Origin of the sequence: Pseudoalteromonas sp. Z9A4 (genome assembly GCF_011378845.1) — a bacterium.
In the GTDB taxonomy this organism is placed as follows: domain Bacteria; phylum Pseudomonadota; class Gammaproteobacteria; order Enterobacterales; family Alteromonadaceae; genus Pseudoalteromonas; species Pseudoalteromonas arctica.
On the sequence record NZ_WTLA01000014.1, the window covers coordinates 57,672 to 103,930 of the forward strand.

The 46,259-nt window shown below is 38.9% G+C and carries 39 protein-coding genes (1 of these 39 only partly in view); 23 read left to right on the top strand and 16 right to left on the bottom strand.

Translation table 11 applies throughout. The features are described 5' to 3' along the window. On the top strand, window positions 1-417 hold the 3' portion of the coding sequence (locus GQR54_RS11710; RefSeq protein WP_166377786.1) for a GNAT family N-acetyltransferase. 39 nt of this gene lie to the left of the window's left edge; 417 of the gene's 456 nt are visible here — the last part of the coding sequence; its start codon lies beyond the left edge, outside the window; it ends in the stop codon at window positions 415-417. Window positions 418-483: 66 nt separating this feature from the next. After that, window positions 484-717, top strand: a complete 234-nt coding sequence (locus tag GQR54_RS11715; protein WP_231611874.1) for a hypothetical protein — start codon at window positions 484-486, stop codon at window positions 715-717. A 126-nt stretch (window positions 718-843) separates the two neighbouring features. On the opposite strand, the gene GQR54_RS11720 is transcribed toward GQR54_RS11715, so the two are convergent. Genes GQR54_RS11720 through GQR54_RS11735 form a run of 4 tightly spaced genes read right to left on the bottom strand, consistent with a single transcriptional unit; the run spans window position 844 to window position 4,641 of the window. Then, window positions 844-2,286: a hypothetical protein gene (locus GQR54_RS11720; protein WP_166377788.1), complete on the bottom strand. Its 1,443-nt coding sequence runs from the start codon at window positions 2,284-2,286 to the stop codon at window positions 844-846. Window positions 2,287-2,311: 25 nt separating this feature from the next. Continuing rightward, a complete protein-coding gene (locus GQR54_RS11725) occupies window positions 2,312-3,499 on the bottom strand; it encodes a VWA domain-containing protein (RefSeq protein ID WP_166377790.1) in 1,188 nt (395 codons plus the stop codon). A gap of 1 nt (window position 3,500) precedes the next feature. Beyond that, window positions 3,501-4,349: a MoxR family ATPase gene (locus tag GQR54_RS11730; protein WP_166377792.1), complete on the bottom strand. Its 849-nt coding sequence runs from the start codon at window positions 4,347-4,349 to the stop codon at window positions 3,501-3,503. Window positions 4,350-4,401: 52 nt separating this feature from the next. Beyond that, on the bottom strand, window positions 4,402-4,641 hold the full coding sequence (locus GQR54_RS11735) for a DUF1653 domain-containing protein (protein ID WP_165728443.1): 240 nt from the start codon (window positions 4,639-4,641) through the stop codon (window positions 4,402-4,404). A gap of 60 nt (window positions 4,642-4,701) precedes the next feature. Here GQR54_RS11735 and GQR54_RS11740 point away from each other — a divergent pair, with 60 nt between their 5' ends. From GQR54_RS11740 to rpoS, 11 genes are all read left to right on the top strand, one after another. After that, on the top strand, window positions 4,702-5,181 hold the full coding sequence (locus tag GQR54_RS11740) for a DUF2947 domain-containing protein (protein WP_165740820.1): 480 nt from the start codon (window positions 4,702-4,704) through the stop codon (window positions 5,179-5,181). Between the two features lie 74 nt (window positions 5,182-5,255). After that, the gene (locus GQR54_RS11745; protein WP_166377794.1) at window positions 5,256-5,891 is read left to right on the top strand and encodes a hypothetical protein; all 636 of its coding nucleotides are present in this window, start codon (window positions 5,256-5,258) and stop codon (window positions 5,889-5,891) included. Window positions 5,892-5,928: 37 nt separating this feature from the next. Next, window positions 5,929-6,216 (top strand): cell division protein FtsB, encoded by a 288-nt coding sequence (gene ftsB, locus GQR54_RS11750; protein ID WP_007584772.1) that lies wholly within the window; start codon window positions 5,929-5,931, stop codon window positions 6,214-6,216. Then, a complete protein-coding gene (ispD, locus tag GQR54_RS11755) occupies window positions 6,206-6,907 on the top strand; it encodes a 2-C-methyl-D-erythritol 4-phosphate cytidylyltransferase (RefSeq protein WP_165740818.1) in 702 nt (233 codons plus the stop codon). The genes ftsB and ispD overlap by 11 nt, the downstream gene beginning before the upstream one ends. Next, on the top strand, window positions 6,904-7,401 hold the full coding sequence (gene ispF / locus GQR54_RS11760; RefSeq protein WP_165740817.1) for a 2-C-methyl-D-erythritol 2,4-cyclodiphosphate synthase: 498 nt from the start codon (window positions 6,904-6,906) through the stop codon (window positions 7,399-7,401). The genes ispD and ispF overlap by 4 nt, the downstream gene beginning before the upstream one ends. Continuing rightward, on the top strand, window positions 7,398-8,450 hold the full coding sequence (locus tag GQR54_RS11765; RefSeq protein ID WP_166377796.1) for a tRNA pseudouridine(13) synthase TruD: 1,053 nt from the start codon (window positions 7,398-7,400) through the stop codon (window positions 8,448-8,450). The genes ispF and GQR54_RS11765 overlap by 4 nt, the downstream gene beginning before the upstream one ends. Then, window positions 8,431-9,195, top strand: coding sequence for a 5'/3'-nucleotidase SurE (gene surE, locus GQR54_RS11770; RefSeq protein ID WP_166377798.1), 765 nt, complete (start codon window positions 8,431-8,433; stop codon window positions 9,193-9,195). The genes GQR54_RS11765 and surE overlap by 20 nt, the downstream gene beginning before the upstream one ends. Beyond that, window positions 9,185-9,823, top strand: coding sequence for a protein-L-isoaspartate(D-aspartate) O-methyltransferase (locus GQR54_RS11775; RefSeq protein ID WP_007584780.1), 639 nt, complete (start codon window positions 9,185-9,187; stop codon window positions 9,821-9,823). Before surE ends, GQR54_RS11775 begins: the two co-directional genes overlap by 11 nt. Window positions 9,824-9,832: 9 nt before the next feature. Continuing rightward, complete coding sequence (locus tag GQR54_RS11780) at window positions 9,833-10,411, top strand: YqaA family protein (protein WP_007584782.1); 579 nt, start codon at window positions 9,833-9,835, stop codon at window positions 10,409-10,411. A gap of 41 nt (window positions 10,412-10,452) precedes the next feature. After that, on the top strand, window positions 10,453-11,277 hold the full coding sequence (locus tag GQR54_RS11785) for a peptidoglycan DD-metalloendopeptidase family protein (RefSeq protein ID WP_166377800.1): 825 nt from the start codon (window positions 10,453-10,455) through the stop codon (window positions 11,275-11,277). 35 nt (window positions 11,278-11,312) lie between these two features. Further along, window positions 11,313-12,287 (top strand): RNA polymerase sigma factor RpoS, encoded by a 975-nt coding sequence (rpoS, locus tag GQR54_RS11790; protein WP_166377802.1) that lies wholly within the window; start codon window positions 11,313-11,315, stop codon window positions 12,285-12,287. A gap of 252 nt (window positions 12,288-12,539) precedes the next feature. Here rpoS and mutS read toward each other — a convergent pair whose 3' ends face one another. After that, complete coding sequence (gene mutS, locus GQR54_RS11795; RefSeq protein ID WP_165728454.1) at window positions 12,540-15,125, bottom strand: DNA mismatch repair protein MutS; 2,586 nt, start codon at window positions 15,123-15,125, stop codon at window positions 12,540-12,542. A 21-nt stretch (window positions 15,126-15,146) separates the two neighbouring features. On the opposite strand from mutS, the gene GQR54_RS11800 reads away from it, so the two are divergent. Further along, window positions 15,147-15,635 (top strand): CinA family protein, encoded by a 489-nt coding sequence (locus tag GQR54_RS11800; protein ID WP_101217726.1) that lies wholly within the window; start codon window positions 15,147-15,149, stop codon window positions 15,633-15,635. A 68-nt stretch (window positions 15,636-15,703) separates the two neighbouring features. Next, complete coding sequence (recA, locus tag GQR54_RS11805; RefSeq protein WP_024591486.1) at window positions 15,704-16,747, top strand: recombinase RecA; 1,044 nt, start codon at window positions 15,704-15,706, stop codon at window positions 16,745-16,747. Between the two features lie 383 nt (window positions 16,748-17,130). Here the strand turns inward: recA and GQR54_RS11810 are convergent, their stop codons facing one another. Both GQR54_RS11810 and GQR54_RS11815 read right to left on the bottom strand, forming a co-directional pair. Next, complete coding sequence (locus GQR54_RS11810; protein WP_166377804.1) at window positions 17,131-19,254, bottom strand: TonB-dependent siderophore receptor; 2,124 nt, start codon at window positions 19,252-19,254, stop codon at window positions 17,131-17,133. A gap of 225 nt (window positions 19,255-19,479) precedes the next feature. Beyond that, the gene (locus tag GQR54_RS11815; protein WP_166377806.1) at window positions 19,480-20,646 is read right to left on the bottom strand and encodes a DcaP family trimeric outer membrane transporter; all 1,167 of its coding nucleotides are present in this window, start codon (window positions 20,644-20,646) and stop codon (window positions 19,480-19,482) included. 440 nt (window positions 20,647-21,086) lie between these two features. Between GQR54_RS11815 and acs the strand changes: the two genes are divergently transcribed. Both acs and GQR54_RS11825 read left to right on the top strand, forming a co-directional pair. After that, entirely contained in the window at window positions 21,087-23,027 is a 1,941-nt protein-coding gene (gene acs, locus GQR54_RS11820) for an acetate--CoA ligase (RefSeq protein ID WP_166377808.1), read from the top strand. A gap of 104 nt (window positions 23,028-23,131) precedes the next feature. Continuing rightward, window positions 23,132-23,782 carry a response regulator transcription factor gene (locus GQR54_RS11825; RefSeq protein ID WP_166377810.1) on the top strand — a complete coding sequence of 217 codons (651 nt, stop codon included), beginning with the start codon at window positions 23,132-23,134 and terminating at the stop codon, window positions 23,780-23,782. Window positions 23,783-23,867: 85 nt separating this feature from the next. Here GQR54_RS11825 and purU read toward each other — a convergent pair whose 3' ends face one another. Beyond that, window positions 23,868-24,698 (bottom strand): formyltetrahydrofolate deformylase, encoded by an 831-nt coding sequence (purU, locus tag GQR54_RS11830; RefSeq protein WP_166377812.1) that lies wholly within the window; start codon window positions 24,696-24,698, stop codon window positions 23,868-23,870. Between the two features lie 213 nt (window positions 24,699-24,911). Next, complete coding sequence (locus tag GQR54_RS11835; RefSeq protein ID WP_166377814.1) at window positions 24,912-26,798, bottom strand: hypothetical protein; 1,887 nt, start codon at window positions 26,796-26,798, stop codon at window positions 24,912-24,914. A 217-nt stretch (window positions 26,799-27,015) separates the two neighbouring features. Between GQR54_RS11835 and GQR54_RS11840 the strand changes: the two genes are divergently transcribed. After that, window positions 27,016-27,990, top strand: coding sequence for a DNA topoisomerase IB (locus GQR54_RS11840; RefSeq protein ID WP_024593963.1), 975 nt, complete (start codon window positions 27,016-27,018; stop codon window positions 27,988-27,990). Between the two features lie 48 nt (window positions 27,991-28,038). Here the strand turns inward: GQR54_RS11840 and pelG are convergent, their stop codons facing one another. Genes pelG through GQR54_RS11875 form a run of 7 tightly spaced genes read right to left on the bottom strand, consistent with a single transcriptional unit; the run spans window position 28,039 to window position 39,698 of the window. Continuing rightward, window positions 28,039-29,403 (bottom strand): exopolysaccharide Pel transporter PelG, encoded by a 1,365-nt coding sequence (gene pelG / locus GQR54_RS11845; protein WP_007584803.1) that lies wholly within the window; start codon window positions 29,401-29,403, stop codon window positions 28,039-28,041. Continuing rightward, the gene (pelF, locus tag GQR54_RS11850; protein WP_166377816.1) at window positions 29,391-30,908 is read right to left on the bottom strand and encodes a GT4 family glycosyltransferase PelF; all 1,518 of its coding nucleotides are present in this window, start codon (window positions 30,906-30,908) and stop codon (window positions 29,391-29,393) included. Before pelF ends, pelG begins: the two co-directional genes overlap by 13 nt. Continuing rightward, complete coding sequence (locus GQR54_RS11855) at window positions 30,901-31,884, bottom strand: HEAT repeat domain-containing protein (protein WP_166377818.1); 984 nt, start codon at window positions 31,882-31,884, stop codon at window positions 30,901-30,903. Before GQR54_RS11855 ends, pelF begins: the two co-directional genes overlap by 8 nt. Next, the gene (locus tag GQR54_RS19770) at window positions 31,881-33,179 is read right to left on the bottom strand and encodes a PelD GGDEF domain-containing protein (protein WP_166377820.1); all 1,299 of its coding nucleotides are present in this window, start codon (window positions 33,177-33,179) and stop codon (window positions 31,881-31,883) included. The genes GQR54_RS11855 and GQR54_RS19770 overlap by 4 nt, the downstream gene beginning before the upstream one ends. Then, the gene (locus GQR54_RS11865) at window positions 33,176-33,691 is read right to left on the bottom strand and encodes a hypothetical protein (RefSeq protein WP_007584808.1); all 516 of its coding nucleotides are present in this window, start codon (window positions 33,689-33,691) and stop codon (window positions 33,176-33,178) included. The genes GQR54_RS19770 and GQR54_RS11865 overlap by 4 nt, the downstream gene beginning before the upstream one ends. A 14-nt stretch (window positions 33,692-33,705) precedes the next feature. Continuing rightward, a complete protein-coding gene (locus GQR54_RS11870) occupies window positions 33,706-36,990 on the bottom strand; it encodes a tetratricopeptide repeat protein (protein WP_166377822.1) in 3,285 nt (1,094 codons plus the stop codon). Further along, the gene (locus tag GQR54_RS11875) at window positions 36,990-39,698 is read right to left on the bottom strand and encodes an endo alpha-1,4 polygalactosaminidase (protein WP_166377824.1); all 2,709 of its coding nucleotides are present in this window, start codon (window positions 39,696-39,698) and stop codon (window positions 36,990-36,992) included. The genes GQR54_RS11870 and GQR54_RS11875 overlap by 1 nt, the downstream gene beginning before the upstream one ends. Before the next feature lie 509 nt (window positions 39,699-40,207). Between GQR54_RS11875 and GQR54_RS11880 the strand changes: the two genes are divergently transcribed. The 5 genes from GQR54_RS11880 to GQR54_RS11900 all read left to right on the top strand — a co-directional run bounded on the left by GQR54_RS11880 (window position 40,208) and on the right by GQR54_RS11900 (window position 46,145). Then, window positions 40,208-41,875 carry a methyl-accepting chemotaxis protein gene (locus GQR54_RS11880; RefSeq protein ID WP_165728466.1) on the top strand — a complete coding sequence of 556 codons (1,668 nt, stop codon included), beginning with the start codon at window positions 40,208-40,210 and terminating at the stop codon, window positions 41,873-41,875. A gap of 120 nt (window positions 41,876-41,995) precedes the next feature. Then, entirely contained in the window at window positions 41,996-42,529 is a 534-nt protein-coding gene (locus GQR54_RS11885; protein ID WP_231611873.1) for a MarR family transcriptional regulator, read from the top strand. Window positions 42,530-42,646: 117 nt separating this feature from the next. Beyond that, window positions 42,647-43,396: an RIO1 family regulatory kinase/ATPase gene (locus GQR54_RS11890; RefSeq protein ID WP_166377827.1), complete on the top strand. Its 750-nt coding sequence runs from the start codon at window positions 42,647-42,649 to the stop codon at window positions 43,394-43,396. Between the two features lie 312 nt (window positions 43,397-43,708). After that, the gene (locus GQR54_RS11895; RefSeq protein WP_007584828.1) at window positions 43,709-45,061 is read left to right on the top strand and encodes a magnesium transporter; all 1,353 of its coding nucleotides are present in this window, start codon (window positions 43,709-43,711) and stop codon (window positions 45,059-45,061) included. Window positions 45,062-45,083: 22 nt separating this feature from the next. Continuing rightward, window positions 45,084-46,145: a CNNM domain-containing protein gene (locus GQR54_RS11900; protein ID WP_166377829.1), complete on the top strand. Its 1,062-nt coding sequence runs from the start codon at window positions 45,084-45,086 to the stop codon at window positions 46,143-46,145. Window positions 46,146-46,259: the final 114 nt, after the last annotated feature.

Consider the following 46,259-nt stretch of genomic DNA (forward strand, 5'->3'; position numbering starts at 1 on the left):
ATAAAGCTACTACAAGGGCATCATAACGATATGCTAAAACACTCACCTGCGGAGAGCGTACATGCACTGGATGTAACTAAACTTACTCAGCCCAATATAACCTTTTATAGCTTATGGATTGATAATAATTTAGCGGGTGTTGGTGCTTTAAAAGCACTAAATACAACGCATGGCGAAATTAAGTCAATGCGCACATCAAGCCGCTATTTACGCCAAGGCATAGCAGCTAAATTGCTCACCCATATAATTGAGCAATTCACACTGCGTGGTTATAAAAAGCTAAGTCTAGAAACCGGCACCGCAGAGGCATTTTTACCCGCACAAAAGCTTTATGCTCAATTTGGTTTTAAAAAATGCGAACCGTTTGGTGATTATGAGCTAGACCCGTACAGCTTGTTTATGAGTAAAGCGCTTTGAGTTGTATGCGTTCACCATTTACAGAAGAACAAAAAAGCAATATAAAGAGTTTTAGGAGATGATGTAATGAGCAAACGTGATTTATTTTCAGAATTAACTACAGCACTTGATGATGCGAAAACGCATTCACAAGGAGAGCCTACGTTACGTTCTCATACGGTAAATGATATCAACGACCTTGCTATCTCACCTAGTGAAATAGTAAATATTCGAGAAAAATCCTACATACATCAGCAAGAGCGATCGAAAATTGGGAACAATGGTGCAGTAGAATTAATTGGCAAGCCATCACGGATCTAACTTAGATGACAGAGTTAGTCGTTCGTTTATTTAATGACTTACTATGTTGGAGTGCTTATTATTTAGATCGGCCTAATAAAATGAAAAAGAAAGGCACTATTTCGTTATTTCAAAGATAAGTAATATCTATTTCCATATACATGTTAGTTTTTTCTCTGCTTCATTAAATGAATAAAACTCGGGATTTCTGATATTAATATTAACTCTAGTCAAACTTGTTAACTCTAAATCACACTTTAACAGTATGACTAGAGTTCTTTGCAGTATTTTCTCAAGGTGCTCAATGGCTAAAGTTAGTGGCTGTATAGCCTCTATTGGTAGTGACTCACCATGAGCCAATTTATTCCTAATTTTTGATAAGGGATAGTCGACTGGAGTAGTCTCATTTTGTGTAATTGGCCAAAGGTCATTTATTAAAATAGAGTTTTCTTGTATAAATTGAGTTAAAGCATCATTAAAAGATATTTTATTTAGTTCAAGTATTTTATTTTTTATGTGGATTTTTTTCTGATTATCCTGCTCTGGAAAAAACTTATCTATTTCGTTAGTAAGTATTTTCTTTAATGGGCGAAATTTACTTCTAGATAAATTCAAATTACTTTTAGTTGATGTTACAAGAGCTTCAAAGCTAGAGAAAAGATATAGGAATCGACTTTCAATAGACGGATTTTCTGTGGGTAACGTGGCATGTAATGCCGATATAATGTTCTGCTTTGAATCGGAAGTTTGGAGCTGAGTATATGCTTCCTGTACAAATCCCTCAAAGTCTTGGTTATGTATTATACCTGAATAAGCCATTAAACTATTCTCAGTATCAGGTTTGGTAATATTCCCCCGATAATACTTTAATTGAAGGTATTTAGATGTTACTTCCAAACCGTAACAAATAGTTCTTTGCCTAGAGAAGAAAGAGCTAAGTAGTAATATTTCATCGAGTGATTGTAGTAGAGTATTTTTTATTGTTTCTAAATTGCTAGCTTTCAAATCAACATCAGACAAAGCTACTAAATAACTTTTTCTAAGTAAATTACCGTTATTACAATTAATAAATTTAAACTTTGAGTCAAAAATCATTCTAAATTTGTCGGTAAGTACAAACTCTTTTAGCTTACTTTTTTTTATACTTACACTTCCATCATTATTCGTATTTGAAATTACTATAGGGGAAAGGTGGGTATTATTACTTATCATAAATATATAACTTTGGTAGTCATGTTTTATCTTTTGTTCTATTAAATTTATGATTTCTAGTTCATACAGTTCAAATGTTACTGGGTGCTTGAAGTCGCTTATTTGAGGTAATAATGAATCTGAATTTACTCTTACAATTGTTTTTGCTTTAATCTTATAAGTTTGAAATTGGTCAAAGCTATACTCGCCTTCTAAATGCTCAGCAATACTAAAACTATTTACTTCAAGAAGGTTCATTACAGCAAAAGGCCTTTCGCTATAGTCATTGGAAGCATAAATTTTACAAGGAATATTTTTAAATTCGTCATTACCAACTTTAATACTGACAAGTAACTCATAGAAAGTTGTATTTTTTGAAGTGGAAAAAGTATTCGACATATTAAACTCCTTTTTAAATATAAATTTAACTCAGTTCTTTTATCGCTCTGCTTATTCCATCTAAGCTCAGTGCATACATGCGATTGTTCATTAACTCTTTTATAAAGCTAATCGATTGATAGTATGGCCAGTGTTCAACGGGTTGTGGGTTGAGCCAGGCGACTTTATCAAAGTGGTTTGTGATTCTTGATAACCAGGCACTGCCGGGCTCTTCATTGTAGTGTTCTACCGAGCCGCCCGCATAAGCTATTTCGTAAGGGCCCATAGTGGCATCGCCAACAAATATTACTTTATAGTCGCTGGTAAATTTATTAATCAGCGTCATGGTGTCTATTACGTTTGAGTGGCGCCGCGCATTGTCTTGCCAAACGTGCTCGTATAAACAGTTATGAAAGTAGTAAAACTCTAAGTGCTTAAACTCACTGTGGGCGGCGCTAAATAGCTCTTCGCAGGTATGAATGTAGTCATCCATTGAGCCGCCAATATCAAATAGCATCAACACTTTTACGGCATTATGGCGCTCGGGTGCCATTTTTACATCAAGCATGCCACCCTGTTTTGCAGTAGCGCGAATAGTCTCGTTTAAATCTAGCGTGTCGCTTGCGCCAGTGCGGGCAAATTTACGCAGCTTTTTAAGGGCGAGTTTAATAGTACGCGAGCCAATTTCGCGATCGGTATCAAGATTTTTATATTCTCGTTTATCCCACACTTTTACCGCTTGGCGATTACGGTTGCCGTCTTGCCCTATACGCACGCCTTCTGGGTTGTAGCCATACGCACCAAAAGGTGATGTACCGCCAGTGCCCACCCATTTATTGCCGCCAGCGTGGCGTTTTTGTTGCTCTTCTAAACGCTCTTTTAGGGTTTTCATAAGCTCGTCGAGTCCGCCCATAGCTTTAAGTTGGGCTTTTTCTTCATCGCTTAGGTTTTTTTCAAACTCTTTACGTAGCCAATCTTCCGGCAAGTTGTGTTGTTGCTTTAAGCTCTCGAGCAAATCAAGGTCGGCAATCCCACTAAAGTAGTCGCTAAAGGCTTTGTCGAATCGGTCAAAGTGCGTTTCGTCTTTTACCATTATGGTGCGTGCTAAATGGTAAAAGGCGTCTACATCGGCAAATATAACGCCTTTTTTTAAGGCGTTAATTAAGTCGAGTAACTCGCGTAGACTTACTGGTAAACGGTATTCCCGTAGTTTGAAGAAAAACGCAATCAACATCTTAGCGACGACTCATAAACGCGAGTTTTTCGATTAGGCTTATATCTTGCTCATTTTTAAGTAATGCGCCAAACATGGGCATTAAGCCACCTTTTTTAGCTTTATCGTGCAGTGTTTTAGCGTCAATGTCCTCTGCCATTAGTAATTTAAGCCAGTCGAGTAATTCGCTGGTGGATGGCTTCTTTTTAAGGCCGTTTGCGTCACGCAGGTTAAAAAATACTTCAAGTGCTTGGCGTACTAAATCCTGTTTAACGTTAGGGTAGTGCACGTCAATAATTTGCTGCATTTCGTCGCTGGTAGGAAAATCAATATAATGAAAAAAGCAGCGGCGTAAAAATGCGTCCGGTAATTCTTTTTCGTTATTTGATGTGATGATCACAATAGGGCGCTCTTTTGCGACAATGCGCTCGTTAGTTTCGTAAACATGAAACTCCATTTTATCAAGCTCAAGTAATAAGTCGTTTGGAAACTCTATGTCGGCTTTATCTATTTCATCAATTAAAAGCACTGGGCGTTTACCGTGTAATTCTGCATGAGTAAATGCTTGCCAAAGCTTACCTTTAACAATGTAGTTACCAATATTGTGTACACGCTCGTCACCTAATTGACTGTCGCGCAGGCGCGAAACCGCATCGTACTCGTACAAGCCTTGCTGCGCTTTAGTAGTCGATTTTATATGCCACTGAATAAGTACTGTATCTAAGCTTTTAGCTAACTCCTCAGCCAGCATAGTTTTACCTGTGCCGGGTTCGCCTTTAATTAAAAGTGGTTTTTCGAGCATAATGGCCGCATTTACTGCCTGTTTTAGCGAGCTGCTTGCGATGTAATTGTCAGTAGAATTAAATTGCACGGTGTACCCTTGTCTGGTCTGAGGAGTAAGTTATTTTGTTATAATGCCATAGTTAAACGGCAGGTCCAAGGTAGGCAAAACGCGGTATGACCTCTCCATCTTTTTCAATGGTTTCTAAAAACATACTAAGTGGACGTGCCCAGATTCCAAATTCACCATAGAGTGCTTGGTAAATCACAAGTTGTTCCTCGGTTTCGCTATGGGTGGCAACGTGAATAACTTTGTATTGCGGCCCTTTGTAGTGTTGGTACATACCTGGTTTGAGGGAAAGTGGTTTTATTGCTGTAGTCATGTTTTGATCTCTTGTATAATTTGGCTTTGCACTTTTAATGTTAACTAATTTGCCAACACTATGAACTATATTTCTTTAGATGATTACAAAAAGGCGTGGGTTTTTCGCCACAAAGATTTACCTGTATCTGATGAAGACGCAGCAAAAATAAAGCCTATGGGCGATGAGCGTGCAGCCGTACTTTGGACAACCATGGTGAGCCGTGAGTTTGATCACCCAGATTTTTTTGAAGACACCGATTGGTGCGGACAAGAAAAAAGCTTTAGCCAAGAAGTAGATTGGCAAGATGCGTGGGAAAATGGTGATGCGCAACCACCAGAAGCAATCTTAACGTTTTTAGATTGGGAAGCTAACACCACTGTTTATTTTTGTATGGCACGCGATAATATTATCGAAACAACATTTGATGTATTTAAACGCAATTGGCAAAACTTTATGTTTTTAGCTGATGGCAGTTTGCTGATTGGTAAAAAGCGTAATACGGTTGTGCAATTTTTAGAATCAGGTAAAGCAAAATTAGGTGAAAAGCCAAGCGCTTAATTAGTGCGCTGCGCTTAAAAAATATTCAATACTGTGTTATAAAACATTTACCTGAATATTTTTTAGTACAGCTTTTGGTCGCTAAAAATCAGTCACTTGGTGCTCAGCAGCAAGTTGAAATTTGGCAAACTGATGCACAAAAAGTGTTGTATGCACAATTGTGTAATGCGTTTTATCAGCGTGAGGTTCAGCGATTAGTTGCAGAGCCTAATGCCGATAAACTGCGCCGCCAGTTAAAAAGCCTACCTTATTATATTGAGCGAGCGGCAACGTTAGTTGCCAATGGTGACACGCCTTTTACGCTTGATGCACAAAATAGTACGTGGCTTGAAAAGCAAAAACCGACCCCACCCGATGTGAATGTTCAAGCTAATGAACTTTTTTATCAAACGTATGCCAAAGTGGGGCTTATAGTGCCCGTTATATTGCATGGCTACGATCAGGTGCGTCTTAGAATAGACAGTATCGATCAGTTAGGCGAAAATAAGCTGCATTGTAACGAGCTTGGTTGGTTTGATTTTTTAGGAAGTGGGCTAGAGCAGCAAAATGCTCAGCTAATAAAGCCAAGTAAAGTGAGTTTAACCGCTGCATGTTGCGGGCATCAGTGGCAATTTTCGAAGCGTTGTATGCCACGGGTTTTATCACTACGCGAAATGCTTTTAGCGGGTAGTATTAATTGGCGCAATTTTAAGCGCCCCTTAGCGTATTAAAGTTAAGGTATTTGGAATTTAAAATAAGGAGTGTTAAATGCGTATTTTTCAAGTTGGCTTACTGTGCTTAGCACTGTTTGTACAATACAGATTATGGTTTGGTCATAATGGTTTACAAGACTACACACGGCTAAAAGGTGCTGTAGCGTCGCATCAAGAAACCAACGAAAAGCTCATTAAACGTAATAAAGTACTTAAAGCAGATATTGAAGACTTAAAGCTTGGCCAAGAAGGCATTGAAGAGCGTGCACGCAACGAATTGGGAATGATTAAACCGGACGAAACATTTATTCGTGTTTTACCGGGCAAACAATATGACAAATAAACAGACTATTGCAGCAATTGTACCAGCTGCGGGCGTTGGCAGTAGAATGCAGCACAATGCGCCTAAGCAATATATACAATTAGCCGGTAAAACCATTTTAGAACACACCTTAGCTAAACTTTCTCAATTATCTCAATTACGCACTATTGTTGTTGCCCTTAGCGACAGCGACCCCTATTTTGACGAACTCCCAACACTTGATAAGCGCATTGTTCGCGCCAGTGGCGGTAAAGAGCGTGCAGATTCAGTACTCAATAGCTTACTTTTTTTAGCGCCCAATCCTCCAGCATGGGTGCTTGTACATGATGCTGCGCGTCCGCTAGTTAATATCAGTGATATAGAACGTTTAATTGATGAATGTATACGCGCTGATGAAGGCGGTATTTTAGCTAGCAAAGTAAAAGACACCATAAAACGCGGCCACACTCATGCCCTACAAACTGTGCCACGAGACGATTTATGGCAAGCACTTACCCCGCAGTTTTTTAAATATGACGAGCTTAAAAATGCACTTCAAGGCGCATTAGCAAGTGGGGCAACTATTACAGACGAAGCAAGTGCAATTGAATGGGCGAGTAAGCCAGTAAAGCTTGTAGCAGGTCGCAGCGATAATATTAAAATAACCACGCCAGAGGATTTAGACTTGGCTGGGTTTTTATTACATAAACAACAAAACGAGAGTGCATTATGATACGAATTGGCCATGGTTTTGACGTACATAAATTTGGCGGCGAAGGCCCGTTAACTATTTGTGGTGAAAAAATTGATTATCCACAAGGCTTTTTAGCGCACTCAGATGGCGATGTCGCTATTCATGCATTATGTGATGCTATTTTAGGCTCGCTTGCAATGGGTGATATTGGTAAGCACTTTCCGGATACGGCTAGTGAGTATGAAAATATCGACAGCCGTATTTTACTTCGCCATGTGGTGAGCTTAGCTAAAGAGCAAGGTTATGTAATTGGCAATGGCGATGTGACTATTGTTGCACAGGCGCCAAAAATGCTGCCACACATTCAAGCTATGCGTGCTAATTTAGCCAGCGATTTAAATTGTAACCTTAGCCAAATTAACGTTAAAGCCACTACTACTGAAAAGCTAGGCTTTGAAGGGCGCAGGGAAGGTATTTCGAGCCATGCAGTGGTTATTATGAGTAAAGAGTCTATGAGTACAAAAAACGCATGAGCGATTTAAATTATTTATACGGTGCTCCGCTTTCTAAAGCTGATTTTAAAACCACCGCTGAAGACTTTATGGTTGATGAAGACCTAGGTATAGAATTTACAGGCAGTGGCGAACACGTGTGTTTGCAGGTGGTTAAAAAAGGCGAAAATACGCAATATGTTGCCAAGCTAATTGCGCAGCGTGCGGGTGTTTCACCGCGAGACGTAAGTTACGCCGGCATGAAAGATCGCCACGGTGTGTGCTCACAGTGGTTTAGTGTAAAAGTACCGATTAAAAAGCCTATCGATTTTAGCGATTTAAATAGCGAGAGTATTTTTATTGTGTCGCAACAGCGCCACGACCGTAAATTACGCACGGGCTGCCACAAAGGTAATAAATTTACTATTACGCTTCGTAACGTAACCAAGCCCCTTGATATTTTATGCCGCATTAACGCAGTACGCGCAGGTGTGCCTAATTACTTTGGCGAACAACGATTTGGGCATGGCGGTCATAACTTAGTTATGGCTGAAAAAATGTTTGCCGGTGAGCGCATTCGCGATAAAAAACTGCGCGGTATTATTATTTCAGCAGCGCGCTCTCATGTGTTTAATCAAATAGTAAATTTACGTGTTAAAGAGCATGGTTTAGCTAAAACAATGCACCGTGAAGTATTTATGCTCAGCGGCAGTAATGCATTTTTTGAAGATGCAATTAACGACGAAAACATAGAGCGATTAGCCACTGGCGATATTATGATGTCGGCACCTATGGTGGGGAAAAGCGAAAAAGGTTTAACCGAACAAGAAAAAATCTGGCTTGAACCTTTCCAAACATGGTGTGATGGCTTAGGTGAGTTAGGCCTTAAAAATGAGCGCAGAATGCTGCGTTTAATTCCGCAAAACTTAACGGTTGAGACCATAGATGAAACCAGTTTAAAGCTGAGTTTTGGTTTGCCAAAAGGGTGTTTTGCAACCGCATTATTACGCGAGCTGGTGGATTACACAGATGCAAGCCCACGAGAGCGCAAAGAGAAGGATAATGACATAAATGAAGATACTGTTAAGTAACGATGATGGCGTAAATGCTAAAGGCATTGCGGTTTTATATCAGGCGCTTATACAAATTGCAGACGTAACCCTTGTTGCACCTGATCGCAACTGTAGTGGCGCAAGTAATTCTTTAACATTAATGAACCCACTACGAGCGACTACACTCGAAAATGGTTTTATGTCGGTAAATGGCACACCTACTGATTGTGTGCATTTAGGTGTCAATCAGTTAGCTAATGAAAAACCAGACCTTGTTGTTGCTGGCATTAACCATGGTGCCAATTTAGGCGACGATACGCTTTACTCTGGCACCGTTGCAGCTGCAACTGAAGGTCGTCATTTAGGCTTACCTGCAATTGCGGTATCGCTTTGCTCACATAAGGGCGAGCATTTTGAAACAGCCGCTGCTGTTACCGTAAATATTATTAAAGGTTTGGCTTCGCATCCGCTTCCAAAAGATCAAATAATAAATATAAATGTGCCAGATATTCCATTAAGTGAATTAAAAGGGGTGCAAGTAACTCGTTTAGGTGCTCGTCATAAAGCAGAAACCATGACCAAACAAACCGATCCTTGGGGTCGAGATATTTATTGGTATGGGTCGCTGGGCATAGAAAGTGATGCAGGTGAGGGTACCGACTTTTATGCAATCAATAACGGTTTTGCTTCAGTTACGCCATTAAGTGTTGATATGACAGCCAAAGACAGCCTAAAAGCAGTAGGAGACTGGTTAGCCGATTTGGAGATTAATCGTGCTCGCTAATTATACCCGCAGTGCAAAAGCGCTATCTGACTTACTAAAGCGCGAAGGCGTTGAAGATACACAAGTACTGAGTGCTATAGCTGATATTCCGCGACATATATTCGTAGACGATGTGCTAAAACACAAAGCTTATGAAAATACGGCGCTACCTATTGGGCAAGGGCAAACTATTTCCCAGCCTTATATAGTAGCGCGCATGACAGAGCTACTTCGCTTAGCTGGTGTACGCAATAAAGTGCTGGAAATTGGTACTGGCTCTGGATATCAAACTGCAATATTAGCCAAAACGTTTACAAAAGTTTATTCGGTAGAGCGTATTAAAACGCTTCAGTGGCAGGCAAAGCGTCGATTGCAACAACTCGATTTATATAATGTAACCATGAAGCATGGTGATGGTTGGCAAGGCTGGCAATCACAAGCACCTTTTGATGGTATTATAGTGACTGCTGCGGCCTCTAAAGTTCCGCAAGACTTACTTGCTCAGTTAGCCGATGGAGGCGTGTTATTAGCGCCCATTGGTGAGAGCGATCAAAAATTAGTAATGGTTATTCGCGAAGGCGATAATTATAAAGAGCATGTTATTGCTCCCGTTAGATTTGTGCCGTTAGTACCTGGCGATATTGAATAGGAATTCATTTTGAAGTTGTTTACCAAGTTATACGATATGGCCCTAGTGTGGGCAAAGCACCGCCATGCGGAACGTTATTTAGCTGCAATGAGCTTTGCAGAGTCAGTTTTTTTTCCAATACCGCCCGATGTAATGCTTGCACCTATGTCGCTTGCGCAACCCAAAAAAGCATGGCGTTTTGCAAGTTTTGCCACAATAGCATCGGTTGTTGGTGGAGTAGTTGGTTACTTGCTTGGGTTTTGGCTATTTGAACCCGTTGTTGAGCCATTGATTGCACAAATGCACTGGCAAGAAAAGTTTGATATCGCATTAAATTGGTTTAAAGATTACGGTGTTTGGGTTGTGTTTTTAGCTGGTTTTTCGCCGATACCATATAAAGTATTTACCATTGGCGCAGGTGTTTTACAAATGGCATTTTTGCCATTTTTACTCGCATCGGCGATTGGACGTGGTGCGCGATTCTTTTTAGTTTCAGCCTTAATGAAGTGGGGCGGGGCTAAAATGGAAGCAAAATTACGTCAATATATTGAAATACTTGGTTGGGGATTAGTGGTATTAATTGCGCTAGCGTACTTTTTATTGCGTTAAGCGTTAAAAATATCAATTGTCTAATTTGGGAGAAAAATACAATGAATAAACAGTTTTTACTGTATGTGACTATATTTGTTGGTGTTTTTCTTTCTGGTTGCTCTTCTCGCCATGTTCCTGCGCCTGTTAGCAGTCTAAATAATAATGTTAACGATTTAGGTCATACTATTAACATTAATGGAAGCAACTATAAAGTACAAAGAGGAGATACCCTTTATTCTATCGCCTTTAGTGCTGGGCAAGATGTTAGATTACTTGCAAAAAACAATTCAATTCCATCACCTTACACTATTTTTCCTGGGCAAAATATCTCCTTAATCCCCAAGCCTGAAAAAATAAAAAGGGATGAAAAATATACGAATTCGAGTAAAAAGTCTACAAAAAAAACACAAAAAAATAACATAATATTAAAGAAAGAGCTTGATCCCCCAAAACAACGAGAGTATGTTCAGAAACAAGCCAGTAACAAAGTTAGTAATACTAAACGTTTGTCGAGCAGTAAAGTTAAATGGTTTTGGCCCGCAAAGGGCAAAATTACCAAACGCTTTTCTAATAAGGAAAACGGTTATAAAGGTTTACAGATTACTAATCGCAAAGGGGCTTCAGTCTTAGCTGCGGCACAAGGAACAGTGGTATACGCGGGTAACGCTCTACGAGGTTATGGTAGTTTAATCATATTGAAACATAATGATGATTACCTAAGTGCTTATGCACATAACTCAAAATTACTTGTTAAAGAAAAGCAGAAGGTTAAGGCAGGACAAAAAATAGCAGAAATTGGTAATTCAGAATCTCCGGTCACCGCGCTTCGCTTTGAAATTCGCTACCGAGGGCAAGCTGTCAATCCTGCTAAATACCTACCCTAATTTTTAGGTATTGATAATTGCTCGGGAGAAGGCTTATGGCTAGCGCAGCAAAACTTAACAAACACACTACGACTGACGAAAAATTCGATAATATTGATGCTGATGAAAGCACAGCGTTACTAGAAAAAGTAGAAGACGATGAAATCTTTGCAAAAGAAGAAGTAACTAAAAATCTTGACGCAACCCAACTTTATTTAGGCGAAATTGGTTTTTCTCCTTTGCTTAGCGCAGAAGAAGAAGTGTTTTTTTCTCGCAAATCACTTCGAGGTTGTGAAGCCTCACGCAAACGTATGATTGAAAGTAACTTACGTTTAGTTGTTAAAATAGCACGCCGTTATAATAACCGTGGCCTTGCTCTACTTGATTTAATTGAAGAAGGTAACTTAGGCCTAATCCGAGCCGTTGAAAAATTTGACCCTGAGCGTGGCTTTAGATTTTCTACTTACGCTACGTGGTGGATACGTCAAACAATCGAACGTGCCATTATGAATCAAACTCGCACCATCCGCCTACCAATACATGTGGTTAAAGAGCTTAATGTTTACTTACGTACAGCGCGTGAATTAACTCAAAAACTTGACCATGAACCAACAGCTGACGAAATTGCAGCTTGCCTAGACAGACCCGTTGAAGACGTAACTAAAATGCTACGTTTAAACGAGAGAATAGCATCAGTAGACATGCCGATTGGTGGTGAAAACGACAGTGTTTTACTTGATATCATTCCTGATGAAAAAAGTGCTGGCCCTGAAGGCGAAGTACAAAACAATGATATTAATAAGCACATTGTAGATTGGTTAGGTGAATTGAACCCTAAACAACGCGAAGTGTTAGCACGTCGATTTGGATTGCTTGGCTACGAGCCATCTACACTTGAAGATGTAGGCCGCGAAATAGGCTTAACACGTGAACGTGTAAGACAAATTCAGGTAGAAGCATTACGTCGTCTAAAAGACATTTTGCAACAAGAAGGTTTAAGTACAGATAGCTTGTTTAATCAGTTTTCGTAACAGCTTAAATAATTTAAAAGACTATGTGTGTTAAAAAGCCGAAGAATTTATTCTTCGGCTTTTTTATGCTTGTAAATTAGATGATATAAATTATACCAATCTGCTTATATACGGGGTCTATTTAACGTTAAGGAAATTACGCTAGAACTAGGCAAAAATTTTTGTATCTAGTTGTTCTAAATAAAAAATTTCTAACGACGTTATAGTGCAATTTAATTCGTTAAATTGATCAAAGATTTATGCAGGTTGGTATTACAACAATGCTTTTAGTTTATATAATAAATCGTGCGCTTGGCGTGGCGATAAATTATCAGGGTCAATTGCGCTTAATTGTTCTTCTACTTCAGAAGGGGCACTTTGTGCAATTTCGTTATTAAAAGTAAAGGCTTGTTGCTCTGTATTTGGTGCAGTAACGCTTTGATGATTTTCAAGTAACTTAAGTTTTTGCTTTGCTTGTGCAATCACAGCTTTAGGAACTCCTGCAAGGGCAGCTACTTGTAAGCCAAAGCTTTTACTTGCAGCGCCGTCGAGAACTGTATGCATAAAGGCGATTGTATCGTTATGCTCTATTGCATCAAGGTGCACGTTTACCAGACCTGTTGTTTGTTCAGCAAGTTCTGTTAACTCAAAGTAGTGCGTTGCAAACAATGTTTTAGCTGATATTTTTGACGCTAAATGATCGGCTGTTGCATACGCAAGCGAGAGCCCATCATAGGTACTTGTACCACGACCAATTTCATCCATTAATACCAAAGACTGCGCCGTGGCATTATTTAAAATAGTCGCTGTTTCGGTCATTTCTACCATGAAGGTTGAGCGACCTGATGCTAAATCATCGCTAGCACCAATACGTGTAAATATGCGATCAATATTACCTATTTTAGCGCTGTCTGCAGGTACATAACTGCCAATGTGAGCCATTAGTACAATAAGTGCTGTTTGGCGCATATAGGTTGATTTACCGCCCATGTTTGGACCCGTAATAATCAACATTTTACGTTGGCTGTTTAATTCAACAGGGTTAGCAATAAACGGTTCTTTCATTACTTGTTCAACAACAGGGTGACGACCTTGCTTAATGCTTATATTGTCGTTATCGCACAGTTCTGGTTTTGCATAATTGAGTGCAAATGCACGTTCGGCCAAGTTATTTAACACGTCTAAATCGGCCAGTGCTGCTGCCATCATTTGCAGCTGTTCAATATGTGGAGCGATAAATCTGAACAGCTCTTCGTATAGTTGCTTTTCAAGCGCTAAGGCTTTTGATTGGCTACCAAGTACTTTATCTTCGTGCTCTTTAAGCTCAGGAATAATATAGCGTTCGTTATTTTTGAGCGTTTGGCGACGAATGTAGTCGGCTGGCACTAAGTGGGCATTGGCGCGGCTTACTTCAATAAAAAAGCCATGTACTCGGTTATAACCAATTTTAAGCGTACTAATACCCGTGCGTTCGCGTTCACGTAACTCTAGTTGATCAAGTACATCGGTTGCACCTTTACTTAAGTTACGCCACTCATCTAGTTCGCTGTTGTAACCAGGGGCAATAACGCCACCGTCACGAATAAGTACCGGTGGATTTTCTATCACTGCACGTTCTAATAACTCTTGTAAATCAGGGAGCTCAGGCGAGTGCTTGATAATACCCGCTATACGAGGATCGTTAGCATCGCCTAACAAAGTGTGTAGTGGCGCAAGTGCTTGTAATGCGCTGCGAAGGCGAGTTAAATCGCGCGGGCGAGCAGTACATAAAGCTAAGCGTGCAATAACACGCTCTACATCACCAATCTCTTTTAATGATTCGTGTAATTCACCGCACAGTTGTACATCTAAAATAGCGCTAATTGCATTTAAGCGTGAATTTAGCTCGTCTTTATTACGTACAGGTGTATGAATACGGCGCTTAAGTAAACGAGAGCCCATAGGTGTTGCTGTTTTATCAAGTACCTGGGCAAGTGTATTTTCAAACCCACCTGATAAATTAACGGTAAGTTCTAAATTTTTACGGGTTGCGGCATCTAAAATAACAGCGTGTTCGTTGTGCTCAAGCGTAATTGCACGAATATGTGGCAGTGCAATACGTTGTGTATCTTTTACGTATTGCATTAAACAACCGGCAGCAACAAGCGCGCTGTGGGCTTTATCAACACCAAAACCAACTAAATCTTTAGTACCAAACTGATCGCATAATAAGTGCTGAGCCGTATCTAAGTCGAACTCCCACTCTGGGCGGCGGCGGGCACCTTTTATATGCTCAATTAAATGAAAGTTTTCAAAGCTTTCGCTATACAGAAGTTCTGCCGGAGCTAAGCGCTGAATAGTTGAGCTAAAGGCTTCGTCGGTGTTAACCTCTACAACGTTAAAGCGACCAGAGTTAATATCAAGGTACGCGATACCGTACAGACCTTTTTTACTTTGCCAAACGCTAGTAAGAAGATTGTCTTGTCGTTCTTGTAAAAGCGCTTCATCAGAAATTGTACCAGGTGTAACTATACGAACAACTTTTCGATCGACAGGGCCTTTACTGGTTGCAGGGTCACCCACTTGTTCACAAATAGCGACTGATTCACCCATTTGGACTAGGCGTGCTAGGTAGTTTTCTACTGCATGATAAGGTACGCCAGCCATAGGGATAGGATCGCCACCGGCTTTACCGCGATGAGTTTGCGAAATATCGAGTAATTGAGCGGCGCGTTTAGCGTCATCAAAAAAGAGTTCGTAAAAATCGCCCATACGATAAAACAATAAAATATCGCGATGCTCTGATTTTATTTTTAGATACTGCTGCATCATAGGGGTTTGTTGTTTTATAGTGTGTGGTGCATAAAGATCAAACGACATGTATTTACCCAAAGGCTGAATATGGAATTACATCAAGAGATTAAAACACTTGCTGCGCAATTAGGCGCTATTTTAACGGATAAATGCTTATGGATCACTAGTGCTGAGTCATGTACTGGTGGCGGAGTGAGTTATGCCCTTACAGATACGCCCGGAAGCTCTGCTTATATTGACCGTGCATTTGTGACTTACAGCAACCAAGCAAAGCAAGATTTGCTAAATGTAAGTGCAAGCACATTAGCAAAGTACGGTGCTGTGAGCGAACAAACAGTGCGTGAAATGGCATTAGGTGCTATTAAAGCAACAAATGCAAATATATCTATAGCTGTATCGGGTATTGCAGGACCTGGCGGGGCAACTGATGGCAAACCTGTGGGACTTGTGTGGTTTGGCATACAAATTAATGACAAAGTACTGACCTTTAAACAAGTATTCTCTGGCGATAGGGCTCAAGTTAGACTGCAAGCTATTGTATTTGCATTGAAAAGTGTAATAGATGAGATAAAATAAAAAAATTAGCTTGATACTGTGATTTCATACAGTATACTTGATTCCATTAGCTGGATTTGGAGAATAAAATGAACGATAACAAACAAAAAGCGTTGGACGCAGCACTATCACAAATTGAACGTCAATTTGGTAAAGGCTCAATTATGAAATTGGGTGATAACAAAGCGTTAAACATTGAATCTGTATCTACAGGCTCATTAGGTATTGATATTGCTTTAGGCATAGGTGGTTTACCTATGGGACGTATTGTTGAAGTATACGGACCTGAGTCATCTGGTAAAACAACGCTTACTTTACAAGTTATCGCAGAAGCACAAAAAGAAGGCAAAACATGTGCCTTTATTGATGCTGAGCATGCTCTAGATCCAGTATATGCCCAAAAATTGGGTGTAAATATAGATGAATTATTTGTATCTCAACCAGATACAGGTGAGCAAGCACTAGAAATTTGTGACATGTTAGTACGCTCAAGCGCAGTAGATGTTGTTGTAATTGACTCGGTTGCTGCACTAACACCAAAAGCTGAAATTGAAGGCGATATGGGCGATTCGCACATGGGCTTACAAGCACGTTTAATGTCGCAAGCATTACGCAAGCTTACTGGTAACATTAAACGCTCTAACACGTTGTGTATTTTCATTAACCAAATCCGTATGAAAATTGGTGTTATGTTTGGTAACCCAGAAACAACAACGGGTGGTAATGCACTTAAGTTTTACGCATCGGTACGTATTGATATTCGTCGTATTGGTTCTGTTAAAGAAGGCGATGAAGTTGTTGGTAACGAAACTCGCGTTAAAATTGTTAAAAACAAAGTAGCGCCGCCGTTTAAACAAGCTGAATTTATCATCATGTATGGTGAAGGTATTTCTAAGCAAGGCGAGCTAATTGACCTAGGCGTTAAGCATAAAATTGTTGAAAAAGCAGGTGCTTGGTATAGCTACTGTGGCAACAAGGTTGGCCAAGGTAAATCTAACTCAATTAAGTTTTTGAAAGAAAACCCAGAAATTGCAGATGAGATTGAAGGCAAGTTACGCGAAATGCTTTTATTAAAAGCAACTATTGAACCAGATGATGGTGAAGATAAGTTGGGCGATGACGCTGATCTTTAACAGCCTCAAAATGAGTTTTTAAGCTTGATTTGACCCGAGCTTTAAAAAGCGTTAATCAGTAATGATTAGCGTTTTTTTGTTATTAAAAACTTAAAGTAGATAACCTGAGCTCTGGATAATAAATCTATCTCGAGCAGCTATTTTCAGCGCTAACTGCGTTGAATTTACTTACAATAGGCCAGCTATTGACGCGTAAATTCGCCTTGTTTCCACTGAAAATCTCTGGCTAGAGAAAATAAATTTAAATACCACTATGATTCAATACGTTAGTAAATCTCTTAACCAGAGTTTAGGTTAGATAAAAATAAAAACGACACATTAAAAATGTGTCGTTTTTTAATTTAACCTGCAAAAATCTACAGCCTTTAATTAATCAAATATATTTATAACTGCCAATTTACAGATAGAGCGTAGTTACGCGGTGCACCGTAGTAACCTTGTTCCCAGTATAGGCTGTGCAAATATTTTTCACCTGTGGTGTTATTAACGTTGAAAGTGACTCCTACGTTATCTGTAATTTTGTAAGTGGCCATTAAATCAAGTAACCCGTATGCATCTTGGTTGGTAGTAACACTTGCAATACCATTAGCATCGCTAACTTGTACTCGACTAGTTGAATCCTGCCAGCGGTAATTTGCACCAAATGATAAGCCATCAACTAAAGGCACTTGGTAGGTTGCGGCCACTTTAAGTTGGTTTTCTGGTGTGTAATCTTTTACTAAATCATCACCATCAATATTTAAATTACTAAAGCTAATACTTGCACTTAAATCATCTGTAAATTTACCACTTAACTCTACTTCAAAACCATTACTACTAATGCCATCAGCTGCATAATAACGCGTATCACTTGGTAATGAGTTAGCTATAGCAACAGCAAGGCCATCTTGTTTTGCATCAAAATAAGCAAACGTTACAAATAACTGGTCGTCTAGAAGCTGTGCTTTGACACCTATTTCGCTACTTTTACCAGTAACAGCAGGTAGTTGATTGGCATTTATATCTAGTTCTTTTTGCGGTACAAATGTTTCTGTATAGCTTGCATAAGCCGATAGAGATTCGTTAAAGTCGTACACTGTACCAATGTACGGTATTAGCTCAGAGTCATTACGTGTTTGAGCAACACCGTACGCTGTACCTTTTGTTTCCCAATCTGTATAACGCACGCCAGCAAGTACACTTAAAGGTTCACTTAATCTGATACGAGTTGATATGTAAGCTGATTTTTGCTCATTTGTTATATTGCTTCCATTTACGCCATCAGCAAGTGTTGCTTGTGGCATTACCCCATCCCACGTTTTAAGTGATGGCATTGCCGGAAAGCCATTGCCTGTGGTGTAATCGTAAAGAGACTGCTCGGTGTAATCCATTTTTGCTTGGCTAACACCAAATGATAGATCGTGCTCTTGACCAAATAAATCAAATTTACCACTGGCATATAGATCAAATAAATCATGCTTATCTTCGTAATCATAACGGCTTGCATAACCGGTTAAACCAAGCTCAGTGTCTTTATTTGGTGTACCGTATACGTAGAACAGCTCTGAGTCTTGCTCGTTTTCAATGTGAGCATAGCGCGCTCTAGCCACCCATGTTGCTGATAAGTTTTGTTCAAGCGTTACATATACTTGCTCTGCACTGTTATCCCAGTAAGACCAATCAGCAGCAGTACTGGTTGATTCGTCATAGTCGGTTGGTGAGCCGTCGGTGTAATAAAGAGGTAGTGCCCCCCAAAGTGGGCTATCAGCATCTTTTTGTTGGTTAACGTAGTTAACGCTTAATAATGTGTTGTCGGTTAATTTGCCTTCGTAGGCTAAGTAAATAATTGTTTTATCTGTTTCGTAACGATCTAAGTATGAATCCGCTTTTTGTTTTGTAAATACAGCTCTTACAGCGTGTTCTTCATTAATAGGGGTCGATACATCTAAATCTAATCGTTTTTTATTCCACGAACCATATGACACAGACGCATTAGCTTGTGTGTTATATGTTGGTTTTTTTAAAACCATATTTACAGTAGCAGAAGGATTACCCGCGCCGGTCATTAAGCCATTAGCGCCACGCACAATTTCAACGCGGTCGTAAATTGATGTATCAAGACTTCCTTGAATAGAGCCTGAGCTTTGTGGAATACCTAATCCATCAACTTGAAAGTTAGTAATTTCAAAACCACGAGCTTTAAAGTAAGTACGGTCGGTTTCTATTTGCTCTACTGTTACGCCTGGCGTGCTTTCAAGTACTGAGTTTATATCGTCTAGTGAAAAGTCGTCCATTAGTGCGCGTGATACAACAGAGATTGACTGTGGTGTTTCTTTAATTGTTAAACCTAATTTAGTGGATGATTGCGCTTCTTCTGTTATGTAGTTTTTATGATGCTGACCATACACTGCAATTTTTTCTAGAGGTTCATCTTTTGTATTTGCTTCATCGGCAAATGCATAGCCAGATAAAATTAAAGAAGTAGCAAAGCTTAGTTTAGATAAACGCAAAACTTGAGGGGACGACATAAGTTTTTCCAGTTAGTTCAAAAAGAAGTGCGCAATTTAATCTAAATGATATTGATTTGCAATCGTGTTTATGGGTTTTTATCTATAATTATTCTGTTTTATTGAATTTTAAGGTCATATATAAAGATTATAGGTACGGATTAACGAATTATATAGAACGGCGCTTAATTTCACTTATAAAAAAAGCGGCCTAGGCCGCTTTATAAATTAATTAGGTTTTTACTATTAAAAAGAGTATTTAACGGAAAATTGTAAACGGTCTAAATCGCCATCTACGCCATTTTCGGTTTCACGTTCAGCATGCTTTAGTTCAGCACCAAACGTTAAACGTTTAACGGGTGAGTATAGAATATTTGCGCTGTAGCTTTGGCTTGATTCTGTCGGATCGCCAGAAATAGCTAATAAATCAGTGTTGTTATCAGCGCTAAAGAATGAGTATAAGAACGTGGAGCGCCATTTGCTTGTCCATTTGTGCTGGTAAGCAACAAAACCAGAAGTTGAGTCAATCGCATCTAGTTCATCGCCATTAAGTACTGCGCCGTGAGCAACGTTTAAGCCTACGTAACGGCCTAAGCCTTTACCTTGCGTAAGCATAAATTTAAGGTTGTCTTCACCAAGGTTTATTTTACCTGAAGCACTTACACCAAACGATGTTTCATCGGCATCAACACCGCCTACCTTATAAGTAAGTTGACGTGCAAGTGCGGCAACAACAACATTACCCCAATCTGCTTTGTGCGTATAACGAGCTGTAAAATCAGGTAATGATGCATCATCAGTAACTACCATACCGCCAGCCGTAGAAATTGTACTTTCTGGATTTTCTAATGAGAAAGACCATGCGCCAGTGGTATATTTAATTTGCGATTGACGGACAAACACAGTGCCTTCAGCTGGGCCTACAAAATCAAGTGTTTCAGCAAGTGCGCCTACATTTTGGAAGTTAGACCACGTTTGACCAAATAACCAACCATCGTAAGTAACAAACGCGTGGCGAATACGTGGTGCATAAGAGTTTGATACACGTTCATTTCCGCCAGTTGCAGAGGCTAGAAAGTCAATTTCAATTTTAGTTTTTACGGTCTTACCGTTATCCATTAACGTTGAAGTACCAAAGTTAAAACGTGATTCACGTGCATGCATGTCAAATACAGCATCTGAGCTGTTATCGTCGCCAACTGTTAGTGTACTTGGTACGTAAAAGTCGCGGCCTACGTTTGAGCCTGCAGGCGCACCCGCTGAATAATCACTCCACATAGAGTCGAGTTTAATGTATCCACCGTAAGTAAATTCGGTATCACCAATTTTTGCAGCAGTTGCCGCGTATGCAGTACTTGATAGTGCACATAGTACAGCGCTTGCTGCCAATGTTTTTAATGGGGTAAATTTCATTGTGGTGTCCTTTATAGGCTACTTGTTGTTTGTTACTTTTTTTTTCATGTAAGGTTGTATTACTTGCTACGAGTATTACTTACGAATAAAAAGGGTGTTAATTTAGCTTTTCAATACACATATTGTTTTCATTCGTTAAATAAAGATTTTAGTAAGTACTACAGTAAATACGTTTATTACAGTACCGAACACTGTTGAATATGTGCAATATTTACTCAATTACCTATTGGTCTATAAGACTAAGGTTTTAGAGTAGATAAGTTTGTATTTACTTACATTTAACGCGTTGTATTATTTATGTAAAAAAATTGAAAGCAGAAGGATTATAAACTACAAATGAGCAAAATGAAGAGGAATACAACTAAGGTCTAATACTTAATAAGGCACTGCTGAGTAATCCTTGATAAGAGCCTAAGGCAAGTAATTTAATGGAGACGAAGATGTCACAAAGTATCTATCCAGTTCCGACGCATATTAAAGATGCGACTCTTGTAGATAAAAATAAATATAATACGCTTTATAAGCAATCTATTGATGACCCTGAAGGTTTTTGGGGTGAGCATGGCAAACGCCTCGATTGGTCTACTCCTTACACTAAAGTTAAAAACACATCATTCGACAAAGGTCACATAAATATTAAATGGTATGAAGATGGCTATTTAAATGCTTCGTACAATTGTATTGACCGCCATCTAAAAACCAAAGCCGATAAGGTTGCGCTTATTTGGGAAGGTGATAGTCCATCTCAAAGCGAGAATATTACTTATCAGCAGCTGCATGATGAAGTTGCTAAGTTTGCTAATGGCTTAAAAAAGTTAGGTGTGCAAAAAGGTGATCGCGTAGCGATTTATATGCCTATGACGCCACAGGCTGTGTATGCAATGCAAGCCTGTGCACGTATTGGTGCTATTCATTCTGTTGTATTTGGTGGCTTTTCACCTTCAGCGATTGCCGACCGTATTAGAGATTCGGGTGCTAAGGTTGTTATTACGTCAGATGAAGGGCGCAGAGCGGGTAATTGTGTACCACTAAAAGCAAACGTTGATGAAGCTGTTGCACAAGATACTGTGACTTCAATTGAACACGTTATAGTACATCAATTAACAGGCGGCGAAGTTGATTGGAATGAACATGACATTTGGTGGCATGACCTAGTTGCTGATTTACCAGCGCAGTGTGAGCCAGAGCCAATGAATGCTGAAGATCCGCTCTTTATTTTATATACGTCAGGATCGACCGGACAGCCAAAAGGTGTTGTGCATACCACAGGTGGTTACTTAGTTTACTCATCAATGACACACGAGTACGTATTTGATTTAAAAGAAGACGATGTGTATTGGTGTAGTGCCGATGTAGGTTGGATCACAGGCCACAGCTACATTGCATACGGACCACTGGTAAACGGTTGTACGCAAGTTTTATTTGAAGGTGTACCTACGTACCCAACAGCTGGGCGCATGGGTGAAATTGTTGATAAACACGGCGTTACTATTTTATATACTGCGCCTACAGCAATCCGTGCATTAATGGCGAAAGGTGATGAGCCAATTGCCTCGTCAAATCGCGATAGTTTACGTATTTTAGGTTCGGTTGGTGAGCCAATTAATCCTGAAGCGTGGACGTGGTATTACGAGAGTATTGGTAAATCTAATTGCCCGATTGTTGATACGTGGTGGCAAACAGAAACCGGTGGCATTATGATCACGCCATTACCAGGTGCTACTGATACAAAACCAGGTTCTGCAACACATCCATTTTTTGGTATTGCTCCTGCATTATTTGATGCTGAAGGTAATACACTTGAAGGTACTGTAGATGGTAACTTAGTTATTTTAGATAGCTGGCCATCACAAGCGCGAACTGTTTACAACGATCATGAGCGTTTTGAGCAAACTTACTTTAGTGCCTACCCAGGTGTGTATTTTACAGGTGATGGTTGTCGTCGTGATGAAGATGGTTATTACTGGATCACAGGTCGTGTAGATGATGTGCTTAATGTATCTGGTCATCGATTAGGTACTGCAGAGATTGAAAGTGCTCTTGTATCACACCCAGCAGTTGCAGAAGCTGCAGTTGTAGGTTACCCGCATGACATTAAAGGCCAAGGTATTTATGTTTACATTACGCCAAATGAAGGCGTAACAGTCAGTGATGAGTTAACCAAAGAGGTACGTAACTGGGTTCGTAAAGAGCTTAGCCCAATAGCATCACCAGATATGATTCAATGGTCTCCAGGTTTACCTAAAACGCGCTCAGGCAAGATTATGCGTCGTATTTTACGTAAAATCGCTGCAAATGAGCACGAACAACTTGGTGATACGTCAACGCTTGCCGATCCCTCTGTGGTCGATGAACTAATCGAGAACAGATTAAATCGTTAAATGTGCGTTAAAAACTTGATTACAAGTTGATTCTAAACGTAGTATATCGGCTGTCAGTAATGGTTTTATACCTAACTGGCAGCCGAATTTATTAGGAGTGAACCATGAGTCAGTTTTTAATAGCGGACGACCATCCGTTATTTCGTGAAGCACTAAAGGGCGCACTGAGCGCAAAATTTGAAGGTTTAGAGGTTTTTGAATCATCCGATTTTGACAGCACACTGCAAGTGTTAAGTGAGCAAGAGGATCTTGATATATTACTGCTAGACCTTCACATGCCAGGTAATGGTGATTTATATGGTCTTATTCGTATTAGAGAAGAGTACCCAAGCTTACCTATTGCCGTTGTTTCGGGTAGTGAAGACACTAATATAGTTTCTAAAGTAATGGGTTACGGCGCTATGGGTTTTATTCCTAAATCATCATCGTCTGATGATATTGCCAGTGCAATAAACCAAATACTTGAAGGCGATACTTGGCTACCAGTAGAATTAAAAAATAAAGTAGCTGAAATTGAAAGTGAAGACAAAGAAATTGCAGCGCAAGTTGCCTCTCTTACGCCTCAGCAGTATCGTGTTTTACAGTATTTACACGAAGGCTTACTCAATAAACAAATAGCGTATGAATTGCACATTTCTGAAGCGACCATAAAAGCACATATCACCGCTATTTTTAGAAAACTTGGTGTATACAACCGCACACAAGCTGTACTTATTGCCGCTAAGTTAAAATTAGAACCTATCGAGCAAACGTAAGCTAAATTTAAGTACTAAAAAAGAAGCTTAAGCCTCTTTTTTAGTACTTAAATTTAATGTGTAATTCTTAGTTAAACATAAATATTTAACTAAACACCACGGTTTTATTACCGTTAATAAATAACTTATGCTCTGATGCAAGTTGGAGTGCTTTACAAAACACTGTTTTCTCAACATCTTTCCCCATTTTAGCCATCATTTCAGCGGTATTAGCATGCGTAACGTTTGTTACATCTTGCAAAATGATAGGGCCTTCATCAAGCTCATTATTAACAAAGTGAGCAGTAGCACCAATAATTTTTACGCCACGCTCAAATGCTTGATGATACGGTTTAGCGCCTATAAATGCAGGTAAAAATGAGTGATGAATATTAATTATTTTACCTTCAAAGCGACCCACAAATTCAGGGCTTAAAATACGCATATATTTGGCAAGACCAATAATATCAGGGTTGTAGCTGGCAATTAAATCACCTACTTTTTGATCGTGCTCGCTACGAGTTAGTCCTTCGTGCGATACAACATGAAACGGCACATCAAACCCTTTGGCTAAAGGCTCTAAATCAGCATAGTTAGCAATAACGGCTAATACTTCAATATTAAGAGTTTGTTCAAATTGCTTTAGTAACATACCACCTAAACAGTGGGCTTCTTTAGTTGCAAGTAAAACTACTTTAGTTTTTGCACCGCAATGTAGGGCAAGTTTAGCGCCTTGTGGCAATAATGCGCGTAGTTGATCTAAAAAGTCGCTTTGTGGCTCGCCTGTAAGCTCTGTACGCATAAAAAATCGCTGTGCGTCTTTATCTACAAACTCGTTGTTACGCGTAATATTTAAATTGTTTTTATGACAAAGCCCTGTGATTTTAGCTATTAAGCCTACGTCGTCAGCACATTGGGTGGTTAGTATATAGCTCATTGTCCTCATTCTTACCCTGTGATTAATACTTCATTATTTGTGTTTTGGCACATAAAGCAAGGGCTTTGTGGACTAATCCAATATTAATCATGTTGTTGAGTATAAAAGAGGTAGTAAAGTTAAAAGGTATTGAATAGAGGTTAATAAAGGATAAAAAAATGCCACCTAATTTACAAGGTGGCATTAATACTAATTATCCAGAGTTCAGGTAAGTTAGCCCTTAGGTTCGGGAGATAAGTTTTCTTCTTGTCTTAAATACCCGGCGGCCTCTTCGTCATCTTTAGCTATAGCTTGCTGAGAAGGCATAGCGCGCGTTTGCTGGTTTAATTGATGTATTTGTGACGCATTACCTAAATCACGCTCACTGGTGATTGAGGCAATAGATTCGCGATCTTTCAAGAACGCGATAACGTCTTTTTTGATTGCTTGTAATTGTCCTTCGTCTTTATGCATTTCCATAATATGGCGAGGATGTTCAAGGTTTTTCATACCTGTTGCTGCAAACGTAGTAGAAATAACACGAGAAACAATAATCCAAGGCGTTATGCTACTGCGTACTAAAGTATTTTCTGAGCGAGTACTATCGTGAATACCAGTACCTGTTGATATTTTAGACTCAGTAAATGTGCCTTCGCATTTAAAGTACACTAGTAGTGATTCAAATTGCATTTCAGCAAAAAATAGATGAGCTGTATTTGTAAGCAATTGCGCAAATGCTTTAATAAGTATACCTATTAGCAATAAGTGAAAGCTTGTCATTAATAGTTCACTAAATTGAATAACATGTTGGTTATTAAATGCTTGTTTAAAGCTACTAATATTTGCAGCGTCAACGTAATGGTAAACATTAATAAACGAATACGCTAAAAACACAGTAAACGCTAAGGCTATAATATAAAGCAAGTTACCACTTACTAAAGCAAGTAATCTCGCTAGCGTAAAGTTTTTACCTAAGTCTATTGAGTGCAGTTTAGGCTGAATCTCTTGGATCATTTCACCTTTAAAACCGCCTTTACCTTCAATTTGTTCTTGAAGCTTAGGATCTAATTCTCTGTAAACTCTGTTAGGTACTTCTTTATAACGACGGTTAGCCATTACTAGGTTGTCTAGGTTTATAAAAATTTCGTCTGGATGAACAGACTCTTGCCAGTTTTCACGTAGTTCTGATACTTCAGCAGAAGGGGTAACTGCATTTAAACGCGCTTTAATCATAATAAAAGCAATTGCGCAGCTCAGAGTGGCTAATACAATAATTGCAATTAAGTACATGCCAGCATGAAGACTAGGTAGTTGCTCAATCCAGCCATCTATTTCTTGTTTGCTAATGTGTTGTTCTTTCATCAGCCATGACATAGAAAGACCAATAGCGATTGGTAGAATAAAAGATAAAGAAATAATTTTAGCGAGTGCACCGGTACCAAGTGCTTCAATATTTTTTTCAGCGTTTCTAGAAATAGGTTTACCCGTAGAGCGCCACGAAAAAAGCACGTAGAACATTAATATGGCACTATAAACAGGAAATGCTAATTCGCCTGCTTCACCGGTAAAACCCGATAAAGATACAAATGCCACAAGGCCATAAGCAATAAGTGCAACAAGGGTACTTACCCATGAGCCAAATAAGCGCTGAGCAACATTACGAATAGGATAAGGTAGGAATAATAACTTAGGGATTAAGCTGTGAAGTAAACGTGATAAAAAACCATTAGGCTCTTTAAACGTACTGTTTTTACGACCAACCAGCATTTCTTCGAGTGATTGCGCGGTGTAGGCTACTTCTTTTTGTTCTTCTTGGGCGGTTGATGCTTGTGATTTGCTGTAGTTATAAGCAAGTGAAGTAGGGTGGTTTCTGCCTACAAAATACTTAAGAGTTGCATAAATACCACTTGAAAGTGAGCGAATGCCGAATGCTAAAATAAGCATGCCAAACACCATTAAAATCCATCCAGCGGTTGTATCTTCTTTTACTGAGCCCGCAGCAATAACAAGTAAACTAATACCCGCTATAGACTCAATGAGTCCTCTTACAGCTGTTACTTTACCTTCAAGTTTGAAGGGGTTTTTTAGTCCAAGATCAATCGATCCATAATCAAAAGCCATTGAATGCTCCTTTTAAACAGCATGCCCAATTAAGGGAGAATATAAGCGTAGTTATAATAACCATTATATATATCGTATTTTTGTTTTTGCTCAATTTTTGATTATATATCAATAAAGTCGTTCAGTTTAAGGTTATTTTAAAGTGGTACATTCTATGCTTTGAAATATAAGCTTAAGCGAGTTAACAATATCTCTTTTAAATGCTTGAGGAGGAATGATGGAATTGATTTACGTTGATGATAGTTTGCCCGGAATTACCCGAAAGCAAAAAAACAAACATTGGCAGTATTTTGACCCAATAGGAAAAATAATTAAAGAGAAGGCCGTTATTGAGCGCTTAAATTCACTCGCGTTCCCGCCTGCTTATAAAAGTGTATGGTTTTGCCCTGAAGAAAATGGGCATATTTTAGCAACAGGTTACGACAGTAAAGGACGAAAACAGTACCGGTATCATCCATTATTTACACAACAACAAGATGCTAAAAAGTATCAAGCTTGTAGTGTGTTTGGACATAAGCTGCCGTTACTTAGGGCTCAATTAAAGGAAGCATTGCAAGGTGATGAGCTCGATTATGAACGTACTTTAGCTGCCATTGTTAGATTAATGGATTTAGGTGCTTTACGGGTGGGGAATGAACGTAATGTAAAACAAAATAAAAGTTTCGGAGCGACAACCCTAAGATCAAGGCATGCAAAATTAACAGGTAAAAATATTAGATTAAAATACCGTGCAAAATCAGGCAAAGAAAGGGAAGTAAATATAACGGATAAAGCATTGAGTAGTGTTATTAAGGAACTTCAGGACTTACCCGGGCAACACTTGTTTCAATATATAGAAGGGGGGGAGCGCTCTAACGTTACCTCTACTGAAATCAATCAGTATATTCAAAATATAATGGGTGAAGAATTTAGCGCAAAACACTTTAGAACATGGCGAGCAAGTGTGATTGCTTTTAAAGAAGTGTATGAAGCAAAAGGCGCTATTACATTAAAAACAATGCTTGATGAAGTGTCTTCAAAGCTTGGGAATACGCCAACAATAGCGCGTAATTCTTATATTCACCCTGATGTTATTGAGCTTTGTAAGAAAAATGAATCAGAACAAACTCATTGGCGCGACAATTTTAAATTACCCCGTAAAACAAAGTATCTTAGTCGGTTTGAGCGCGGTTTATTAGAGTTTTTAACGTAACGATAAAGGCTGTAGCTTACAGCCTTTATGCTAAGTTTTTATATTATGCTATTGCAGCATAAACGTTTCGTATTCTAAATCTTCAAATTGTTTTGAAAGCCAAAATAATCCTACTACCGAGGTAATAATAGTCGCTAATGCAAAGCCATAGCCATAAAACTGCGGTCCAAAAGCAATTGATAACAAAGTTAAAACAACATTGATTACTAGAAATAACCCCGCTAAAAATAGCACTGTTGAGCGTTTATCTAAATAAAACAAAATATTTAAAATAGATAAAAATATAACTTGTACCCCTACACCGACTACATCAATAAATAAAAGCGTTTTATAGTTTGGATCAATGCCAATAAAGGTAAGTATCTGCTCACCCCATAATAATAAGCAGGCAACGGTAATACCCTGAATTTTAAATATATCGTATAAACCGGCACGCGCAGTTTGGATCATACTGTCTTTTAATATGTAGATCTCTTCAAGAGATGAGCCACCACGAATAGCGGTGTAAAAACGGTCGTACTCTTCTACAAAGTCGGTTTCCATTTTTACTAAAAATACTGCCATACCGGGAATAATAGACAAATAAGCCAAAAATATAGGTAAGTCATAAATTGGGCTGGCTCTTAATGTGCCAATAATTTGAATTGATGTGCTTGGAGAATACCAAAAAATGATTTTATCAGCCCATACACCAATGTTATAAAACAGACCACAAAAGAATAGGCTGTAATACACTTTTTTATTGCTTAAAAAGTCAAAGCTTATAAGTTTTTCACCTGGGTAGCGGCGAATAATCATAAATAAAAAGCTAAAAAAGAGCAGTGCTTCGCCAGCAAAAAACGCAAAAAATAAGCCGTCTAACTGCCAGTCTCTTAATAAATATGCAAGCAATACCATAAAGGCGTAACCACTTAGCATGGTAATTAAAATTAACCGGTATTCTTTCATACCTGATAGAAAAATAGCACCAAGCCACTGATTACATAAGCTTACAAAGGCACCTAAAATTATAATCTTAGTAACAACGGGTATAGGGAGCATAGGCCATACAGCTAAGCCCACCAATAACGCAGCTATTGTTGTTACAAGTTGCGCACCAAGTAAATTAGGGAGTACTTTTGCCTCTTCTTTTTGAAAAAACAAATCGGCAATAAACCGAGTTAGTAATAACTGCAAGCCACCCGTTAAAATAAGTGAGGCTGCCATCATGTAGGTAACAAGCGTTAAAAATTGAATAATAAGTACTTTAGGTAATACAATTCCTAAACTTAAAATACCAATTAGCATTAACGCTACAATAGAGAGCAGCCAGGGGCCTGAGCCTATTAAACCTGCGTAGCCGTATGCTTCAAAAACTGAGAGCAGGGTATTTTTTTTGAGAATTTTTCGTATCTCAAAACCTATTCCGGCCATGCCATTGTATCCTTATAAAGTTTATCGTAGCGGGCAAACATGTGGCTCTCGTCATAAAATTTTTGTACGCGGTCTAAACCACTTTTTTGATACTCAAGCCAAGCTTGCTCATTTGTTAGTATGTTTGATATTTGTTGTGCTGTTTCGCTAGGTGAAGCAATTGAGACAACTTCACCGGCTTTACCTAATGCTTTATCTTCATCGGTTCCGCCTTCGATTATTTCGCGGCACGAGCCAACATCACTAGCAAGTACAGGCACACCGGCCGCCATTGCTTCTAAAAGTACTAAAGGCTGCGCTTCGGAAATCGAGGTTAAAGCAACAATTCCGAGCTTAGGCAAAATTTTGGTAATATCTTGCATACCTAAAAACTTAACACTGTTTTGTAAATCAAGGCTGCCTACGAGTAGTTCACACTCTTTGTAATATTGCGGATCTTCTTCATAAGGGCCGATGATCCAGCCTTCTATCTCTGGTAATATCGATTGCGCTTCTTTAATCGCACGTATAAAGGTTTTAATATCTTTTATAGGCACTACACGTCCAATTAATCCAACAACCGGTGGTATCTGTTTTGGACGCTGCTCAAGCGCTTCAATAAAGCGCACTGTTTTAATACCATTAGGTACAACAAATGCTTTTTCTGGCGCTGCACCATCTTTTATTTGGCGCTGCCTGTTACCGTCGTATAGCGAAATGATCTTATCTGCTTCTTGATATGTTGTTCGGCCGATTTGCTCAAAAAAGCTGATCCACATACGGCGAATAAAGCCCATCTCGGTATTTAAGTTTTTACCTAGGCTTTGCTCAGACTCTTTGATCCAACTGGCTTGAATAAGATCTATTTTTCTTTCTTTGGTGTAAATACCATGTTCGGTCAACAAAAAGGGAGTATCGCTTATTACACTGGCACCAGATCCTAAAATACCAGCATACCCGGTAGATATTGAGTGAATAAGTTTAACTTTTGGAAGTCCACGTGCAATTTCGGCTATTTTAAATAGCGGTTTATATAAATTGCGGTATGACCAAAAAAAGTCAATAAAAGAGGATTCATCACAAAAAGTTGAATAGTAATTAGTGAGCACTTGCCACGATGATTCACTATATAAAAAGTCGGCTTCGTTAATACCGTCTTTTTTAGCCAAAGTTTCAAATGCAAATTTTAACAATTCAGTCGGGATAGGCTCGTTACAATCTCTAAAATAATTTTGTAGTTGTTGCCAGAAATCAAAGAGCTCTTTTTTATATTTAACCCCATGCTTGGCTTTTATTTCAGAAGTGTCATTTTCCACTAAATAATGAACATGCAGCTTGGTAACGTTTTCAGGTAAAGTATATTGAATCTCGCCATAATGCTCTGGTGCTCCACCTATAAAAACAAGCTCAAAGTTATAATGAGGTAACCCTTCAATTATTTGATGAACCCAACTAGATACACCACCACGTACGTAAGGGTAGGTACCTTCCAAAAGCAGTAAAATGTCTGCATCTTTATTACTCATGCCAATACTCCTGCAAATGACGTAATTCACTGCCTTTAGGTTGTTCTGGGAGTTCTTTTAAGTAGCGTTTACAGTCGTCAAACTTGTTCATACAAAAGGCAACTTCGGCTTTATAAGGGAGAACATGACGCCTTGCCATACCAAATTCAGTTGCTTTGAGTAAGTACTCATGGGCTATTTCGTATTTGTCTAAGGCTAAAGATATTCGGCCTAAAAATATAAAGGTTGCAGGTGTTTTTACGTGCTCAATACTTTGCTCTGCAAGTGCTTCTGCCTTTTCTAAAACGTATTTACGCAGTGCACCTTGGGCTAAGCCTAAGTAGCTTAGTTCCCAATACAGTTCGGCTAGCTGTTTTTGTAAATGGCTCAATTTGGGCTGCTTAGTCGTAACGGCTATTTCTTGCTGATACAAACTGATTTTTTCGTTGAGTTTGGTTTCTTTACCATCAAGGGTTGAGTAGGCGAGTAGTCGAATATCATCTTCTAAATCTTTAAGTGCTAGCTTTAAAATAGGAATAGCTTGTGAGTCACTCATGTGACGAGCTGCCATTACAGCACTTAAACGTTTATTTGGTTCACTCGCGTGCTTCAAAATTGCTTTAAGTCCGCCAATAGAATAGGTCGGGTTTGCTGATATTGCTCTGGCTTCAAAAGGAAGCTCAGGTATTTTATGCTCTTCTATTTCTATCTCGTCGTTTTTGAGAGGTTTACAAAGAGCAAACGTAAGCGCTACTACAACACCTATAATTCCAAGTACTGGTAATGTAAACAATAATAAAAACATGAGTAGCAAAGAGCTATAAGGAGTCGTTTTGTATTCTTTAGGTATAAAAACATAACTAACAATAGCAAAAAGGATGCTAGCAATAGCATGCAATAATATAGCTAAAAACCAATTAGGTGTTTCCAGTACTTCTATTAGTGCAAAGTACTGGCAAATACACCCTAAAATAGCCGCTACAATAATTATAATCATGAAAGTGAAACCAATCTCTTTATGTCATCTGAGCTTATTGGTAGTGCAAGTTGTTGCTCAATAACAATATCAAGCTCAGCTAAAGTGCTACCCGTACGCTCTTTACACCAAGTGTTCATTCGGGCAATAAAGCCTGCTTTTTCAAGTTCATCAGCTAATGGCATTAATAGCAGTAATACCTGATTTTGATTATCATACAAATAAATGTCTAAACCACGGCGTGCTTCACTTAAATAACTCATAAGTTGAGTCGATTTATCAGTAATATTATTGGCTTTTATTTTTAGCAGCTGCGATGGAATGTTGTATCGTTTAGCTTCTTTATTAGCGCGTTTAACTTGGCGAATAAAGTATGGAGACTCTTCATAAGTCATTACTGGGTTTGTTATTTCATGGCGCAGTAGGTCGCCAATATGCCCAGCCATAACAGCAAGTAGTGTAAGAGTGGTATTTTTAAGCGCAAAAAATTGTACTCTTTCAACTAAAATAGCGCCATAAATTGTATTATTTACGTCGATAAGTGGGATTGCCATATGGTATTTACTTATACCTAACGCAGTTTTTGCGTCTTTTACTGATACTAATTCTTTTTCTTCAATCATCGCTAATATAAGAGGATCATTTTCAGCTATTTGACCCATTTGGCCAATAGAGGCAAGTGGTGGCTCTAAAACAGTGTCTTTTTCAACTTTATATAAACCCGCTCTTTCTAATAAACCATATTCAACGAATAGGTCGATTATTTTTTGCGCTGCGCTATCAAGCCTTCTTTCTTTTAATAGCCCGATAGAGGTTCTTACTGCTTGTAGCGATTCACGCAAACTTAACGTATGGCCAGCTAGCATTTGCTCAATTCTATCGTGAGATGAATTAATTAAATGATATTGACGAGTAAAGGTTTCAAGGCGGTCGGTTACGTACTCAAGCTGAATACTTTGCTGTTGATTAGTACGCTCCCACACATCTCTAAACTCGCCAGTGATCATAATTACAATAATGTAGCCAATCATGGCGTTAATATTAAAGTCGCTTTGCGATGATAAAATATTTGCTTGAAGTAAAAAAAGTTGGCCAACAAGCAAACATAAAATACTAATAAAGCCTTTTGAAAAGCCATAACGTAGAGAAACTAAAAGTGGGCCAAGTACAGGCCACGAAAACCCTCCCTCAGTCCAAAATGGGTCCTCTGCGTTAAATAATACAGGCAGCCCTAAAGCAAGCGCGGTAAATATAAATACCTCAGCCCATATTTGTAGCTCAGGAACGTCTCTTGGTCTAAGGAAATGTGTTTTCACTCACTAACCTCTATATAAGAAATTAAATCGGCAATCACATCTTGTGCTGTTGCTGCAATGCTATCGCGGCCCCAACCACTTTTAGCAATAGTACCCGTCCAAATCGGTGTTGTTTGTCCATTTTCAGTGAGTGATAATGTAAGTGCAACAACGGGTTCGCCATCAAGGCCTGCTTTGTAGCGCCACTCTTCAATGCTGCCTGTTAGTACATAGTCAGCTTGTTGAGTGCTTAACCATTGCATAGCATTGTCTAAACGGTATTGATCGTCCAGTGGTGGAAGCTCTTTTGTGTTTACGCGAGGTGCGCGTATAAGAGTTGGCAATTTATTTTGTTGCCAAATACTGGCTAAAATATCTTCAGCACGTTCACCAGCAAGCGGTGTTTGAGCATGATTAACAAGTGGCATTAATGCCACAATTTTTGAAGGGCTAAGCTCTACATCATCAGCAACTCTGCTGGTGGTACATGCTGATAATAGTAATACCAAACACGGTATAATTAAACGAAACATACTCTCTCCTAACATTAAAAATGTACGTAATAACCTAATTGTAATTGTGTATCTGAGTTACCCACTTTATTACTACTTTGGTAACCCAGCTGTAATTTAAATAAATCATCGCCTAAAATAGACCAGCCAGCACCGCTTGATACCGACACATCAATATCTTCAGTAACCGTTTGATACCCAGTGCTTATATCAAATAACCATGACGGGCTTGTACCTAAATATGGCGGTTCTAGCGATCCCGTAGATGCAAAAGAAGACCCTAAAGCAATACGTCTAAATGGCTGAATATCTATAGCCAAAGGGTTAGTGCTTGGGGTATTGATAAGTGCATTTACGCGCTCAAAGTCTTGCCATTGGGTACTAAAGTAAGCGTTCCAAATTGGGCGGTCTTTTAAAATGCTGTACTGATAACGTGCGTTATATTCTTGGCCATTAATGAGTGAGCTACCATCGTCTCTTCGAGAAAAAGACATCGCTGCTGCTGAAAGCTGCACATTTTGTCTGTTATCAATGTTGTAGTTAACATAGGCTGTGGCTTTATCTAGCTGAGCATAACTAAGTAATATTTCTGATTGGCGGTTTTCAACATTATATTCAAGTTTTAAACCCACCTGAGTACGAGAATCCCATTGATAACGAGAATCAAGACTAAGACCTTGGCGGCTAACTAAGCTGCCTTGGTGAGAATCTATTTTTGCATCAAAATACCAACGACCAAAGGTCATTTTATCTTCTATCGCAAACAGCAATCCGTTGTTATTAAGGTTTTGCTGATTACTTAAACTTAATTTCCATTGCCCACTAGCGTAAGGGAAATAAACGTTAACATCGTACTGGCTGCTGTTTAAACCAGCCTCTGGCGATAGGTTAATTTCAAGCGCTCTAAAGTAGGATGTTCGTGCATTTCTGAGTAAACTCAATTGTGATTCGTCAAGCTCACCAGTCAGCTCTTCATACCAACGCTGCATTGTTGCGTATGGCTGCTTCAAATAGAGTAGGGCGTTGAGCTCATCTAATTTGCTTAGTGAGCCTTCGGCTATTAGTTGTTTCGCTTTATTGAATTCGCCGTTGGTCATATAAAGTTGTAGTTTTTGCCAAGGTTCTAACTTTTGTGCAGCTCGGCGTGCTAACCACCAGTTTGCTTGAGGTTCACCAATAGTGTCGGGCGCAAGCTCATTCATGGTATTTAACTGCATTAAATGAGGAACCGCCATAGCACCTGCCCAGCGGTACATTAGGCCTCTATATGCGTATTTATCTTTAGGTAAATGCTGCAATAAATAGTGATTTAGCTCGGCAGCATTCGCATAATAACCAAGCTGTTTCATTACATCGGCTAAGTTAACCAGTGTTGTTAAGTCACTTGGATCTGCAACAGCTAGTTTACGCAAATAAAAGTAGGCACTGTTATATGACTTTTCGTGAATAGATAGGCTAGCTAAGAGCTGCGTCCACGCATAGGTAGGATCGCTGTCCGAATAGAGAGTTAAAATACGGCTGATCATTACGGTGTCGTGCATTTGCAGTGCTAACCAACCTTGTGCAAGCACAACATCAGGGTCGTATTCACTTAATTTAGCTGCGCGGTTTAGGGTGGTATAAGCCGAATTTAAATCACTTTGATTTTGATACCAATTTGAAAGAATTAACCAAGCAGGGTAGAGGGCTTTATTATAGCGTTGCTTATCAAGTTCAGCGTGAATGCGTGCAACCGATTTAGCGTCATTTACTTGTGTGCTTAATAATGCAATTTGAATCAGTTGACGGTCAGTCTGCGATTCACTTTTCCATAAATAATCAAGAAGCTCTTGAGGTCTGTCTTCAAAGCGTAATTGTTGGTAATGCAGCATGTCGCCTACGCTTAAAGGGCTTATTTTTTGTAGTTGTTCTAATGAATACAATTCGTGAGCTTTGTCCTTAACTCGCATAGCCATGTCTACATTGGCGCTCCAAAACTCATCATCAGCACTTTGTTGCTTACTTTTTAATACTTGCATAGCTGTAGCAAAGTCATCTTCTAGCCAAAAAGCACGTGCTATCCAAAGTAAGTCTTCTTCACTTTTAGGGCCTTTATATGTAGGCCATAAAGCTCTTAATGCTTTTAAATTACCCGTGTCGTGAAGTACTTTCGCTTTCCAATATTGCGATAATGCACTCTTACCATTTATTTGTTCAAAACGGTCAATATTATTAAGTTCTTGTTTTGTATTGCCTATAAATTCGTTTGTTTGCATCCATTTAGCAAAGCCGTTGCCTTTTAATTGTCGGTTTTGTGCTTTGTATGCATATATATCGTTGGCGTCTTGGTATAAATACAATGCCGCAGCGTCATTAACACTGTCAGTAAGCATCGCTGGGGTTACAGCTCTGTTCGACATTAGCCATTTAAACTCTTTAAGCGCTTCTTTAGGCTTGTTCTGCCAGCGCTTTATTTTCCAATTTAATAAGCGTAGCTCTTTGTCATTTGGAGTTTGTAGTAATAACTTGGCGAGTAATTGCTCAGCCCCTTTTGCATTTCCATTGGCTAAACGCAGGTGCATGGCTTTTGTTAAGTAGTCGGTGTTATTTGGATCGCTCTTTAATAAGTTTTCAATTGCTTGAGCTGCATCCTCTGTGTTGCCAGCTAAGTTAGCTAAATAAAGGGTGCGTTTAACATTGGCTTGATCACCATAGGTTTTCCACCAGGCGTAAGCTTGTATCGGATTATTTGCCCCAAGTGCAGTTTCAATCGCTTTGACTGCAATGCCAGCATTTATGTTTGCTTTATAAATATCGAGTGCTTTATTTGGTTCGCCTGCGCTTAACCAGTAATCGGCTGCAAGGAGTGGCTGTTTGTTTTTTTGATAATACTGAGCAACTTTTGCGTTTAACCCAACGGCTTTTGCAATAGTTAGTATTTGTTCGTTCCAATTCTTATGGACACCTATTTTTAAAGATAGCTCTTCAAAGCGGTCGTCAATATTAGCCCCGCTTGCTAGCCATAATGAGTAAAGCAGCTTTATTTCAAGCGTCGCTTTGCGCTCACCTCTAGGTAGTTTTTCAAGTTCGTTAGTAGCTTGTGAATACTCACTAAGCCCTATATGTAGCTCAACCAATTTTGCGCGTAGCTTTTCGTTGTCGGGCTCTGTGTTGAGCGCTGCATTAAGGTACGATTTTTCAAAGGTATAATCTTGTGAAAGTTCATCATCTTCAAAAAATAAGGTGTGAGGAAATAATGCATAAAGTGCAAAACAACTTACAGCTAATATTGTTAATATTGTTTTTACAGAAATTAACTGAGGGCGCTTTTTAGCATTCATTATCGAGCGACTCCATTGCAGTTAAGATAACCATAAAATTGACCCTTTGGCAGATTAAAGTGTGTCACATTAGCGCGTGTTACACCTTTAAAGTGCTCACCCAAATTAGATACAAATTCGCAAGAGCGTGCATTCATTAAATCAAGTGAAGCGGGCACCCACGCTTTAAAACTAACAGGTCCGTTAACTTGCCAGTTATTAATAACAACATTTGCAGACGCTAAATAAGGTTTTTTACTATTTTGGCTGTGATCAAAGCTAAGGCGAGCTATGTTATTTATAATATGTATGTAGTCACCTTTTTCAGTTACACCCGATACACCTTCACTTTGAGCTATGTTTGGCACATCAAAATCGGTAGGTATTCGCAGAGTACGAATGTATTTTGAGCTAAATAACCATTCATTATTATTGTTTTTTGCAAGTGCAGAAAAGTAAAAATCTTTTGCTACTTTTGCATAATGGCTTAAGTGCACAGGTGTATTTGGTCTTGCTAAAACATAATCTATGTTGTGTTTAAGAGCGTCTAAACCCGCAAGAACTTCGCCTGAGTAAAAGTGATAATAAATAGTGTAAGGCTTTAACCTATATGGTTTTTCTGTTATTTCGAATGTTTCAGTTAAGCGTCTAAAGCCGTAATAAGGGCCATGCCATAGGTTTGTGTAAACATTTTCATTTAATATGGGGGCATAAATTTGATACAGCAAATCGCGCTCAGGTCGGCCAATAGGTGATATATGTGTAAGGCTAGGATTATCGGCATTTACATCAGTGTTACCACCGTTGACATTTAACACGCCTGCATCACGAGCAAGTTCAAGTGCTTTAGGACCGGGTGTTGCATCACCAGACCAAAGTATCATCACTGTTTTTTTATTTTTAGGTGTGAGCTTTTCATCAATGTACTTTATTGAATCTGTAATTTCTTTTTTAAAGCTGATAGTGTTGTAGCCAGGTACATCTAGATGAAAACCGTAATCGGTGTCATCCTCATCTATTTTTTTTCGCCCAGACAGTGCTGTCCAAAAATAGGGGTGACTATAAGTATGCGAAGCAACTTCTACGTAAGGTAGGTTAAAAATACTACGTGCAATGCCTTCAAGTTTGGCACTTTGTTTAGAGTGAATACCGCCTTCTTCAATGTCTGCTTGGATCACAGATGACGTCAAAGGCAGTTTATAGCGTTTAATTATTTCATCTCGAATCACTTCCGCTGAATAAGGCTTACCTTCGTAATGTGCAACACTTGTAAATCCATCTCCATCTATATGCAGCGTAAGCATTCGCCTGCCACTTTCGGTGGTTGTATCTGGCACTAATATAGGCGGTAGTCCCATAGCCTGAGTTAGTAGTGTACGTGGATCAATAACCCATTTACTGCCTTCCATCGGAAATGTATCAATTAGCCAAGGAGCAACTACGACTGCACCATATTTAGTTTTAGCTGCTTGTACAACTATTGTGTTATCAGCTGATTTTATTGTAATTAGAGGGGTGGCATCAGCAGCTAATTTAAGCATGTATGGTTTAACAATTGGAGGAGGCGTTGTTGCTTCGCCTTTAAGCCAAGGTATAAAGTTATCTAATTTATAAGGGCCTTCAGTTGGCGTGTTTAATGATTCGATGCCCAAGTTTGAAAGTAGCTTGGTTGTTTGTGGTAATTCGCCCAAAATAAGCTCTGGCACAACACCTAAATTAGCTTCAAGCCAATTGGTAAGCGTTGGCGTGTAAAACGCGTCACTTGATGTCCATGAGATAATACCTGCATGTAAGCTAGGGTCAACCAGAGGTAAATCTCGCTTTGCCATATCTATGTAATCAGGTATATACCCTAAATACTCAATCATAGTTGCAAGTTTTAAATGTACTGTAGTGTAAATGAGTGGTTTTACATTGCTGTTATAAGGGATCAAAATGCGCCTAGGCACTGGTGTAATTGATGATGTTCCCCATGTTTGTAGGTGACCATCGGTTACCCATGGATTAAAACCTGCGTCTATAATATTTTGCGCCATAGCTAGGCGATTATCGGGTTTTGCATAATCAATAACTTGGACGTTGAGGCCTAAGTCTTTTGCTGTTTTTAATTGTGCGCTTAGCCAATCTTGGTCGTTTTTGTTGGTCAGCTTATAGCTATTGTCGGTTGGATTAAAGTGGCTATACAAACCCTCAGCAACTAAGTCTTTGGCTAAATTAGAGAGTTTAGGCAATAATTCAAAGCCCCGGTTGAGGATAAGGTGCTTATCAAAAGTCTCAGATAGTGAGCTTATTATGGTGACTAACCCAGCTTGTTGATCGGGTTTACTGTGTGTAGTATCTAATAGCTGATAGCTATCAAGGGTATCTAAAAATAAGCCGCTAAAGCCACGTGCTTTTAATGCCGCAGCGCTGTTTGCAATATATTGTTGCCAATGTGCAGATGTTAAATCCGCAATGTGGCTATTCCAGTTGGGGTTTATGCTAAGTGATGACTCACTTTGATTAAACGACTCACCAACACTTAAATAAGCATAAACGGCGATATTACGCTGTTTAAACCAATTAAGTTCGTGCTCGGTGACGAGTTCGGGCTGGACTACCACGCGGGAATAAAAAGTCATTTCGGCTAAAGGCATAGGGGATGAATAGTAAAATGCAATACTATTATTCACAGGCGCTGCAGATACATGAGCAGATACTAAAAGTGCAAGGTATAAAATATATTTCATTAATAATTCATTTTTATTAGATTATAACTGTGACTCAAAGTGATGTGTTCCGATTTAATTCTAGCTGTTAATAACTAGAGATGCATAGTTGTTACGTGTTAACGGGAGGTTTTGTGCGCGAATTGTCAACGTGAACTTAAAACCCATACTAACACGGGCGATGCGCTGACTCATTATAATATAAGTTAACCAACCATTTATATACGTAATCAAATTAAATTCAGATTAATAAAAAACTAAATACTTTAAAATCAACTCCAAAAGGAGGGGAGTTCATACATTAATTAAGACGAAGGTCTCAGTTTTTTTAGTGTCAAAATACCTCTCTTATAGCTATAATATTCGTTAATTAGCCATAATCTGAATTTGGCTCCGCCCATTTTGTTTACATTTAAGTATTAATTAAATAATGTAAACAATCGTAATTTAATTTCTAGCGAATTAACCTAAAAATAAATTATTTTGTCGGTTTTTAGCTATTGTTGCTATATACATACCCCGGAGAAATAATGAGTAATTTAAGCTTGAAAAACAAACTGTTGTTATTAGCTATATTGCCCTTAATGCTACTTTTGATTAGCTTGATGCTGAGTTCTTATTATTTAGAGAATAAAAATCAGCAACAAAATTTTGAAGCATTTCAAACTAAACTAATAAGTGACAAACAAACGTTGCTAAGCACCGAGGTAGAAATTGCCAGTAAAATTGTGCGCTATCAAATAGCAAATGGCTCTGAGCAAGATGCTAAAAATGCCCTGAGAGATTTAACATTTGGTCAAGGTGGTTACTTTTTTATATACGACACAAATGGCGTTAGTGTTTTTCATGCATTATTAGGTGATGCTATTGAAGGGCAAAACAAAATAGGGATGACTGACCCTAACGGTAAAAAAATAATAGTGGGCTTATTAGATCAAGCTAGAAAAGGCGGTGGCGCTTTTAACTATCATTTCCAAAAACCAAATACCACAGGCTTAGTTGAAAAAATGGGCTATGCAGCAATGATCCCAGGTACAAACTGGATGATTGGTACTGGCGCATATATGGATGATATAGACGCAGAACTACTTAAATATCAAACAGCAATGCAAGAGCACATGAATGATAAGGTAGTGACCTTATTGCTAATTGCTTTATTTTGGGTTGTGTTAACTATTATATGTGCGTTAATTGCCGCAAATACAATGGTAAAACCAATACAGCGTATGGCGCAAAGCCTTGACGATATTGCCAAAGGTGAGGGCGATTTAACTAAACGTTTAGATATTGATACTAACGATGAAATAGGCCAACTTGGCGAAGCATTTAATATGTTTGTAAGTAAGTTACATGGCATTATTGCTAATGTGGTTGATGTAACACACGATGTAAAAACAGCCTCTAGTGATATAAATACACAAACACGATTAATTGAAGACAAGCTACTTAATCACAATCATGAAACAGACCTTGTTGCGACGGCTATTACCGAAATGTCGGCTACTTCTCATGAGGTGGCTCAAAATACGAACCAAGTGGCAGAGTCAACCCAAGCGGCAACGCAAGAAGTTGCTAAAGCTCAAGAGTGTGTTGATATTTCACTCAGTGAGGTGTCTAACCTAATGGGCGAGATAAACCTAGCCGCAGAACAAGTTGATTCACTCAGTGATCAATCTAAAAAGATTAATAGTGTACTAAGCGTAATTGGTGGAATTGCCGAGCAAACAAATTTACTTGCACTTAATGCTGCAATAGAAGCTGCACGAGCAGGTGAGCAAGGGCGAGGGTTTGCTGTTGTTGCTGATGAGGTAAGAAGCTTAGCAAGTCGTACTCAAGTTAGCACATTAGAGATTAGTGAAATGTTGAGTGAGTTACATAATTTAGTATCGGATGCTGTAGCCGCAATGCAAGCGAGTCAGAATAGTTGTAATCGCTCAGTAGAATCGTCTCGTGCTATTTCAGAAAGTTTAGGTGCGGTAACAACCTCAGTTAGATCAATTAACGACATGAGTACGCAAATTGCGACAGCGGCGCTGGAGCAAAGTAGCGTTACAGAAGAAATAAACCGTAATGTATTTGCCATTCAAGAAATCGTTAATGAACTAACTATTTCAAGCAAAACTACCTCTTCGGTAGGCCAGCATTTAGCTGCGCGTGGTGAAAACTTAGGACAACTCGTTGGCCAGTTTAAAATTTAACAAAGTTTAAAACTTTACAGTAAAAGCCGCTAATAGCGGCTTTATTTTTGTGGCTTAGTTTTAGCCGCTTAGTTTTTATAAAAATTATTGAATTTTTTGTATGTGTTAAGGTCTATCAGCATGCAAATATACCTATACAGTGGAATAACCATGCAAAACATGCCATCAATTAAACGTTGTACTCGAGAAGAGTTAGCGCCAGAGCAAGACTTGGGGCGTTTAGTGTCTTTTTTACGCTCGAGATTAGCCATTCATGTTGATGCCAAGTTACTTCCTATGGACTTAACCTCAGCGCAATATATTGTGGTAGTACTACTTGCGAGAGAGTCGGTTAATACGCTTGCAGGACTTTGTGAGTATATGGTTTATGATCGTGGCGCTATGAGCCGCTTACTAAACCGACTTGAAGAAAAAGGACTCATTATTAAAACGCAATGTGAGCTTGATAAGCGCTCAACTATTTTGTGTTTAAGTGAAAAGGGTAAAGCTCTTTGTCCAGAAATAATGCCTGTAGTAAACGAAGTCTATGCTCAAGCATTAAATGGTTTTTCAGAGCCAGAAAAAAATCAAATAATAGACTTATTATTTAAAGCTATAAATAATCTAGATACATTACCCGAAATTCCCCCCACAAATAGATTATCAATAAAATAGTGATACTGTTTCAACAGAAAGTTAGCGTGCTAATTAGTTGATCTGATTGTGCGTAGAATCTAACTTTGATAATATAGTTGCCTAGGCAATTAAAGTTATCATCTTGTTAGGTTTGTTATGATTGAAAATAATTTGTTAGTACAATTACAGCAGCAATATCCAGAACATACTTTTATGCAACATCACTTAAGTGTTGTCCATAAGGGACGTTTTGCTAACGCGATTGTGTATCGATATAAAGATAATGAATTTGATTTGATTGTTAAAGATTTTAGCCAAAGCCCGTGGCTTATTCGCAAAACGTTTGCTCGTATGTCGGTGAATCAAGAATATAAAGGATTGAGCCGTTTAGCTGAGCTTGATGCAGTCGCGAACCGCTTTTGTAGACTATCGCCGATAGCCGTAGCTTATAACTATATTGAAGGCACGCCACTGCGTGCTTTAATTCATGAAGATAAAACACTACCAGTAAGCTTTTTTAGCGAGCTTGAGCGTCAAGTAGCAAAAATGCATCGTAAAGGCATCGTGCATTTAGACTTGCGTAATATGGGTAACATTTTATGTGGCGCAGACGGTAAACCTTATTTTATTGATTTTCAGTCAACTATTAGCTTTTCACGTTTTCCGCGCTGGTTGCAACGCTTTATGCGAGGATCTGACATGTCAGGTGTATATAAAGCATGGAATAAATTGGGCGAGCAACCTCTGCCTCAAAAAAAGCAAGACTATTTAGAGCGCTTTAATCACGTGCGTAAACGCTGGATTTTTAAAGGTTACCCAATACAGCGTGGCTATGCGTGGGGCGCTGCACTTATTACTCAATTTGTAGATTCTGACTTAGTACGAAATATTACCGATAGACTTTAATTTAAAGCACAAACCGTAATTTAAAAACACCTAATTCATTGTGTGATTTTGCCCATATTAGCCTGGCTAATATGGGATTTTTTTATTATAAGTAATCCCTTTGGTTTGCTTACTTGTCGTTTAATCCCTTAAAAATAATTCCTTTTACTGTTTTTTTAATTTTTTAAAATAAATATTAGTACTGCATTTAGTTTGCCCATACAATGCGCAAAAATAGCCTGCGCATGCTTAATAAGTTCACGTTTTTTCTGCAATTTTTTATTGTTCAAGTAAACTGTGAGTAATGTACGCTTTTAAATTTAAGGTTTTAAGATGATTGAGTATCCGGTAGACCAACTTCCACAACTCATAAATGATTTACTGCAATGCGATACAACAGAACGTAAAAATAAATTATTAGCAGATGCGCAGTTAACGCTTTCTACAGAGCACCTGTCATTACTTTTTGAGGCAATACCAAAAGAACAACGACTTGAAATTTGGCAGTTACTTGACGAAGACACGCAACACGAAATTTTTGTTAATTTAAGTGAAGACAGCTGCCTGTGGTTACTGCAAACACTAGAAGACACCGAGGCTTTTAAGCTTCTTGATGAAGTTAATGTAGAAGAGTTACTGGAACTTGAAGAAGTTATACCAGAGCGATTTGTTGAGTATGCAAAAAAGCAACTCGATGAAGCGCAAACCAAACAATATGATTTAGCGCAGCAATACCCGCCAGAACAACTTGGTCACTGGTTAGGTTTTGACTTTTTAAAAGTATCAGAGAAGCTAACTGCCGGTGGCGCTAAAAAATTGCTACATAAAGGTTTACCGCAATACAGTGAGGTTATTTATTTAGTAAGCCGTAAGGGCAGCTTAATAGGTGAGGTTGCGGTAAATGATTTAATAAAAGCCAGCGACACCGATAACTTAATGACATTGGCAAATCATGACTTTTCATCGCTCCATGCTGATGATGATTTATATGAAGCGGCAGAAGTGGTGATCCACAGTGAAAAAATGGCATTGCCAGTGGTAAATGCTGATAATAAATTACTTGGGCGATTAACCATTGCCTCAGCCTATGAATTACGTCAAGAAATTGCTGATGAAGCTGCCGCTAAAGCCGGTGGTTTACGTGAAGACGAAGATCTGTTCGCAAGTGTGCGAAAAAGTGCTAAAAACCGTGGTATATGGTTAGGTATTAACTTAGCTACTGCCTTTTTAGCGTCCTGGTTCATCGGTTTATTTGGCGCAACTATAGAACAGGTTGTAGCACTAGCTGTATTAATGCCAGTGGTTGCTTCTATGGGCGGGATCGCAGGTAGTCAAACATTAACCGTTATTGTGCGTGGTTTAGCGCTCGGACAGGTTACAGATTCAAACCGCAATGCGTTACTTAAAAAAGAGCTACGTGTTGGCGCTGTAAATGGCTTGGTATGGGCGTTTGTAATAGGTCTGCTTACCTTCTTATGGTTTAACGATTTAATGCTCAGTATTACGATTACGGTAGCCATATTATTGAATTTAGTCGCTGCGTCACTAGCGGGTGTTGTTATTCCGTCTATTTTAGACAAAATGAAAATTGATCCTGCGTTATCTGGCTCGGTAATTTTAACTACCGTTACCGATATTGTTGGGTTTGTTACCTTTTTAGGTTTAGGCAGTTTATTGCTTTTATAGGCATTTTTAACAGGAAAATACAATGACCTTTGAAGTCATGATTTGGTGTGCAATTGCTTTGTGTATTTCACAATCAGCAATATTTTCGGGCTTAAACTTAGCGTTTTTTTCACTAAGTAGGCTTCAGCTCGAAATGGAAAGTGCAAAAGGGAACGAGGCGGCCATAAAAGTGATGGCTCTTCGAAACGACTCTAACTTTTTATTATCGACTATTTTGTGGGGCAACGTAGGTATTAACGTACTACTTACACTACTTTCTGATTCGGTATTAATGGGCGCAAGTTCGTTTTTATTCTCAACTATCGCAATTACTATTATTGGTGAAATAACACCGCAGGCTTATTTTTCGCGTAATGCGCTAAAAATGGCGAGCCTACTTTCGCCGTTAATTAAGTTTTATCAGATTCTGTTTTATATAGTTGCTAAGCCAACGGCCTTAATTCTCGATGCATGGTTAGGTAAAGAGGGGATTACGTACTTTGCTGAAAGTGAGCTCAGAGGTATTATTCGCAAACATATAGAAGCAGAAGAGGCTGATGTTCAGCACGTTGAGGGAATAGGCGCGCTTAACTTTTTTAGCTTAGATGAAATAAGCGTAACCAAAGAGGGTGAGGTAATTGATCCAGACTCTATTATTGCTTTGCCTACTAAGCTTGATTTGCCTATTTTCCCAGACCTTACATTAACGACTGATAATGAGTTTTTACGAAAACTACATAAGTCAGGTTATAACTGGGTGATCATTACCAATGAAGACGGTTGGCCTTTATTAGTGGTAGATGCTGACGGCTTTTTACGTTCAGCCTTGTTTGAACCAGATACGTTCGACCCTTATCATTATTGTCACAGACCTATTATTGTTGCTGATGAAGCGATGCGCCTGAGTGAAGTTATTTTAAAAATACGGGCTAGTCATTCTTTAGATAAATCGTTTGATGGGGCCATTGATCACGACGTGGTGTTAGTGTGGAGTGATGTGAAGCGCATTATTACTGGCGCTGATATATTTGGTCGGTTACTCAAAGGTATGAGTGCACCAAAAATCGAACTGCATGAAAATACAGAGAATAAAAAGCCGCTATAAAGCTAACACCGATCAGTTAAGGTATTTTTTGATCGGTTGACCGATCTTTTGGTTGCTTCACAATACCCTTATCATCTTTTGATTATGAGGGTATTTTTATGCTTAGTCATTGGT

Bases quoted from the DNA above. Each gene is read 5' to 3' on its own strand.
- GQR54_RS11895 (WP_007584828.1), top strand. From the start codon at position 43,709: ATGATTGAGTATCCGGTAGACCAACTTCCACAACTCATAAATGATTTA.
- GQR54_RS11840 (WP_024593963.1), top strand. From the start codon at position 27,016: ATGGAATTGATTTACGTTGATGATAGTTTGCCCGGAATTACCCGAAAG.
- GQR54_RS11800 (WP_101217726.1), top strand. From the start codon at position 15,147: ATGGAATTACATCAAGAGATTAAAACACTTGCTGCGCAATTAGGCGCT.
- purU (WP_166377812.1), bottom strand. From the start codon at position 24,698: ATGAGCTATATACTAACCACCCAATGTGCTGACGACGTAGGCTTAATA.
- GQR54_RS11870 (WP_166377822.1), bottom strand. From the start codon at position 36,990: ATGAATGCTAAAAAGCGCCCTCAGTTAATTTCTGTAAAAACAATATTA.
- GQR54_RS11740 (WP_165740820.1), top strand. From the start codon at position 4,702: ATGAACTATATTTCTTTAGATGATTACAAAAAGGCGTGGGTTTTTCGC.
- GQR54_RS11810 (WP_166377804.1), bottom strand. From the start codon at position 19,254: ATGTCGTCCCCTCAAGTTTTGCGTTTATCTAAACTAAGCTTTGCTACT.
- ispF (WP_165740817.1), top strand. From the start codon at position 6,904: ATGATACGAATTGGCCATGGTTTTGACGTACATAAATTTGGCGGCGAA.
- GQR54_RS11785 (WP_166377800.1), top strand. From the start codon at position 10,453: ATGAATAAACAGTTTTTACTGTATGTGACTATATTTGTTGGTGTTTTT.
- GQR54_RS11855 (WP_166377818.1), bottom strand. From the start codon at position 31,884: ATGATTATAATTATTGTAGCGGCTATTTTAGGGTGTATTTGCCAGTAC.
- mutS (WP_165728454.1), bottom strand. From the start codon at position 15,125: ATGTCGTTTGATCTTTATGCACCACACACTATAAAACAACAAACCCCT.
- surE (WP_166377798.1), top strand. From the start codon at position 8,431: ATGAAGATACTGTTAAGTAACGATGATGGCGTAAATGCTAAAGGCATT.
- GQR54_RS11865 (WP_007584808.1), bottom strand. From the start codon at position 33,691: ATGTTTCGTTTAATTATACCGTGTTTGGTATTACTATTATCAGCATGT.
- recA (WP_024591486.1), top strand. From the start codon at position 15,704: ATGAACGATAACAAACAAAAAGCGTTGGACGCAGCACTATCACAAATT.
- GQR54_RS11735 (WP_165728443.1), bottom strand. From the start codon at position 4,641: ATGACTACAGCAATAAAACCACTTTCCCTCAAACCAGGTATGTACCAA.
- rpoS (WP_166377802.1), top strand. From the start codon at position 11,313: ATGGCTAGCGCAGCAAAACTTAACAAACACACTACGACTGACGAAAAA.
- GQR54_RS11765 (WP_166377796.1), top strand. From the start codon at position 7,398: ATGAGCGATTTAAATTATTTATACGGTGCTCCGCTTTCTAAAGCTGAT.
- GQR54_RS11725 (WP_166377790.1), bottom strand. From the start codon at position 3,499: ATGTTGATTGCGTTTTTCTTCAAACTACGGGAATACCGTTTACCAGTA.
- ftsB (WP_007584772.1), top strand. From the start codon at position 5,929: ATGCGTATTTTTCAAGTTGGCTTACTGTGCTTAGCACTGTTTGTACAA.
- GQR54_RS11825 (WP_166377810.1), top strand. From the start codon at position 23,132: ATGAGTCAGTTTTTAATAGCGGACGACCATCCGTTATTTCGTGAAGCA.
- GQR54_RS11890 (WP_166377827.1), top strand. From the start codon at position 42,647: ATGATTGAAAATAATTTGTTAGTACAATTACAGCAGCAATATCCAGAA.
- GQR54_RS11835 (WP_166377814.1), bottom strand. From the start codon at position 26,798: ATGGCTTTTGATTATGGATCGATTGATCTTGGACTAAAAAACCCCTTC.
- GQR54_RS11720 (WP_166377788.1), bottom strand. From the start codon at position 2,286: ATGTCGAATACTTTTTCCACTTCAAAAAATACAACTTTCTATGAGTTA.
- GQR54_RS11715 (WP_231611874.1), top strand. From the start codon at position 484: ATGAGCAAACGTGATTTATTTTCAGAATTAACTACAGCACTTGATGAT.
- acs (WP_166377808.1), top strand. From the start codon at position 21,087: ATGTCACAAAGTATCTATCCAGTTCCGACGCATATTAAAGATGCGACT.
- GQR54_RS11880 (WP_165728466.1), top strand. From the start codon at position 40,208: ATGAGTAATTTAAGCTTGAAAAACAAACTGTTGTTATTAGCTATATTG.
- ispD (WP_165740818.1), top strand. From the start codon at position 6,206: ATGACAAATAAACAGACTATTGCAGCAATTGTACCAGCTGCGGGCGTT.
- pelF (WP_166377816.1), bottom strand. From the start codon at position 30,908: ATGAGTAATAAAGATGCAGACATTTTACTGCTTTTGGAAGGTACCTAC.
- GQR54_RS11885 (WP_231611873.1), top strand. From the start codon at position 41,996: ATGCAAATATACCTATACAGTGGAATAACCATGCAAAACATGCCATCA.
- GQR54_RS11875 (WP_166377824.1), bottom strand. From the start codon at position 39,698: ATGAAATATATTTTATACCTTGCACTTTTAGTATCTGCTCATGTATCT.
- GQR54_RS11900 (WP_166377829.1), top strand. From the start codon at position 45,084: ATGACCTTTGAAGTCATGATTTGGTGTGCAATTGCTTTGTGTATTTCA.
- GQR54_RS11815 (WP_166377806.1), bottom strand. From the start codon at position 20,646: ATGAAATTTACCCCATTAAAAACATTGGCAGCAAGCGCTGTACTATGT.
- pelG (WP_007584803.1), bottom strand. From the start codon at position 29,403: ATGGCCGGAATAGGTTTTGAGATACGAAAAATTCTCAAAAAAAATACC.